The organism is Sphingomonas sp. Tas61C01 (assembly GCF_052567495.1).
This window is the reverse complement of sequence record NZ_CP199583.1, coordinates 520207-575392: the sequence shown is the minus strand read 5'-3', so window position 1 is coordinate 575392 and position 55186 is coordinate 520207. Positions and strand designations below refer to the sequence as shown.

The following is a 55186-nucleotide window of genomic DNA, read 5'->3' as shown; positions in this document are numbered from 1 at the left end:
GATCTCGACGAAGCGATCGACGCCCGCGGACTGCATCGCCAGCACCGATTCGCGCCAGCGGACCATGCCGGTGACCTGTTCGACCAGCAGACGGCGGATGGTGTCGGGATCGGTGACCGGCGCCGCGGTGACGTTCGCATAGACCGGCACCAGCGGCGCCTCGATCCGCGCTTCGTCGAGTGCCGCGCCCATCGCGTCGGCGGCAGGCTGCATCAACGGGCAGTGGAACGGCGCCGACACCGGCAGCGCGATCGCGCGCTTGGCGCCGTGGTCCTTGGCGAGTCCGATCGCGCGGTCGATCGCAGCCTTGCTGCCGGAGATCACGACCTGGGTCGGATCGTTGTCGTTGGCAACGGTGCAGACATCGTCCTCCGCCGCCGCCTCGGCGATGATCTGTGCGATGCGGAGATCGGCACCGAGCAGCGCCGCCATCCCGCCCTGCCCGACCGGCACCGCCGCCTGCATCGCCAGCCCGCGCAGCTTCAGCAGCCGCGCAGTGGTCGCGAGATCGATCGCCCCCGCGGCGCACAGCGCGGTATATTCGCCCAGGCTGTGTCCGGCGACGTAATCGGCCTTGTCCGCGAGGCGGACGCCGCCCTCGCGCTCGATCACCCGCAGCGTGGCGATCGCGTTCGCCATGATCGCGGGCTGCGCATTCTGGGTCAGGGTGAGTTCGTCGGGCGGGCCTTCCCCCATGATCCGGAACAGCCGCTGGCCGAGCGCATCGTCGACCTCCTGGAACACCTCGCGGGCGGTGGCGCTGGCGGCGGCAAGCGCCTGACCCATGCCGACCGATTGGCTCCCCTGGCCGGGGAAGATGAAGGCGCGCATGTAGCTCTCCCTGTCTATCGTCGCCCAGCGGGCGTTGGGCGCGCGGAGTAGGCAGGCCGCCCCGCCGATGCAACCTGAACGAAGCGCGCGGCGTTGCGACAGTTCGCGACCATTTGGCCCTCCGATCGGGACGGGTTCGCGACAGACGACGCTTAGATAGATGTCCGACGCCGCGATGCCGGCGCCGTACGACACGGGAGAGAATATCATGAAGAAGTTGATCCTCAGCGCCATCGCCGCGACCCTGATCGCCAGCCCGCTCGCGGTATCCGCCGCCGAGGCAGCACCGCAGCGCGACCGCGAGACCACGGTGGTCCGCCAGAAGGCCAACGGCCGCACCGTCGTCACCCAGCGCCGCGTGGTCACCCAGCCGACCTATCGCAACTGGCGCAAGGGCCAGCGTTTCGAACAGCGTTACGCCCGCAACTATCGCCAGATCGACTATCGCCAGTATCGCGGCCTGCGCGCGCCGCCCCGCGGCTACCGCTATGTCCGGTCGGGCAACGACGCGGTGCTGATCCGCGGCAACAACGTGATCGCCCAGGTTTTCTCGGGCATCTTCCGCTAAGCGGAACCGGTTGCAAAATGCGCGAAAGCGCGTAGAGCACGCACATCGAGAGCGGAAGGGCGCGAGCCTTTCCGCTTTTGTGTGTTGAACGACAGCCGGAGGGGCGACCGCACGGGGCGGCGTCAGCGATCGGCCAATGAAGGAAGCAACATGGCTCTTTACGAGCACGTGTTCCTTGCGCGCCAGGATCTGGCACAGGCGCAAGTGGACGCGCTGGCGGAAGCCGCCACCAAGATCGTCGAGGATAACCAGGGCAAGGTCGTGAAGACCGAGTCGTGGGGCCTTCGCAGCCTCGCCTATCGGATCGCGAAGAACCGCAAGGCGCACTATGTCATGCTCGAGATCGACGCCCCCGGCGGCGTGATCCTGGAGCTGGAGCGCCAGACCCAGATCAACGAGGACGTAATCCGCTACATGACCGTCAAGGTCGACGAGCTGGAGCAGGGTCCGACCGTGATGATGCGCAAGCAGGAGCGCGATCGCGAGCGCCGTGGCGATCGTGAAGGTGGGCGTGATGGTGGCCCGCGCGGCGACCGTGGCGATCGGCCCGACCGTGGCGACCGTCCGCGCCGTGACCGTGACGAAGCATTCGCTGGGGAGCAGAACTGATGGCCCGCCCGTTTTTCCGCCGCCGCAAGAGCTGCCCGTTCTCGGCCAAGGATGCCCCCCGGATCGACTATAAGGACGTCCGGTTGCTCCAGGGCTTCGTGTCCGAGCGTGGCAAGATCGTCCCCTCGCGCATCACCTCGGTGAGCGCGAAGAAGCAGCGCGAGCTCGCCCAGGCGATCAAGCGCGCGCGTCATCTGGGCCTGCTGCCCTACGTCGTTAAGTAAGGAGTCCGGAACATGGACGTCATTCTGCTTGAGCGCGTCGAGAAGCTCGGCGCCATCGGCGACGTGGTGAAGGTGAAGGACGGCTACGCCCGCAACTTCCTGCTGCCGAACAAGAAGGCGCTTCGCTCCAACGAAGCCAACCGCAAGGTCTTCGAATCGAACCGCGCGCGGATCGAATCGGACAACGCCTCGCGTCGCGGCGATGCCGAGAAGGAGGCCAAGACCTTCGAGAACGCATCGATCACCCTGATCCGTCAGGCGTCGAACACCGGCCAGCTCTACGGTTCGGTCGCGGTGCGCGACCTGATCGAGGCGCTGGTCGCCGATGGCCACAAGGTCGCCAAGTCGGCGATCGTGCTCGACAAGCCGATCAAGGCGATCGGCGTGTACGACGTGAAGGTCTCGCTGCACCCCGAGGTTTCGGTGGCGGTGAAGGTCAACGTAGCGCGCTCGCCCGAAGAGGCCGAGATGCAGGCACAGGGCGTCGACGTCATGTCGGCGATGTTCGAGAAGGACGAGGCCGGCTTCGTCGAGGATTACGATCCCAACGCCGAACCCGGCGCCACCGCCGACGCGCAGCCCCAGGGCGGCGCAGAGGAGGAGCAGGCGCAGGGCTGATCCCCTCGCTTGGCCGACCAAAAAGGGCGCCGTCTGCAATCGCAGGCGGCGCCCTTTTCGTTGTGCACGACGATTTTCTGCGCAGGTCCGAGACCCAGCCGGCAAATTGCGTCAGATGGTCGGGCATGCCGATGCGAATTCGGCATCGGCATGCCCGACAGCCAACACGAACGCGGCCAATTTCTCCGGATCGAGTTGGCCGTCAGTCCGTACCCCGGAACATAGGTCCAGCCCATAGGGCCGAACCTGCTTGATCGCGTCGGCCACGTTAGCGGCCGACAGACCGCCTGCGAGAAATACTGGTCTCTCGGTCGCTCGAACGAAGGCGGCGCTTACCGCCCAATCGTGCGCGCGGCCGGTTCCGCCGAGCTCCGCGACCGCGGCGTTGGGCCTGCCGGAGTCCAACAGAAAGGCGTGGACATAGGGTGCATAGGCCGGAATGAGGTCGAGTGCTTCCGGCCCTTCGACGTGGATGACCTGGACACGACGAATGTGGGGCTCCAGCGCCGCCAGCTTCTCGGACTCCACCGGATCGATGTGCGACACGACCTGAACCGTCGTCGGGTGGGTAACGCGTATATGAGCGGCAATGGCTTCGGCGGTCGTTTCGGCGGTGAGCAGGAAGGTGGCCACGGGTGGCGGCACGAACGCCGTCACCTCGGCGATCGCGCCATCGGCTATAGGGCCGGGACCAGAAGGCATACGCGCCACCAGCCCCAGCGCATCGGCACCGTATTCGATCGCAATGGTCGCTTCGCTTGTCGAAGCGATACAGCATACCTTGATCCGCGTCCGCATGCTGAAACGATACCGTTTCGCCGAAGCGGCTGCAATCCAAGCTCCTTCCGGAGAACGGGCGTCATTTCCGTCCGAACAGCTTCTCAACATCCGCCATCTGCAACTTCACCCAGGTCGGCCTGCCATGATTGCACTGCCCCGATCGCGGCGTCGCCTCCATCTCCCTCAGGAGCGCGTTCATCTCGGTAACCGACAGGATGCGCCCGGCGCGGACCGAGCCGTGGCAGGCCATCGTCGCGGCGACGTGGTCGAGGCGTTCCTTCAGGCTGAGGGCTTCGTCGAAGGCGGCGAGATCGTCGGCGAGATCGGTAACCAGCGCCGTCGGGTCGGCGCTTCCGAGCAGCGCGGGCGTCGCGCGGACCAGCATCGCGCGCGGGCCAAAGCGTTCGAGGTCGAGGCCGAAATCGGCTAGCTCGTCGGCGCGGGCTTCGAGGCGGTCGCAGGCGGGTTCTTCCAGCTCGACGACCTCGGGGATCAGCAGCGACTGAGCGGCGATCCGACCCCCTGCCAGGGCGGCGCGCATGCGTTCGAGGACGAGCCGTTCGTGGGCGGCGTGCTGGTCGACGAGGACGAGGCCGTCCTCGGCTTCGGCGACGATGTAGGTTTTGGCGACCTGGCCGCGGGCTACGCCGAGGAAATGGGCTTCGGTCTGCGGCGGGGGTGCCCAGGCGGGTTCGGCTCTTGCCGCCGGCGGTGTGGTGAAGAAGGTGCTGCGGCGGTCCTCGACGGTCGAGTGGTAGTTCGTCCCATCGGTCGGTGCATGCGCGGACAGGCCCCACCTCAACCCCTCCCCTGAAGGGGAGGGAGCTTGTGGCTCCGGTCGCCATGCCGCCAGCGCCTCCGCGGGAGCACGCTGCACGCTGCGGTGGCCGGCGGCGTCGAGGGCGCGGCGCAGGCCGGAGACGATCATGCCGCGCACCATCTGCGGATCGCGGAAGCGCACCTCGGTCTTGGCGGGGTGGACGTTGACGTCGACCTCGCTGGACGGCACGTCGAGGAACAGCGCCACCACCGCGTGGCGATCGCGCGGCAGCATTTCCGCATAGGCGCCGCGGATCGCACCCATTAGCAGGCGGTCCTTCACCGGTCGCCCGTTGACGAACAGATACTGGTGGTCGGCGACGCCGCGATTGTACGTCGGGATCCCCGCCACTCCGCCGAGCACCAGCCCGTCGCGTTCCAGGTCGACCGCCACCGCATTGTCGATCAGCGCACGATCGGTGAGCGCGGCGACCCGCGCGGGGCGGTCCTCCGCCATTGTCGCGGCGAGCACGCGGCGACCGTCATGCTCGACCGTGAAGCCGATGTCGGGTCGCGCCATCGCCAGCCGCCTGACGACGTCGAGGCAGGCGGCATATTCGGCGCGCGACGATCGCAGGAACTTGCGCCGCGCCGGCACGCGGGCGAACAGCGCCTCGACGACCACGCGGGTGCCCGGCGGCAGCGCCGCGGGCCCGTCCGCGACGAGCACGCCGTTGTCGATCGTCCGCGCCCAGCCCTCGGCCCCGCGGACACGGCTCTCGATCGTCAGCCGCGCGACGCTGGCGATCGACGGCAACGCCTCGCCGCGGAAGCCCAGTGTCGTCACCGCCTCGATCGCGCCTTCGTCGCCGACCAGGCTTTCCGGAAGCTTGGAGGTGGCATGGCGTTCCAACGCCAGCGCCATGTCGTCGGGGGTCATGCCGCATCCGTCGTCGGCGACGTCGATCCGCGCAAGCCCGCCATCGGACAGCGTCACCGCGATCCGCGACGCGCCCGCATCGATCGCATTCTCGACCAGTTCCTTCAACGCGCTGGCGGGCCTTTCGACCACTTCACCGGCAGCGATGCGGTTGACAAGATGCTCTGGCAGGCGCCGTATTGACATGGGTTCGGGTCTAGACCAAGCGGCGCCATCCCGCGACCCGCAAACGCAAGGAACCGGAGCTAATCAGGCTCGGCGGCGGTCCGCGCGAGATGTGTGCGATTCGCCGGCCGGGATCCCTGGTCGGCCTGGCTGAACGGAACGATCCACCCCCATGGCCTTCTTCTCCCGCTTCTTCAAATTCATGTCGCACGACATGGCGATCGACCTCGGCACCGCGAACACGGTGGTCTATGTCCGCGGTCGTGGCATCGTCCTCAACGAACCGTCGGTGGTGGCGGTCGAGACGATCAACGGCGTCAAGCGGGTCAAGGCGGTCGGCGACGACGCCAAGTTGATGATGGGCAAGACCCCGGGCACGATCGAGGCGATCCGCCCCCTGCGCGATGGCGTGATCGCGGACATCGATGTCGCTGAACAGATGATCAAGCACTTCATCCAGAAGGTTCATGGCGGGCGCAGCTGGCCGTGGCGCCGCCCCGAGATCGTGATCTGCGTGCCGTCGGGTTCGACCAAGGTCGAGCGCCGCGCGATCCGTGACGCCGCATCCAATGCAGGCGCCAGCCAGGTGTTCCTGATCGAGGAGCCGATGGCCGCAGCGATCGGCGCCGACATGCCGGTGACCGAGCCGATCGGGTCGATGGTCGTCGACATCGGCGGCGGCACCACCGAGGTCGCAGTGCTGTCGCTGCGCGGGCTCGCCTATACCACCAGCGTCCGCGTCGGCGGCGACAAGATGGACGAGGCGATCGTCTCCTATGTCCGTCGCAACCACAATCTGCTGATCGGCGAAGCGACCGCGGAACGGATCAAGCAGGAGGTCGGGATCGCACGGCCGCCCGCCGACGGCATCGGCCTGACGATCCACATCAAGGGCCGCGACCTCGTCAACGGGGTGCCCAAGGAAATCCAGATCAACCAGGGCCAGATCGCCGAGGCACTCAGCGAGCCGGTCGCCACGATCGTCGAGGGGGTCCGCGTCGCGCTGGAGAACACCGCGCCCGAACTCGCCGCCGACATCGTCGACCAGGGCATCGTGCTCACCGGCGGCGGCGCGCTACTCGAAGGGCTGGACGAGGTGCTGCGCGATGAGACCGGACTGCCGGTCACGGTCGCGGAGGACCCGCTGACCTGCGTCGCGCTCGGCACCGGGCGCGCGCTCGAGGATCCAATGTACCGCGGCGTTCTCCAGAACGGCTAACTTTCACTGACGGGGGGAGCGGCGCATGGCGCCTGCCCGCGACCGCCGCACCGGGTTTTCACGGCGGCGGCAATATTCGGTCTTTCTCGGCTATGTGCTTGCGGTGGCCGGCGCAGTGGTCGGCGCGGTGCTGCTCGTCGTTTCGACCTTCGATCCGTCCCCCTTTGCCGCCCTGCGGATGACGATGGCGAGCGTCACCGCGCCGGTCTCCGGCCTGCTCGACGGCGCGGTGCGCGGCATCGTCGCGGTGCCCGAGACGATCGGCACCTATTTCCGCGTCTATGACGAGAATGCCCGGCTGCGCGCCGACGCCAAGCGCGCCGCGGCGCTGGTCACCCGCGCGCGGATCGTCGCCTATGACAATCGGCGCCTGCGCCGCCTGCTGGTGCTGCGCGACCGCGAGCCCGAGGCGATCGTCGCCGCCCGGCTGGTGAGCTCCACCGCGTCGAGCGGCCGGCGCTTCGCCTTGCTCGACGCCGGGCGATTGCAGGGCGTCGGCAGCGGCATGGCGGTGCGCGGGCCGGACGGCCTGATCGGGCGGATCGTCGAGACCGGCCCGCTCGCCGCGCGCGTCTTGCTGGTCACCGATCCCGAAAGCTTGGTGCCGGTCCGCCGCGTCCGCGACGGCGTTCCCGCGATCGCGGCGGGGCGCGGCGACGGCACCGTCGATATCCGGTCGGTGAACACCACCAACGTGCGCTTCGCAGCGGGCGACACCTTCGTCACGTCGGGCACCGGCGGGCTCTATGCGCCGGGCGTGCCGGTGGCAAAGGTCTCCGTGCGCGGCATGGACACGGTGCGAGCGATCCCGTTCGCGGCGCCCGACGCGCTCGACTTCGCGCTGGTCGTCCGCCCGTTCATGCCGATCCCCGCCGCGCCGGCGCCGACGCCGCGATGAGCACCGCCGACTATGATCCGTTCGCGCGGCCGCTGCCCGAAGGCCGTGCCCGCGCGATCCCGTGGCTGAGCGTCATGGGCGGATCGCTGGTGACCACCCTGCCAATCGTCGTCAGCCTGCCGCTGCTACCGCCGATGGGGCTGCTGATGCTGCTCGCGTGGCGCCTGCTGGCGCGGTTCGCGCTGCGCCCCTGGGCCGCAGCGCCGCTGGGTGCGTTCGACGATCTGCTGAGCGGACAGCCGCTGGGCAGTGCGGTGCTGCTGTGGTCGCTGTGTTTCCTGGCCATCGACCTGGTCGAACAGCGGCTGGTGTTCCGCGACTTCTGGCAGGATTGGGTCATCGCGGGGGTCGCGGTCGGCACCTGCCTCGCCGCGGGGCGGGTGATCGCACTGCCGCTCGGCGCGCGGTTCGATCTCGTGCTATTGGCGCAGATCGTGATCGCAGTGATGCTCTTCCCCATGGCCGCGCGCATCGTCGCGTGGATCGACCGCAAGCGGGGCCCTGCGTGAAGGGATCGCCGCGCATCGTGACCGAGGCGATGCAGGCCTATACCTTCTCGCGCCGCGCGTGGATGCTCGGGACCGCGCAGGCTGGGCTGGGCGTGCTGCTCGCCGGTCGGATGGCCTGGCTGTCGATCGCGCAGAACGAGAAGTACAACCTTCTTGCCGAGAGCAACCGGGTCAACATGACGCTGGTGCCGCCGCGCCGCGGCTGGATCGTCGATCGCAGCGGCGTGCCGATCGCCAACAACCGCACCGAATTCCGCGTCGACATCATCCCCGATCGGCTCGAAGACGCCGAGCGCGTGTTCGCTACCCTGCAGCGGCTGCTCGGCCTGACCGCGGAGGAGATCGAGCGCGTTCGCCTCGATCTTCGCCAGGCCGCCGGGTTCCAGCCGGTCCAGGTAGCCGAGAATATCGACTGGGATCATTTCGCCGCGGTCAACGTCCACCTGCCCGAGCTGCCCGGCGTCGCGCCGACCCGCGGCTTCGCGCGCAACTATCCCGCCGGCGCCGCGGTCGCGCACCTCACCGGTTATGTCGGCGTCGCCAATGCCGAACAGTTCAAGAAGACCCACGACCCGCTGCTCGTCACGCCCGGCTTCAAGCTCGGCAAGGACGGGCTCGAAAAGGTCATGGAAAATCAACTGCGCGGCATCCCCGGCGAGAAGCGGGTCGAGGTCACCGCCCGCGGCAAGGTGGTCGCCGAACTCGCGACCCGGCCAGACAAGCCCGGCGCGACCCAGCGGCTGACGATCGACGCCGGGCTGCAGCAATATGCCGCGCGCCGGCTCGGCACCAATTCGGGGTCGGCGGTGGTGATCGACTGCCGCACCGGCGAGATGCTCGCGATGGTGTCGATGCCCGCCTACGATCCCAACAGCTTCTCCGACGGGATCAGCCATCTCGAATGGAAGATGCTGTCGGACAACGACCATGTTCCGTTGATGAACAAGGTCACCCAGGGCCTGTATCCGCCGGGGTCGACGGTTAAGCCGATGAACGGGCTGGCGCTGCTCGAGGCCGGGATCAGCCCGAGCGATCGCATCGTCTGTTCGGGCGCGCTGCGTGTCGGCAACGGCATCTTCCATTGCCACAAGCGCCGCGGACACGGGCCGCTCGACCTCAAGAACGCGATCATGCAGAGCTGCGATATCTATTTCTACGAAATGGTCCGGAGGCTCGGCTACGACCGCGTCGCGCCGATCGCGCGCATGGCGGGGCTCGGCGAGAAGTTCGACCTGCCGGTCTCGACCCAGCGCTACGGCACCGTGCCCGACAGCGCCTGGAAACTGCGCAAGTACAAGGACCGTTGGACGGTCGCGGATTCGCTCAACGCGTCGATCGGTCAGGGCTATGTGCTCGCCAACCCGCTCCAGCTCGCGGTGATGGCTGCCCGGCTCGCCTCCGGCCGGGCACTGCAACCGAGCCTGCTCGCCGATCACGTCCACCGGGACGCCCCCGCCCTCGCGGTGCAATCCGAACATCTGCAATTGGTACGCGAGGCGATGCTGGGCGTCGTCAACGGCGGCGGCACCGGTGGCGCCTCGCGTTTGCAGGTGCCGGGGGTCCAGCTCGCCGCCAAGACCGGCACCGCGCAGGTCCGCCGGATCACGATGGCGGAGCGGCGGTCAGGCGTGCTCGGGAACGGCCAGCTGCCGTTCAAGCTGCGCGACCATGCGCTGTTCGTGTGCTTCGCCCCCGCCGACAACCCGCGCTATGCCGCGTCGGTCGTGCTCGAACATAATGGCCACACCGTGCGCAATCTCGACACGCCGCTGATCGGCCGCGACATCATGACCTATCTGTTCGATCGCGACCGCGCGCTCGCGTCACTGGCCGAGGTGGAGCCGACCTGGGGCGGCGACATCCAGACCCGGATGGCGGCGGAAGCGGCGACCTACAAGGCGGCGCAGACGCCTCCCCCTGCCGCAATCGCGACCAAGACCGACGCGGTCGTCCCGAGCGATTCCGACGCGGTGGAGGCCGCGACCGCCGCCGCCAACCAGAGCCAGGCCGCGCTCGCCATCGACGGGCCGACCGGCAACACCGTCGCCGAGGACGGCACCACGGAGCGCAGCGAATGACCCAGTTCGGTGTCGTTCCCGAACCGCTGACGCGGCTGCCGTGGCGTGTGATCATCCTGGTGCTGCTGATCGGCAGCTTCGGGCTCGTCGTACTCTATTCGGCGGCGGGCGGATCGGTACGGCCCTGGGCGCTGTCGCAGGGCATCCGCTTCTACGCCTTCGTGCTCGGGGCGATGGTCCTGTCCTACGTGCCCGAGCAGGTGTGGCGACGCGGCGCGATCCCCGTCTACGTGCTGCTGTTGTTCGCGCTGGTGCTGGTCGAACTGCTCGGCGCGGTGCGCGGGGGCAGCCAGCGGTGGCTCGATCTCGGTATCATCCGCTTGCAGCCGTCCGAACTGATGAAGCCCGGCATCGTGCTCGCCTGCGCACGCTTCTACGACATGCTGCCGCCGAACGAATCCAGGCGGTTCGGCGCGATCTGGCCCGCCGCGGTGCTGATCGGGTTGCCTGCGGTGCTGGTGCTGCTCCAGCCCGATCTCGGCACCGCGCTGATGATCTGCGCGGGGGGCGCGACGGTGATGTTCCTGGCGGGCGTGCCGCTCCGGCTGTTCGTCGGCGGCGCGCTGAGCCTCGCGGTCGCGGCCCCGCTCGCGATCGGCATGATGCACGATTACCAGCGCAACCGGATCCTGATTTTCCTCGATCCGGAGAGCGACCCGCTCGGCACCGGCTACCACATCAGTCAATCGAAGATCGCGATCGGATCGGGCGGGATCTGGGGCAAGGGCTTCCTCAACGGCACGCAGAGCCATCTCGATTACCTGCCGGAGGGCCAGACCGACTTCGTGTTCGCGACGATGGCGGAGGAATGGGGTCTGGTCGGCGGTTGCCTGCTGATCCTCGCCTTCATGTTGGTGATCCGCTGGGGCATCGGCGTCGGGCAGCGCGCGAACACTCGCTTCGCCCGGCTGACCGCCGCAGGGCTCGCCACGACGATCTTCTTCTACGTCGCGATCAACCTGTCGATGGTCATGGGCCTCGCCCCCGTGGTCGGCATCCCCCTGCCGCTGGTGAGTTTCGGCGGCTCCGCCCAGATGACGGTGCTGCTGTCGCTCGGCATCCTGATGTCGATCGACCGCCAGAACCGCCGTAGCGCACGCTGGTAGGCGAAAAAGGGTTTGCATCCGCAGCCCCGGATGCTAACCGCGCGCTTCCCGACGAAGGGAGGCGCGGAAACGCTCCCCCGGATCGCGGTGACGGACGCATAGCTCAGTTGGTAGAGCAGCTGACTCTTAATCAGCGGGTCCTTGGTTCGAGCCCAAGTGCGTCCACCATAATTTCAATGACTTAGCGGTCCTCAGCCCATCCTCACCGGCCGTCTAGGTAACGGACTAGGTATCAACGACGATGTGGTCTTCATCGTTGGGCTTACCTCGCGAGGGTCGAGACGATTCTCTCTGAGTTGGTAATGGAGAGCTCGGTGACCGGGAACCAAGGCGCTTCGAACTCACTTGAGATGCGGGCTTGGCTGCACGCATGACTCATGGTTCGAGCGTAAGGTCTCACTCTTCCATTCGGCGTATAATCGGGCAGTCCGGGCGATCATCGCCGTGGCAGCGCTCAACCAGGTCGATCAGCGCTGATTGCATAGCCTTCAATGCGCGCGCCTTGCGGCCCAGCTCGGCAGCGCGCGCTTTCGCCAGCGCCTTCACTTCGGCGCTCGACCGATCCCGATCCGACCACAAGCCGAGTAGCGTGCGGATCTCCTCGATCGGAAAGCCCAGATCACGCGCATTCGCGATGAATCGCAGCCGGTGAACGTCCGGGTCTGAGTAGTCCCGGTAGCTCCCGCGCCGGGGCGGTGCGGGCACGAGGTCGATCTTCTCGTAGTGACGGATCATGCGCTGCGAGACGCCGCTGGCCTCCGACGCCGCCCCGATGTTCACAATTTCACCGCGTTGAGGCGCAACGCGTTGAGGACGACGGTGAACGAGGAGAGTGCCATCGCCGCGCCTGCCAGCATCGGCGATAGGAGGATGCCGGCAACAGGGTAGAGCACACCGGCCGCGACCGGGACGCCGACGCCGTTGAACAGGAACGAGAAGAACAGGTTCTGCCGAATATTCCGCATCGTCGCACGGGCGAGCTTGCGGGCGCGCACGATGGCCGAGAGATCGCCTCGCGTGAGCGTCATGCCCGCACTTTCGATCGCGACGTCCGTTCCAGTGCCCATCGCGAGCCCAACGTCGGCAGCGGCCAGCGCCGGGGCATCGTTGATACCGTCGCCGGCCATCGCGACCTTGGCGCCACCCGCTTTAAGCTCGCCTATGATCCGCGCCTTATCTTCCGGCCGCAGATCGGCGCGTACATCGTCCAGACCGCCCACGGCGCGCGCAACCGCATCGGCCGTCCCGCGATTATCGCCCGTCAGCATGATAACCCGCAGACCCTCCTTGCGGAGGGCCGCAATGGCGTCGCGTGCCGAAGCTCGCACTGGGTCGGCAACCGCGAGCAAGCCGGCAAGCGCGCCGTCAATGGCGATCAGGATGACGCCGGCCCCTTCGCTTCGATGACGATCGGCCGCAGCATCGAGCGGCTTGGGATCGGCGCCGATCCTGTTCATCTGTGCGGCATTGCCGATCACCACTGAACGGCCGCCCACCGTGGCACTGACACCCATGCCAGTCTGCGAGGCGAAGTCGGCAACCGTGCCGAGTTGCAATCCGCGTTCCTTGGCGGCGACGACGATCGCATGGGCGAGCGGGTGCTCGGACTGGCCCTCGACTGCAGCGGCGAACGCAAGCATGTCGTTCTCTGCAACCGTGCCGGTTGCCTCGATAGCGATCAGCGACGGCTTCCCTTCGGTAAGCGTGCCCGTCTTGTCGATGACCAGCGTATCGACCTTATCGAGCGCCTGCAGGCTTTCAGCGTTCTTGACCAGGACGCCGGCCTGCGCGCCGCGTCCGGTGCCGACCATGATCGACATCGGCGTAGCAAGTCCAAGCGCGCAGGGGCAGGCGATCACCAGCACGGCAATCGCATTGAGTAGGGCGTGGCCCATCCGTGGCTCGGGACCCACCAGTGACCATACCACGAAGGTCGCGATCGAGATCAGCACGACTAGGGGTACGAACCACCCTGACACCCGATCGGCGACTGCCTGGATCGGGGCACGGCTCCGCTGTGCTTCAGCGACCATGCGGACGATGCGCGCCAGCATCGTGTCCGAACCGACCGCGCGGGCTTCCATGACGAGGCTGCCCGTGCCGTTCACCGTTCCCCCAGTGACCGCGCCATCGACTTGCTTGAGAACGGGAGCTGGCTCGCCGGTGAGCATAGATTCATCGACCGAAGAGCGACCCTCGACCACCACCCCGTCAACCGGGATCGCCTCGCCCGGTCGAACCCGCAGCCGGTCTCCGGTCGCCACGTCGGCAAGGCCGACTTCTTCCTCTGAGCCGTCGGACCGAAACCGTCGCGCGGTCTTGGGAGCGAGATCCATGAGGGCGCGGATCGCGCGCCCCGTTGCTGCCCTGGCGCGCAACTCGAGCACCTGTCCGAGCAGCACCAGCGTCACCACGACGCCCGCAGCCTCGTAGTAGACCGGGACCATGCCCCCGTGCATCCGGAACGTCGCAGGGAAGATGCCGGGCGAGAGCGTCGCGACCAGGCTGTAGAGGAATGCCGCACCGACGCCGATCGCGATCAGCGTGAACATATTCAGATGGCGCGTGCGAAGCGACGTCCACCCCCGCTCGAAAAACGGCCATCCCGCCCACAGCACGATGGGCGCAGTGAGTGCGAGCTGGACCCAAGGTGAAGCCGTAGGGCTGACGACGTGGATCCCCGACATTTCGGCAAACATCGAGACGATAAGCAGCGGTATGGTGAGCGCACCCGCCACCCATAGGCGGCGGGTGAAATCGACCAGCTCGGGGTTGGGGCCGTCGTCGAGCGAAGGTTCTTCCGGTTCGAGGGCCATGCCGCAAATCGGGCACGTGCCCGGGCCTTCCCGGCGAATTTCCGGGTGCATGGGACATGTCCACATCGCCCCCGGCGTTGCCAACGGCTCGGGCTTTGGCTTCGCGCCGAGGTAGGCATCAGGGTCGGCGACGAACTTGGTTCGACACCCTGCGCTACAGAAATGATAATCGTGACCGGCATGCTCGGCATGGTGCGCTGTTTTTGCCGGATCGACGGTCATGCCGCATACCGGATCGGTCACTGTGACGGAGGGTTCGCCGCCTGCCTTCCCCGAGCAGCAACCTTCGTTGGCAGCTTGCGGAACAGCCGGAGGTTCGTAGGACGAGCAGCAGGAAGCGACGGCTTCGCGCTCGATTGAAGCCGGTTTGCCGTCTTGCTTGCCCGAGCAGCCGCAGCCCCCGGCGGGATTGGCGTGGGAATGAGGGTCGTTCATAGAGAAACTCCTTCGACCCGAGAGCATGTAGGGTCTGACATCGTGTCAGGGTCAAGCCCCCATTCCAGCGATGCACGATATGTAATGGTTTTACGTCGCCGAGCCCGATTGCCCTCGTCCTGCTTCTCACATTGCCGATGCAGGCGGCTCGAGGGTTCCCAGCCAAGCGACCAGCGCCAGGATCGTGACTGCGCAGGCCGCCTCGACCGCAAGGCTGCGCCGCAGCGCGCCGAGCGCGCCCCGATGATCGGCCCCGGCAATCGACCGCTCGAATGCGGGCGTCAGCCGGAAGCGATTGAGCGAGGCCAGCCCCAGCATAGTGCCGAACAGCGCAAGCTTGGCCAGAAGGAGCTGTCCGTAGCGGGTGCTCGGAAGGCTCAGCAGATTGCCGGCGCCGACCAGCAGCCACCCATTCACCAAACCCGTCACGACGATCGTGCCGACCACAATCGTGCCCACCAGACCGAAGCCGTGCAGTGCGCGATGAGTCAGTCTGAGATGGGTGGCGTCGACCTGACTTGGCGCGCGCGTGACGAGCAGCGTCAGCCCAAGCATCGCGCCGACCCAGGCTCCGGCTGCCAACAGGTGGAGAATGTCGGCCACCAGATGCACCCATCCCGTCGCGTTCTCGTCCATCGCGCCATGACCCGTCCACGCGAGTGTCGCGAGCGCGATCCCAGCCGCTAGTGCAACCGCGCCGAGCGGAACGGCACGTCCTGCGGCGATCGTCGCGACGATTGAGGCCACCACCAGCGCGACCATGCGTGCCTCCCACGCGGCGCCGGTCGCGGACCCGGTGAGCAGCATCCCGATTGCCTCGCGATCGATCGGCCAAGGCGGCACGCCGGCCATGGCCGCGGCAAGCAGCGCGAGGGCGATGGCAGAGAGCAGCAGGCCGAGCAGGCCGCTTCCGACCAACCAGGGGCGCAGGGTGATCGCGTCAGTCCGCTCACCGGCCTTGAGACCATAGAGGCTGAAAGCCGAGAGGCCGAACAGCCCGCTCAGCGTCACATAGAGCGCGAAGCGGACCCCTATCAGCGGCCAGTCGGCCTCCACCTTACTTCACCGCGAAGGCGAAGTTGCCCGCGACCCGGTGCGTGTCGGTCGACACCACGTGCCAAGCGACGCTGTACCGGCCCGCGCCGAGTGGCGACTTGGGCGTGACGACTAGAGTGCGACCGTCACCGGAGACACCGGCTGCAGCCGCTACCTTCATCGGTGCATGCGAGGCGCCGCCATGCCCGGTCATCATCAGATCCGCGCCTGAAAATTTCGGCATCAGTTTCTCGCTGAAGCGCAGCTCCACACGGGCGGGCTTGGCGACGGTCGCGTTCGGAGGCGGAGACGCGGACACCAGCTTGGGATGCGCATAGGCCGTGCTGGCGAGGCCAAGAAGGGCAAGGGCGGCAGGAAGGGCGACGCGACGCATAAGGTTACTCCGATGGAGGGCTCGTGCTCTCTTTACGCGGCGCGAGCGCTCACCCCTCACGCTGGCATGAGGGATGATGAGCAGCGCTGCGTAAGGGATGGTAGAGGGGTGGAGTGGACAGCATGGACGATCTGGACAGAGCACTGGCGAGACTGGCGGGCGCACCCGTTCCGCTTGCCTTGGATGACATCGAAAGTCGGGTGCTGGCGCGCATCGGCGCGCAGCCGGTTGTCGCGCGGCGGGCCGGGCTCGGCATCGGCGTGATGACGGTGGTTGCGCTGGGGATCGGGATGGCCGGTGCGGAGCTGCCGGCGAGCGCCAGCTCCGTCGCATCGCTTGCGCCACTTGGAGGAGCCTCGCCGCTCGCGCCTTCCGCGTTGCTGATCGGCGAGCCATGACATCGACCAAACGTGTTGTCCTCTGCGTTGTGCTCGCGTTCCTGGCCGCGATCGGAGGCGTGTTCGTCGGACGTGCGCTGTTGCCCCATCCCAAGCAGCCCGGCGCGGCGTTGCACGAGGTGCTGCATCACAAGCTTGCCCTGAATGGCGATCAGCAAGCGAAGTTGAAGGTCCTGGAGGACAGGTTCGCGGTGCAGCGCCGTGCGCTCGAACTGGAATTGCGCGCTACCAATGCCCGGCTTGCCGAGGCGATCGAGTCCGAGCACGGCAATGGTCCTCGTGTCGCCGCTGCGGTCGACCAGAGCCACGCCGCAATGGGCGAGCTGCAGAAGGCGACGCTCGCGCACATCTTCGCAATGCGGCAGCTCCTGCGTCCCGATCAGACCCCTCAATTCGATGCCGCGGTGGTGAAGGCGCTCACCGACGGCCAGGGGTGAGCCTCGACTGGACTTCGCTGACCGATGGTGAGCTGGCGACACTGAGCATCGCCGGGCGACAGGCTGCTTTTGCCGAAATCATGCGGCGCTATCGGCAACCGGTCTTCCGTCTCGCTCGCGCCTGCACTGGTGAGCCGGACGAGGCGCTCGACCTCGTGCAGGAGACGTTCGTCGCTGCTCACCACGCCCTATCGCGCTACGATGCGGAGCGGTCGATGAAAGCATGGCTGTCGACGATCGCGATCAATAAATGCCGTGATTGGGGGAGGAAGCGGACCGTGCGCCGTTTTCTGTCCTTTGCCCTCCCCATTGACGGGCAAGCCGAAGCCGTCGTGGACGAAGAACCCGCGGCGGACGCCGCCGCGTCGGACCGGCAGGAATTGGACCGGGTGACGCGCGCGATTGCGACCCTGCCGATGAACCTCAAGGAGGTGCTCGTACTTCGCACCATCGAGGGCTTAAGCCAGGCCGAAACGGCCGAGGTGCTGGGCGTCAGCCAGAAGGCAATCGAGACCCGGCTTTATCGTGCCCGCGCTCGCCTGATCGAAAAGTTGAACGTGGCTCAAGGGGTAGGCTCCGGGCTCGCGTAGAGGAATAAGACGGGCCGGTAGCGGCCCAACGCCAAGGAGCCACCATGTCGCGCGTTCTCGACCGCCGCCAGTTACTGCGCGGTGCCACCCTTGCCGGAGGAGGCGTCGCCCTGTCGGCGTACATGCCGGCTTGGGCGCAGCCCGTCTCCGCCGGCATCGTAAAGCCACTGCCGACCGTGTCGGGTGAAGACATCCGGCTGCGCGTCGCGCATCAGATGATGACGATCGACAGGCGGCAGAGCCACGCGATCGGCATCAACGGCACCGTCCCCGCTCCGCTGATCCGTCTGCGCGAAGGTCAGACCGTGCGCCTTCATGTCGAGAACGGTCTGGACGAGCAAACCTCGCTGCACTGGCACGGCCTCATCCTGCCCTTCCAGATGGACGGCGTACCGGGCGTCGCCTTCCCCGGCATCGATAAGGGCACGACCTTCACCTACGAGTTCCCGATCGTGCAGGCGGGCACCTACTGGTATCATAGCCACTCCGGGCTGCAGGAGCAGATGGGCCTCTACGGTCCGATCGTGATCGATCCTGAAGGAGCCGACCCGATCCAGTCGGATCGCGAGCACGTCATCGTGCTGTCCGACCACAGCCAGCTCCACCCACACCGCATCTTCATGAAGCTCAAGAAGCAGTCGGGCTATTTTAACCGGCAGCAGCAGACGCTCGCGGGCTTGCTGAAGGGCGAGGATCAGCCGCTCAAGGACCGCCTCGAATGGGGCAAGATGCGAATGGACCCCACCGACGTCGCCGACGTGACGGGTTCGACCTATACCTACCTCGTCAACGGCCACGGCCCGCAGGACAACTGGACCGGGCTGTTCCGACCCGGCGAGCGGGTACGTCTGCGCGTCATCAACGCTTCCGCGATGACCACCTTCAATGTCCGCATTCCGGGTCTGGAGCTGGCGATCGTCCAGGCCGATGGCCTGAACGTTCGCCCCGTCGAGGTCGACGAGTTCCAGATCGGCGTTGCGGAAACCTACGACGTGATCGTCACCCCGACCGACGAGCGCGCATACACGTTGGTGGGCGAGAGCGTCGATCGGTCCGGAATGGCGCGTGCGACCCTAGCACCGCGCGAAGGTATGGTCGCCGAGGTTCCTCCGCTCCGCAAACGTCCCGTCGCCACCATGAAGGACATGGGGATGGACATGAACATGGACATGTCGGGCGGCGGATCGATGCAGGGCATGGGCCATAGCGCCATGCCCGGGATGGATCATGGATCGATGCCGGCTGCCGGCACGTCCGCTCCCGCGATGGATCATTCGCAGATGGGCCACGGCGCAACCGGTGCGGGTGCCGGCGCGATGGCCGGCATGGATCACGGCATCCAGGCCGGGGCTGCGATGCCGGGCATGGCCGGCTCGTCAGGCGCACACGACGGCATGGCGATGGGCGGAATGGCCGGCATGGATATGAACATGCGGGACTTCTCCAAAGCCCCCGGCGTGAAGAAGGGGCCGGGTGTCCAGACCATCTCGCCGATGCCGATGGACCGCACCGGCGATCCCGGTCAGGGGCTGGAGAATGTCGGGCATCGCGTGCTCACCTACCGCGATCTGGTCGCGGTCGATCGTAATCCCGATTTGCGCGCGCCGTCGCGCGAGATGCAGATCCACCTGACGGGCAACATGGAGCGCTACATGTGGGCGCTCGACGGCGAGAAGCTGTCCGAGGTGAAAGCGCCGATCCCGTTCCTCGCCGGCGAGCGCGTCCGCGTCACACTGGTCAATGATACCATGATGGGTCACCCGATTCACCTGCACGGTCACTTCTTCGAGCTGGTGACGGGCCACGGCGCGTACAGCCCGCGGAAGCACACCGTCATGGTGCAGCCCGGGGGCAAGGTCAGTTGGGATGTGACCGCCAACGAAGGCGATTGGGCGTTCCACTGCCACATGCTCTACCACATGCACGCGGGCATGATGCAGGTCGTCCAGGTCCGTTCTGCGAAGGGAGAAGCAGCATGAAGGCGCTGCTTCTCGCTGGGATGGGCGCGCTCATCGTGGTCGCGCCCGCAACAGCCCAGACGATGGACCATTCGATGATGCCGGGCATGAGCATGCCAGGGATGAAGATGCCGGCGAAAAAGCCGGCCGCCAAACCCAAGCCCGCTGCCAGGAAGGCCCCTGCCAAGAAGCCTTCGCCTCGAAAGGTGCCGGCCAAACGCTCAGTCGTTCCCGCGGCCGATCCTCATGCAGGACACGCGATGCCGAGCATGGACATGGGCGGTGCCAAGCCAGCCGATCCGCATGCCGGCCACGACATGTCGGGCATGCAAGGCATGACCATGAGCCCCGCTCCGGCCACGGCCGCGGGCGAACACGCCGGGCACGACTTGTCGGCGATGCCCGGCATGCAGATGGCGCCCGGCCAGCCCATGCAGCACGACATGGCATCGATGCCGGGGATGACGGCGCCGGTCGGCACGGATCTGAAACCGGGCAATGCGCCCGCGCCTGCCCCTGCCCCAGGGCTTGCCGCGTCGCGCTACTATGGTGAGGCGGCGATGAGCGCGGCCGACGATGACCTGCGCCGCGAGCATGGCGGGATGACCTACTATCAAGTGCTCTTCAATCTCGCCGAGTATCAGGCTCGCAAGGACGGTGACGGCTATCGATGGGACGGCGAGGCGTGGATCGGGGGCGACATCAACCGGCTCACTCTGAAGAGCGAGGGCGAAGGCACGTTCGGTAAACCGCTCGAAGCGGCAGAGGTGCAGGCGCTCTATAGCCGCGCGCTCGACCCCTATTGGAATCTCCAGGCGGGCGTCCGCTATGACTTCAAGCCTAACCCCTCGCGTACCTATGCCACGGTCGGTATCGAAGGACTTGCCCCCTATTGGTTCGAATTCGAAGGTGCCTTGTTCCTGTCCGACAAGGGCGATGTGCTTGCCCGAGCCGAGGCTTGGTACGACGAGCGCGTGACACAGTTCTTCGTGCTCCAGCCTCGCGTGGAAGCCAATTTCGCAGCTCAGGATGTGCGGCGCGACGGCATCGGCTCGGGGCTCACCGACCTCGAACTCGGGCTTCGCCTCCGTTACGAAAAATCCCGAGAGTTAGCGCCCTACATCGGCGTGTCATGGGAACGGCAGTTCGGCGACACCGCGCGCTTCACGAGGGCACGGGGCGACGACACCGGCGGGTTCAGCTTCGTCGCTGGTGTGAGGACCTGGTTCTGAGGAGCGGCAAGCTCCGCCTCCATATCGGCGCCAGCAAGATTCATCGCTGGCTGGCGCTGATTATCGGAGCGCAGTTGCTGCTCTGGTTCGCCAGCGGCTTGCTGATGAGCATCCTGCCGATCGAGCGGGTTCGCGGCGAGCACCTTGTCGCCCGCGATAGCGGGGAGACGCTGGCGCCGGCCCAGCAGCTCGTCTCTCCGGCGGCAGTCCTGCGCGCCGCGCCGGGTCCTGTGCGCGAGCTGCGCTATACCAGCTTGCTCGGCCGTCCCGTCGCCGAGCTGACGATGACGGACGGCACGGTGCGCATGCACGATGCCCGGAGCGGAAGCCCGATGGCGCGCATCGATGCGCCATTCGCCGTGAAGATCACGACGGCAGCGTACCGCGGCACCGGCGCGCCGGCTGCGGCGGCGATGTTGGTCCGCGCCGCGAGCACCGAGTTTCGTGGCAAGCTGCCGGTTTGGCGCGTGCAGTTCGAGGACGCGGAGACCACCCGAGTTTTTGTGTCGCCGGACAGCGGAAGGATCGTCGGTGTCAGAACCGGCACGTGGCGGCTCTATGACTTTTTCTGGGGCCTTCACATCATGGACTGGAAGAACCACGAAAACTTCAACACCCCCTGGATGATGGCATTCGCAGCGGGAGGGTTGATCCTGGCCGTAGCGGGCGTGGTGCTCCTCTACATGCGCTGGCCGCGCCGCAGGCGAAGAAAAGTTCGAGGGGTGAGCGAGGCTGCCGCGTAGCTCCTTTATAGGACGGGGGTTCCTTGGGAGCAGTAATCATGAAGACTATCACCACGATCGGTATCCTCGCCGCGGCGCTCGCCGCCAGCCCCGTTGTCGCGCAGCAGGGCGGCATGGCGGGGATGGACCATAGCCAAATGCAGGGCATGGATCATTCCAAGATGATGCAGCCGACCCAGGCCAATCCGTACGGGCCGGATATGATGAAGATGCACGAGCAGATGATGGCGGCGATGGGCGCCGATGCCGGCGAGACGTGGGTCCGCAAGATGATCGAGCACCATCGCGGCGCTGTGACCATGTCGCAGACCGTGCTTCGTCACAGCCAAAATGCCGAGATCCGACGCGAGGCGCAGAAGACGATCGCCAGCCAGAACCGCGAGATCGCGACGCTTAATGCTATGCTGCGCAAGACGGGCAAGCGTCCCCAGTAAGGCCGTTGCCTAAGTCCCCGGCTCACGGGCGGGGCTTGCCAAGGAGTTGAGCGATGAAGTTGTCGATCCGTAGCGCATTTGCCGCCGCAGCCATGATGATGCCGGCTGCCGCATTGGCGGCGAGCAGCATCGCGATGCACCGCGATCCGGGATGCGGCTGTTGCGAGAAGTGGGCGGCGCAGGTGCGCCAGCAGTTCGGTCGCAACGTCCAGATCATCGACGATGCGCACCGCGACGTGCTCCAGCGCAAGATGGGCGTACCGGCTGATCTAGGCTCCTGCCACACCGCAATCATCGACGGCATGGCGTTCGAGGGACATGTCCCGATCGCCGACATGAAGCGAGCGCTAGCCCAGCACCCCAAGGGTGTGCGGGGCCTGGCCGTGGCCGGAATGCCGATGGGCTCACCGGGCATGGAGATGCCGGGGATGAAGGCCCAGCCCTACGATGTGATCGCGTTCGGTCCCGGAGGACGCCGGGTGTTCGCCCGGCATTGAAAAAGAGGGAGGCGCGAACGCCTCCCGTTGGCCATGCCCGCGTGATCGTGATCGTGTTTCATGCGTGCGGTTCCGCTGTGGTTAGCATGGCCTTCTCATTCGGATCGGCTTCGGTCGGCCTCCACGCGCCGAAGCGGGCGTAGAGCGTCGGAAGCACAAACAGCGTCAGGAGCGTGGCCGAGATCAGGCCGCCGATGACGACGGTAGCGAGCGGCTTCTGCACTTCGGCGCCCGCACCGTGACCGAGAGCCATCGGTACGAAGCCGAGGCTCGCCACCAGCGCCGTCATCGCGACCGGACGCAGCCGAAGCAGTGCGCCTTCACGGGCGGCACGGGCCCGCTCCATGCCTCCTCGCATCAGCTCGTGGATGGAGGAGACCATCACGAGTCCGTTCAAAACGGCGACGCCCGACAAGGCAATGAAGCCCACGGCAGCAGAAATCGAGAACGGCATGCCCCGCAGCACCAGCGCCAGAATGCCCCCGACCAGTGCGAGGGGAACCCCCGTGAACACGATTGCCGCGTCCCGTACCGAGCCCAGGGCTCCGTAAAGCAGCAGCATGATCACCGCGAAGCAGATCGGCACCACGACGGTGAGCCGCTGGCGGGCGGCAGCAAGATTCTCGAACTGCCCACCCCATTGCAGGTATGTGCCGGGCGAGAGTTGCACCTGCGCGTCGATTGCCGCCTGCGCATCGGCGACGACGCCAGCCACGTCGCGCCCTCGCACGTTCGCTTGTACGACGACGCGACGCTTTCCGTTTTCGCGGCTGATCTGGTTCGGGCCATCCCCGATCGCGATATCGGCCACGCTTGCGAGCGGCACGAACGCGCCATTGGCGGTCGGCACCGGCAAGCGTCCGAGCGCCTCGATGTCCGAACGCGCGCTATTGTCGAGGCGGATGACCACCGGGAAGCGTCTATCGCCCTCGAAGATCACACCCGCCTGCTTGCCGCCCACGGTGGCTGAGACGAGATCTTGCACGTCGCCTGCGGTGACACCGACCCGGGCCATAGCGTCGCGGTTTGGCCGAATGTCGAGAAGCGGCAGGCCTTCGGTCTGCTCGACCCGCACGTCCGCGGCGCCCCGAACCTTTCGCAGCACCTCCGCAATGCGCGCAGCAGTGGCGTTCATGCTGGCGAAGTCGTCGCCGAACACCTTCACCGCAATGTCGCCGCGCACACCCGCGATCAGTTCGTTGAAGCGCATCTGGATCGGCTGCGTGATCTCATAGCCGTTGCCAGGGATGGTCGAGACCTTTTTCTCGATCCGCTCGACCAGCTCCTCCTTGGGTAGGCTCGGGTTCGGCCACTCATTTCGCGGCTTCAGCATGACGAAGGTGTCGGTCGCGTTGGGCGGCATGGGATCGGAGGCGATCTCCGACGTGCCGGTCCGAGAAAATGCGTACTGAACCTCGGCCTCCCTGCTGATCGCCCTTTCGACCGCAAACTGCATGTGCTGGCTTTGGTCGACCGAGGTGCCTGGCGGTCGCCATGCTTGGACAAGGATATCGCCTTCATCGAGTTGAGGCAGGAACTCTTGGCCGAGTGTCGTGAAGGCGAGCGCTGCCAGGACCACGCCCAGCACAGCGCCGCCCATCGTCAGCGTCGGTCGACGCATCGCCGCGTCGAGACCGGGTTCATAGCGGCGGCGCAGCCATCCGATGACACGGCTCTCCTTCTCTTCCACACGGCCGACCAGAAACGCGGCGATGGCAGCCGGCACGAAGGTCAGCGACAGGACGAAGGCGAAGACGAGCGCGATGATGACCGTCAGCGCCATCGGCTCGAACATCTTGCCCTCGACACCCGAGAAGGTGAGCAGCGGCGTGTAGACGAGGATGATGATCGCTTGCCCATAGAGTGAGGGGCGGATCATCTCGCGCGCAGCCGCGGCAACGGCCGCGAGACGTTCCTTTAGCGGAAGCTGCGCCCCGGTCTCATGCTGCCGCTCGCCGAGCCGTCGCAACGCGTTCTCGACGATGATGACGGCGCCGTCGACGATCAGGCCGAAGTCTAGCGCGCCGAGGCTCATCAGGTTCGCCGACACCCCGGCGCGCAGCATGCCCGTTGCCGTCAGGAGCATGGTGACGGGGATGACAAGCGCTGCAATCAGCGCAGCGCGGAAGTTGCCGAGCAGGGCGAACAGCACGACGATCACGAGCACTGCGCCCTCCGCGAGGTTGCGCGCGACGGTCGAGACGGTCGAGTTCACCAGCTTGGTGCGGTCCAGCACCGGCTTCGCGACGACGTCCGCAGGAAGCGATTTGCCGATGACGGCAAGCCGCTCCGCGACCGCGGTTGCGACCGTCCGGCTGTTCTCGCCGATGCGCATGACGGCGGTGCCGACGACGACTTCGTGGCCATTCTCTGACGCCGATCCGGTGCGGATGCCCTGGCCAGCGCGGACCGCGGCCACCTGGCTTAGCTGGACGGGCACACCTTCCCGCGAGGCGATCACCGTTCGCGCAAGTTCATCGGCGGTGCGGACGCGGGCGTCCGAGCGGACGAACAGGCCGGCGCCATTCAGGTTGACGGTTCCGACGCCGACGCTGGTATTGCTGCGCTCCAATGCGGTCCCGAGATCGTTGATCGTCAGACGCATCGCCGCAAGCCGCTGCATGTCGGGCACAACGAGGTATTCGCGGTCGTAGCCCCCCAGCGAGTCTACGCCGGCAACGCCTTCGGTGCCGCGCAACTGCGGCGACACGATCCACTCCTGAACGGTGTGGAGGTAGGTCGCCTTGTCCGCTTCACTGACGAGATGATCGCCCTCGGGCGTGATGTAGCTGCCGTCCCGCTGCAGGCCAGGCTCGCCGTCACGGTGGCGGACCTTGTCGAGTTCACGAAACTCAATCGTCCACATGAAGATATCGCCAAGGCCGGTCGCGATCGGCCCCATCTCAGGCATGATGCCGGCGGGCAGGCGCTCCTCCGCCATGCGCATCCGCTCCGTGACCTGCTGGCGCGCGAAGTAGATATCGGTCTTGTCGGAAAAGACCGCTGTGATCTGGGCGAACCCGTTGCGGTTGAGCGAGCGGGTGTATTCGAGGCCCGGGATGCCGGCCAACGACGTCTCGATCGTGAAGGAGACCTGTCGCTCAATCTGATCGGGAGACAGCGACGGCGCGAGCACGTTCACTTGGACCTGGTTGTTGGTAATGTCAGGAACAGCGTCGATGGGAAGGCGCTGGAGGGCGAACACGCCCGCGAGCGCGGCGATGGCGGTGAGCAGCAGGACAAGCCAGCGCCGCTCGACCGAGAAGGTGACGAGGCGGGAGATCATCATCACATCTCCATCTCGCCGCCCTTGCCGAGTTCGGCTTTGAGCGTGAACGAGTTCGTCGTGGCGATCCGTTCCTGGCCGCTAAGGCCGGAGCTAATGACGACTTGATCGCCCTGACGTCGCCCAACCGTGACCGGTACGGCGCGGAAGCCGGTTGGCGTACGAACGAAGACGACGGCGCGATTCTCGACGCTTTGCAGCGCGGTCGACGGGACCGCGACGCTGTGATCGCCAGTCGAAGGCAGCATGAAGCTCGCGGTGACTGGTTCGCCGACGCGCCATGTTCCGCCCGCGTTATCGAGCGTGGCGATGACCTGGACGAGGCGAGTGCTCTCGTCGAGCGCTGGGGATACGAAGGAAACCCGGCCTTCCTGTCGTCGACCCGCGGCCGTCACCTCCACCCGTGTGCCGGGGCGAATACGTCCTGCGTCGGCAGGGGAAACCGAGGCCGTGATGCTCACCCGGGAGAGGTTCGCCACCCGGTAGAGTTCCGCATTCGCATCGACCGTCTGGCCGAGGACCGCCGCGCGGGCAATTACCTGGCCCGAAATTGGCGAGCGCATCGCGATCCGGTTGAGGGCTCCGCCCCCGCCGCCCGTCGCGCCGAGCTGCTGCTGGGCGAGACGAAGCGCGATGTTCGCTTCCGTCGCGGCTGTTCGTGCCGCAACCAGGTCCTGCTCGGGCGAAACACGCTCGGTAAACAGACGCTGCTCACGCCGCAGGTTCGATTGCGCCAGCGCGGAACGAGCACGGGCGGCCTCGACTTGGGCCTTCAGCGACGCCGCTTCACGGCTCTCGATGACCGCAATCGGGTCGCCTTGTCGGACAGACTGTCCAAGATTGCGCGTGAGCGCGACCAAGCGGCCCCCGATGGTGGCGGATACGACCTGGACAGCCTGAGGATCGCCCTGAACGAGCGCCGGCAGTTCGATAGCACCCGCGACCCCACCGACCGACGGCCTAGCGACCTCAATACCGGCATCGGCAATCTGTTGCGCGGAGAGCGTGACCGCGTCTTTGTCGGCCTTCTTCTCGGCGCCCTCGCCCTTCTCCATGCCTTCCATGCCGGCCATGTCGTCGGCCTTCTTTTCACCTCCGCCGCATCCCGCGAGCGTGAGCGGAAGGAGCGCGAACAGGAGTGTCCGCTTGTAGCTGTTCTTCATCGTGCGTCCTCCGCGTCGGTAGGCGCCGGGGCGGCAAGCCGTTCCAGCCGGGCCTGTGCGTCATGGTAAGCGGCCAGCGCGTCGATCGCAGCCGCTCGGGTCTCGGCAAGCGTGCGCTCAGCCTCGAGAAGATCCAACTGCCCGAACTTGCCCTCGCGATAGCCTATCCTGGCGATGCGGGCGGCTTCCTGCGCAGCCGCGAGTGTTGGTCCAGTAGCGTTACGGGCGGTCGTCGCCGCATTTGCGACGTCGGCTTCGGCCGATGCGATGGCCTGCTCGGCATCGAGCAGAGCGACCCGGCGTTGCGCGTCCGCCTGTTGGCGCTGGGCCGAAGCAAGATCGACGGCCGCACGGCCGTTGTTGAACAAGGGCAGCGGCACGGAGACGCCGAACACGGCGGCTGTGTCGTTGGTCGCCTCCAGCCGGCGCGCCGAGGCGCTGACCGTCACGTCCGGCACCCGCTGGCTCCTGGCAAGACGGACCTGTGCTGTTGCCGTGGTGAGATCGGCTTGCGCTGCGGCTGCAGCCAAGGTGTCCTCACTACGTACGGGCACGCGGGGCCCGGCAATATCAATCCGGGCGAACCAGCCGGTGTCGAGGGTGGTGGCCACGCGCCCGATCAGGCGAGCAAGATTTCCGAGCGCTACTTGCGCGGAGCGTTCCGCGCGTTCTGCGGCCCCTTCAGCGTTCAGACGGACAACGTCCGCACGCTGTTCTTCAAGCGGGGAAGCGCGACCTGCCGCCACACGGACATGTGCCGCTCGCAGGACTTCGGCAGCTATTCCGACCTGCTCGCGCGCGTTCGCGGTGCGGCGCTGCGCAGCAGCGGCGTCGTTGTAGGCCTGCGTGACCCGGAGCCGAAGATCCGCCTGCGCGATCACTGCGTCGAGTGTCGCGCGGTCGAGTTGAGCGTTCGCAACGCCCACGCGTGCGGATCGCTTGCCCCCGAGTTCCAACGGCAAGGAGAGCCCAACCGTCGTTTCAGACGAGCGCAGCCCTTTGTACATGCCCGTGCCCGCGACGTTCTCGGTCATCGTGTCGAGGGACGGGTTGGGGCGAAGTCCGGCAACCGAGCGCTGTGCCTCGGCAGCTTTGACGCCTGATCGGGACGCCTCGATCGCGGGCGATACAGCGCCCGCCGCGGATAGTGCCTCGTCGAGGGTCAGCGAGGCTGCTGGCGCCTCTGTAAGCTGTGCCTGCGCCGCCGTTGTCGACGCGAGGGCGGTTGCGGCCAGAACGGCCGCCATCATGCGTTTCATTTCGAATGCTCCTGACGAACTGATCCCGGGCGCGTCTCCTGCGCCCGCGCGTCGTCAGGCCTGCGGCGGTCGGAGGGCCGCGTCCCCCTGGTGCGTGAGCCAGACAGGTGTCTTGTGGCTCGCGAACTCGGCCCAGCGATCGACCGGGGTGATGGCTATACCGCTCGCAATCGGCGTCGCGACGTGGTGCCCGTGGCAGGCCGCATGGTGATGCGGATAGCCCTTGTCCGCGTCGGCGGGCACCTTATCGCAATCGCCAGCCATGTGCATGGCGGTAGCGGTCTGTGCCATCTCGAGGCATGCCACGTTCTCCATGGCATGCGCCACGCCCGTCCAGCCGGTGAGCACCACCATCAGGCAGGCCAGGAAGGGCAGCAGCTTACGCATGTGGCTCCTTCCTATCATTCTGCAGGCACCGCGTAACCCTGCGCAGGAGCAAGCTCCCGGCGCGCTTCCACGATGATCTGCACGCCGCCCGAAATCCCAAGGACCGCCATCACGCCGGCAACGACAAGGTCCGGCCAAGCCGTTCCAGTGCCGAACACGCCGGCAGCCGCAAGAACCACGGCGATATTGCCGATCGCGTCGTTGCGCGAGCAGATCCAGACGGAACGCATGTTCGCGTCACCGCTGCGGAACCGGTACAACATCAACGCCACACTGGCATTCGCGAACAGCGCCACAACGCCGACGATCCCCATCACTTCCGCGTGCGGCACGTCACCATGCCAGACGGCCCAAAGGGAAGTACCGAGAACATAGAGGCCGAGCAGGACGAGCGTAGCTCCCTTCAGCAGCGCGGCGCGGGCGCGCCACGCCAGCACCATCCCGGTCACGCCGAGGCTGATCGCGTAGTTGGCCGAGTCACCGAGGAAATCGAGCGCGTCCGCCTGGAGTGCCTTGGACCCGCCTGCGACGCCCGCAATGATCTCGGCCGCAAACATGGCAGCGTTGACGCCCAACGCGATCCAAAGGGCGCGGCGCCACCGTGGATCGCGCGTCGTATCCTTTGTCGAGGAGGCGCAGCAGCTGCCGCAAGCCATAGTCGTCGCCCTTCGCGTGATCGATGCGACACACTATATGGACCCCGTAGTTGGTACAGGGTCAAGACATGAATGCACTCACCATCGGCAAGTTGGCGTCGGCTACGGGGACTAAGGTCGAAACCGTCCGCTACTATGAGCGCGCCGGGCTGATCGATCCTCCTGCGCGCACGGAAGGCAATTACCGCTCTTACCGTTCTGAGGATCTGGAACGGCTTCGCTTTATCCGCCGCACGCGCGATCTCGGCTTCTCCCTGGACGAAGTTCGCGCTCTGCTGGACTTTGCTGCCCAGCGAGAGCGCGATTGCGGCACGGTCGACCAGCTGGCTACCAGGCACCTTGAGGAAATAGACCGCAAGATCGCCGATCTGACCGCGCTGCGACGAGAGCTGGCCGGTGTGATCGCAAGCTGCGCCGGCGGCACGATGGCTGACTGCCGTATCCTTGAAGCGTTTGCACCTTCCTAGTGGGCAGCCTTGATGTGCAGCAGGTCGGCTGGCGTGGATCGACTAGCAGCCTCTTGGCTCGTTTGAGCAAACTCGGCATCCGCTCGCTTTTGTGCCGGATAGTCGAGAGTCGCCGTCGCTAAGGGGCCACAATTGTTCGGTTTTACCCCTATACGTCCGCCGTGGCGATGCTCGACAGGTCGGTTGCCGGGTCGATCGACACGCCCGCTTCCTTCCGCTCGGAATAGCGATCGACGAGCTGGGCCGCGTGCGGGCGCAGCAAGACAGTAAACCGCACCAGCTCCTCCATCACGTCGACGACTCGATCGTAATAGCTGGACGGCTTCATGCGCCCGGCTTCATCGAACTCCTGAAACGCCTTGGCCACGCTGGACTGGTTCGGGATCGTCACCATTCGCATCCAGCGGCCGAGCACGCGCAACGTGTTCACGCTGTTGAACGACTGCGATCCAGCCGACACCTGCATGACCGCGAGCGTGCGGCCCTGTGTCGGGCGCATTCCACCGATTGAGAGCGGTAGATGGTCGATCTGCGTCTTGATGATGCCGGTGACCTGGCCGTGCCGTTCGGGCGAACACCACACATGCCCTTCCGACCACATCGACAACTCGCGCAGTTCGTGGACGGCCGGATGATCGTCGCCGGCTACTTGATCGGGCAGCGGCAGCGCCGAAGGATCATAGATGCGGGTCACGCATCCGAAGAATTGCAGCAGTCGCGCCGCTTCCTCAACACACAGGCGGGAGAATGATCGCTCGCGCAAGGAGCCGTAGAGTAGCAGGATACGCGGCGGCGGATCATCCACACCAAGGCCAAGGGCGGGGCGGTCGATCGCATAGCGCCGATCGAGCGCCGGCAGGTTGTCGGGATCGGAGAGCTGGCGCAGCGGCATCAGAGGGCTTTCACGAGATAGGCGGCCGACGCCGGACAGAGCGCGGTGAATTCGCGCGAGCCGGCGATCGGCGTCGGGGCCGTCGCGCGCTCGGCCGCAGCGTAGCCACTGGCGGCGAAGAACGGCGCGGCCGTGTTGGTGAGGAGGTGAAGGCGGGAGATGCCGAGCTCCCGCGCGCGGGCTTCGAGCAGGCCGAGCATGGCGCGGCCCAATCCGTCGCCGCGCCGACCTGCGACGACCAGCAGTGAGCGGAGCAGGCGATCGGCTCCCTGCCCTTCAAGCCCGCCATAGCCAGCCAGGCCGGCGTCATCATCGAACCGGAAGAAGGCCCGGCCCGGGTCGCCCAGATCGGCGACGGGCAGGTCCGAGGCGGCGAGCACGTCACGCAGCTCGCCTAGGTTGTCGGGATCGAGCGCGGTGACACGCAGCGCCGTCATGCGGTTCGTGGTCCGAGAAGAATGACGCACGTTCCCACCAAACAGAGCGCGGCGCCGCCTACGTCCCAGCGATCGGGACGCACCCCTTCGACCGCCCACAGCCAGAGCAGTGACGCGCAGATATAGATACCGCCATAGGCGGCGTAGGCACGACCGGCGACGCTCGCATCAACCCGCGTCAGCAACCAAGCGAACAGCGCAAGCGAAACTATGCCGGGCAGCAGCCATAGCGGCGACCTGCCGAGACGCAGCCAGGCCCAGAAGGCGAAGCACCCGCCTATCTCGGCGAGCGCGGCCCCCGCATAGATCAGCGCCGTTGGCATCAGCCCCGATCCCTCATGCGACAGCACCGCGTTCATACCAATCCCGCGACCGCTTCACGATCGACACGACCGAGAGCATCACTGGAACCTCCACCAACACGCCAACCACTGTCGCCAGCGCCGCGCCCGACTTAAAGCCAAACAGGGAGATCGCGGCGGCGACCGCCAGCTCGAAGAAGTTGGACGCGCCGATCAGCGCTGCGGGGGCTGCGACGCACCACGCGACCCCGAATCGGCGCGAGAGCCAGTAGGCCAAGCCGGCATTGAAATAGACCTGGATTAGGATGGGAACGGCTAGCAGCGCGATCACCAGCGGCTGCGCGATGATTTGCTCACCCTGGAAGCCGAACAGCAGCACCAGCGTCGCCAACAGTGCGACCAGCGACACCGGCCCCAGGCGGGCGAGCAGCCGATCGAGCGCGGGCTTGCCTCCGCTCGCCAGCACGCCGCGGCGGATCACTTGCGCGACAATCACCGGCACGACGATGTAGAGGACGACCGACAGCAGCAGCGTGTCCCACGGCACCGTGATCGCGGCGACGCCGAGCAGCAGCGCGACCAGCGGCGCGAACAGGAACACCATCAGCAGGTCATTCAGCGCGACTTGCGAGAGCGTATAGGTCGGCTCCCCGTCGCAGAGATTCGACCAGACGAACACCATCGCCGTGCAGGGCGCGGCCGCGAGCAGGATCAGCCCCGCGATGTAGGACGGTCCCTCCCCCACTGGCAGCAGTGGAGCGAACAGGTAGCCGATGAAGAATGAGCCGAGCGCCGCCATCGAGAACGGCTTGACGGCCCAGTTGATGAACAGCGTGACGCCCACGCCCTTCCAGTGCTGGCGGACGGACCCGAGCGAGCCGAAATCGATCTTGAGCAGCATCGGGATAATCATCAGCCAGATCAGCACGGCGACGACGAGGTTGACGCGCGCGACCTCCGCCGCCGCGATCGTGGCGAACACGCTAGGCAGCAGCGATCCCAGCCCAATGCCGGCGACGATGCAGAGCGCCACCCATAGCGTCAGGTAACGCTCGAACATCGACATGCCGGGACGAGCATGCTCGGAGGCGAGCGTCGCCATCAGGCGACCCGCGCTCCGGAAGCATCGACCACCAGCTCGCCGTCCTCTTTTGCGAAAGCGCGCTGTTGCGACGCGGGCAGCAGATCGAGGACGGCTTCCGAGGGGCGGCAGAGCTTCACGCCCATCGGGGACACGACCAGCGGCCGGTTGATGAGAATCGGATGCGCCATCATCGCATCCACCAGCGCGGCGTCAGATAGCGAAGGGTCGCCAAGCTCCAGATCGGCATAAGGCGTCCCCTTCTCGCGCAGCAGTTCGCGCGGCGTAATCCCGGCACGGTCGACCATCTCGACCAGCAGCGCGCGCGCGGGCGGCGTTTTCAGATACTCGACCACATGGGGTTCGATCCCGGCGTTGCGGATCAGGCCCAGGACGTTGCGAGACGTGCCGCAGTCGGGGTTGTGATAGATGACAATATCGGTAGCCACGGGGGAGCCTTTCAGCAGCAGGGGGCGAGTTCGGCGACGAGCGGCGCACACAGATCGGCGTTCCCTGCGCAGCAGTCCTTGACCAGAAACAGCATCAGCCCGCGCAGGCCGTCCAGATCGGCGCGGTAGATGATCGAACGGCTATGCCGTTCGGAGCGGACCAGCCCAGCACGCGCGAGTATCGCGAGGTGAGCCGACATAGTGTTTTGCGGCACGTCCAGCTGGCGGGCGACTTCTCCAGCAGCGAGGCCGTCAGGTTCGTGCCGCACCAGAAGCCGGAACACATCAAGGCGCGTGCTTTGCGCGAGCGCGCCTAAGGCGGAGATAGCCGACTCGCTTTCCATATATCCAGCTTAGCGGATATATTGAGCCTCGCCTACCGACTCTCGATCGTCAGGTGCAGCCGAAAAGACGGGCCTCCCGCCGGTGTCACGCACCGACCGGTTTTCCTGTCGCCGGAGCCGCCAGAATATTGAAGAGGGCCCCTGTTCCTCATCCGTTCCTGCGCTGATATGCTGTCGCTCATGCAAGGGGGATCGACTCGCAAGATCATCCACGTCGACATGGACGCGTTCTTTGCGTCGGTGGAGCAACGCGATGATCCAACGCTTCGGGGCCGCCCCGTTGCGGTCGGCTATGCTGCAGCGCGCGGGGTCGTGGCGGCAGCGAGCTACGAAGCCCGCGCGTTCGGCGTTCGGTCTGCCTTGCCCTCGGTTACCGCGCTTCGCCGCTGTCCCGAGCTCAAGTTCGTGCCGCCGCGCTTCGACGTCTACAAGGCGGTGTCGCGCCAGATCCACGCGATCTTCGCGGAGTTCACCTCGCTCATCCAGCCGCTTTCGCTGGACGAGGCCTATCTCGACGTCACCGACAATCGCGCGGGGCTGCCGACCGCCTGGGCGACCGCCAAGGCCATCCGCGCCCGCATCCTCGACGAGACCGGTCTCACCGCCTCGGCGGGGATTTCGTACAACAAGTTCCTGGCCAAGCTCGCGTCCGACCATCGCAAGCCGAATGGTCAATTCGCCGTCACGCCGGACATGGGCGCGGCCTGGGTCGAGACGCTTTCCGTCTCGCGCTTCCACGGCGTCGGTCCCGTAACCGCCGCCAAGATGAAGCGGCTCGGCATCGAAACCGGGGCAGACCTCCGAGCCAAGTCGCTCGCCTTCCTGGAGCAGCATTTCGGGAGTTCGGCGGGCTGGTACCATGCCATCGCGCGAGCCGAGGATCATCGCCCCGTCAACCCCAACCGCGTCCGCAAGTCGTCGGGGTCGGAGACCACCTTCGACCGCGACCTGATCGAACCCGTCGAAATCGAAGCGGGGGTGCGGCGCATGGCGGACGACGTCTGGGCCTGGTGCGAGAAAGCGCAGGCCTTCGGCCGCACCGTCACGGTCAAGATCAAGTTCCAGGATTTCCGGCAAATCACGCGAAGTCGCAGCCACGCCGGCGCAGTTTCAGGCCGTGAACAGCTACATGCCACCAGCCTCGACTTAGTTCGCTCGATCTACCCTCCCGAGACCGGCATCAGGCTGGTCGGTGTGACGGTATCCAACTTCGAAGCGCCCGTGCGCGAGAATGCCGAGGCACTGCCGTTGTTCGGCGCGGGCGAGGATGGACCTCGCACGCAGCGCGCGATCGTGGCGTCGCACTGATGGGGCGGCGTTCCGGCAGTGCCGATCTGCCGCTTCACGGCGGCCGCGTGCCCGCATGGCTTGGTCAACGCATGACCCGGCTCGGCGCGGTGATCACGCAAGCGATCATGCTCGAATATGGCCGGGACGAGCTGCTGCGGCGGCTGGCGCACCCGTTCTGGTTCCAGTCCTTCGGTGCGGTGATGGGCATGGACTGGCATTCGTCCGGCATCACTACGAGCGTGCTCGGCGCCCTGAAGCGGGGGCTCGCGCCACTCTCGGGCGAGCTCGGCATCCATGTCTGCGGCGGACGCGGCAGACATAGCCGCGCGACCCCGGCTGAGTTGATTGCGGTCGGGAACCGGGTCGGGATCGATGGCGACGCGCTCGCCCGGTCGAGCCGGCTGGTGGCGAAGGTGGATAGCGCGGCGGTCCAGGACGGCTTCGACCTGTACTTGCACGGCTTCATCGTCACCGATGACGGGCGTTGGGTGGTCGTGCAGCAAGGAATGAACGGCACAGCCAAGCAGGCGCGCCGCTATCACTGGCTTTCCGAGGGTCTCGGGAGCTTCGTGGATGCGCCCCATGCCGCGATCGAAGGTAAGGCACAGGGCAACATCGTCAATCTTGCGGATCGTCGGGCATCCGCCTCGCGCGATCGCCAGCTCGATCTGCTGCGCCAGGCCGGGCCCGACGGGATCGTCCGCCACCTTGCCCGGATCGAGCCCCGAGCCATCCCGGCACGTGAGCCCGAGCAGCAGGCGATGCTGCCGCACCTCGTCATGCCCGGGCATCACGATGTGCGTGCGGAGAACGTTGTCGAGCGGCGGCTGCACGGCGCGCTGGCAGCGGCCGTGGAGTGCGGACCGCAAGACTTCGCCGAACTGCTGCTCGTGCCCGGGATCGGCGCACGCACCATCCGCTCGCTGGCGATGGTGGCGGAGGTCGTGCACGGCGCGCCTTGCCGGTTCAGCGATCCGGCGCGCTTCTCGCTCGCCCATGGTGGCAAGGACCGTCACCCCTACCCTGTCCCCACGAAAGTCTACGACCGTACGATCGAGGTCATGAAGGCGGCGGTCGGAGCGGCCAAGCTCGGCAATGACGAAAAGCTCGCCGCGATCCGCCGTCTCGACGAGCAGGCACGGCAGCTGGAGCGTACGGCAAGCGGACCGTCGGTCGACGCCTTGATCGCCGAGGAACGGGGACGCTCGCACGAATATGGCGGGCGCAGCGTCTACGGCTGGGAGCCGCCCGCCGGTCCGGACCGAAGCATGGCCGTCTCGTGACAAGCATGGCTGATCTGTTCGGTACACCGGTGTTGCCGGGCCTCGCCTCTGCAGACGAGTTCATCACCCCCGCTGAGGAGCGGTCGGCGATCGCTGCGATTGACGCGGCTGACCTGTCGCCGTTCCGGTTCCAGGGCTGGACCGGCAAGCGGCTGACCAGTTCATACGGGTGGACCTACGACTTCGACGCCGGGCGCCTCCAGGAAGGCGAGCCTCTGCCCGGCTGGCTGCTTCCGCTCCGGGATCGCGCGGCGCACTTCGCCGGCCTCTCGCCGGACGTGCTCGTCCAGGCTTTGCTGATCTGCTACGACCCCGGCGCCGGCATCGGCTGGCATCGCGATCGGCCCGCGTTCGGGCATGTCGTCGGCATCTCACTCGGCGCACCGGCCGTGATGCGGTTTCGCCGTCGTCGAGGCGAGCGGTTCGAGCGGGTGTCCGTTCCGCTGCCGCCACGCGGTGCGTATCATCTCAGCGGCGAAGCCAGGCACGAATGGGAGCACAGCATCGCGGAGATGGACGAAGCGCGCTGGTCGATCACCTTCCGCAGCCTGCGACCACCGGCTGGCTAACCCGCCTCATCGATGACCGGCTCGTCGGACGCGCTGGTAGTCTGGTTGGCGGGCAGGCGCTCCGCCAACGCCGCGATGCCGTCACCGCTGAATTCGGGCATCGAAGCTCCGTCGATCAGCAAAGGATGCTCCGGGGTCAGTGTCGCGGCCTCCTGATGATCGGGATCCAAGGCAAGCCACGCTCGAACGGCGCCTTCCAAGCTCGTGACCTCTGCAAGGTCATCATCGCCGCGGGGCACGTTCTGTAGCGCAGCGCTCATCCGCCAGTTAATGTCGGGCGTTCCCGTCTCTCCCCAGCTTGCCTGACTCATCGTTCGTCCTTCGCTCTATGGTCAATTAGCTTGCCTTCCTTCCAGCGCGGCTGAAGCGGCGATGTTCCCATGTCGGAAGCCCGCGAGGCCGGCCTCACGTCCCGCGCGCTCTCAAATGCGCCTTGACCTCACACGTGTTTCGAGCGGAACATAAGGCGAACACATGAGTCGATTCCGTTGATGCCTGCTGCCCGTACCAAATCCGAGATCATGTCGCTCCTGCGCGAGAGCGTGGCGGACGTGCGTCTCCGATCGGTGCCGCCGCTCCCGTTCGGTGTGGGCGACATCGACGAGCGTCTGGCTGATGGAGGCTTGGACGGCGGCGCCCTGCACGAAGTTGCACCGGCGGCAGCCTCGCTGAGTGACGACGCAGCCGCCACGCTCTTTGTCGCCGGGATCGCCGCCTCTTTCGCGACTGCTGGTAACGCCCGCGTCCTGTGGGTGGTCAGCCGTTTCGACCTCTATGCCCCAGGTCTCGAGCAGGCCGGTCTCCCACCCGGTCGGGTCATCTTTGCCGAGGGTCGCGAGGACAAGGATGTCTTGGCCTTGATGGAGGACGCTCTGCGTCACGGCGGCCTCGCAGCCGTGGTTGGCGAGATCAAACGCGCGGACATGACCGCAACGCGGCGGCTCCAGCTTGCGGCCGACGCCGGCAAGACGCCCGCCATCCTTTCACGGCGTTGGCGGCACCAGGGTCACTGCCCTCTAACTGAGCTTTCCGCGGCGACCACGCGCTGGCGCATCGCATGCGCCCCGTCCGAGCGGCTGCCCGCGCCAGGTGTCGGTCGACCCCGCTGGTCCGTCGAATTGGTCCGGCAGCGGAACGGCAATCCCTTTTCTCTTCTGGTCGAGGCTTGCGATGACACGGGTCGCCTCGCTCTACCTGCCGGCGCTCGCGATCGAGCGGCTCCGGCGGTCAGAGCGACCGCGCGCGCAGCCTGAGGCGCGCCCGCTAGCCTTATTGCCCGTTGACGACGACCCCGGTGCCTGCTCGGTCCCGCGGGGCGGCAGGTGGCGGCCGGGCGCACGCTGGGCTCGGGAGGCGGGTGCCGCCCGAGCCGCTGTCGAACCACCGGCGGCCTCGTTGCCGCGCCATCAGCAGCCCACGATGCGGGAACTCGGCCGCCGTTCGGAGGCAGCCGACCATCCGTTCAAGGGACGGCACCAAGAATCCCTGACGTCGCACGTCGCCGCGAGCGACCCGCCCGGACCGTCGGCGGCGCCGCTCATCCTGGCGGAGCAGGTCGGCAACAAGCAGCTAATCGCATCGGCCTGTCCAGCCGCGCTCGCCCTAGGGTTGGTACCGGGTATGGCGGTCACGCAGGCGCGCGCGCTCGTCCCCGACCTCGACATCAGGCCTGCCGATCCAGCTGCGGACCTCGCGCTGCTAGAGAAGCTGGCGCTGCATGCGGTGCGCCATTGGACGCCCACGGCCGCCGTCAGCGGCGCCGATGGGCTTTGGCTCGATCTGACGGGCGTCACCCATCTGTTCGGCGGCGAGGAACGCTTCTGCCGCCGCCTGCTGGGATTTTGCCGGCGACTGCGTCTGACCGGGCGGATCGCGGTCGCGGGCACACCCGGTGCGGCCTATGCGCTGGCGCATTTCGGTGCGCGCACCCTTGAGCGCATCGAAATTGGCAGCGAAGCCCAGGCACTGACATCGCTGCCATTGGCCAGCCTGCGGCTGACCCCTGAGGCCCTCGCCGCCGCCAGCCGCTTCGGTCTGGAGCGCGTAGGCGATCTGCTGCCGCTGCCGCGCGGCCCTCTGGCGCGTAGGCTCGGGATGGCGAGCATTCGACGGCTCGATGAGGCATTGGGGAGGCTCGCGGAACCGATCATCCCGCTGATCCTTGAAGACGTGCCGGTCGCCCTACGGCGGTTGCTCGAACCGATCGGCACCGCCGAGGCGATCGAGCAGGTCATTCGTGACCTTCTGGGCGACCTGTGCGGACAGCTGGGGGAACGCGGGCTCGGAGCCCGGACGCTTCTGCTCGGACTTGAGCGCATCGATGGCTCCGAACAGAAGGTTGCGATCGGGACCGTGCGCGCGACCCGCGACCCTGCCCACCTCGCACGCCTCTTCCACCTGCGCATCGAACGGATCGATCCGGGCGGCGGTTTCGAGACAATGCGGCTGGCCGCGACGCGGACGGACCCCCTCGGCGCCACGGGGCTCATCGGGACTCTTGCTGGGGACGACGCTCCGGCTGACCTGTCTATGCTTGTCGATCAGCTCGCCGGACGTGCCGGCTCGGAGGCTTTGTTCACGGTCGGCGCTGTCGAGAGCGACGTGCCCGAACGCGCGACCTGCCGGGCCGAGCCGCTCGACACGCCCGACGGGTGGCCGGCCTGGAAGCGACCCGTGCGCCTGCTGCGTCGTCCCGAGCCGCTCACCAACGTCGTCGCTTTGCTTCCCGACCACCCGCCGCGGCGGTTCGCTTGGCGCGGGACCGTTCACGCGGTCGTGGCGGGTGACGGACCCGAGCGCATCCACGGCGAGTGGTGGCGCCGCGATGGCGAGGTCTGGGCCGTCCGCGACTATTTCCGCGTCGAGGACGAGGCAGGTGCCCGTTTCTGGCTGTTCCGGCGCGGCGATGGGGTGGACCAGGCGACCGGCGACCTCAGCTGGTACATGCATGGGCTGTTTGGCTGATGGCCCCATCGAAGCCCATCTATGTCGAGCTCCAGGTCACGAGCCACTTCTCGTTTCTCCGTGGCGCGTCCTCCCCCGACGAGCTGTTCGCGGCAGCATCGGTGCTCGGCTACCAGGCGCTCGGCGTTGCCGATCTCGGCAGCGTCGCCGGCGTGGTACGCGCCTGGGAAGCGCAGAGGGCGACCGGCGTCCGGCTGATCGCCGGCAGCCGGCTCGTCCTCGACGATGGCCGCAGCCTCCTGCTTTATCCGACCGATCGCCCAGCTTGGTCGCGGTTGAGCCGACTCCTGACGCTTGGAAAGTCACGCGCCGGCAAGGGAGGTTGCTCGCTCGGCTGGAGCGACCTCGCAGCGTCGGCCGAAGGGCTGATCGCGATCCTGCTTCCGGATTTGCCCGGCGAGGCGACGGCGCGCAGCCTGGCTGAATTGCGCGACACATTTGGCGGGCGCGGCTATTGCTCGCTGGCGTTCCGCCGGCGGCCTGACGACGCGATGCGCCTTCACGAACTTGGCGTCCAAGCGCAGGCTGCGGGCGTGCGCGCGGTGGCGACCGGCGACGTCCTCTACCACGCATCCGAGGCTCGACTGCTTCAGGACGTCGTCACCGCGATCCGCGAGAAATGCACCGTCGATATGCTGGGCCATCGACGCGAGCGGCACGCCGACCGGCACCTCAAGTCGCCGGAGGAGATGGAGCGCCGCTTCTCTGCTTTCCCCGACGCTATCGCCGCAACGGAAGCCATCGCGCGCGCCTGCACCTTCGATCTCGGCGAGCTCAGCTACCAATATCCGCACGAGGAAGTCGTTGAAGGTCTGACCGCGCAGGGCGCGCTGGAGCAGCTGACCCGCGAGGCGGCCGAGCGGATGTTCCCTGACGGCATACCTCTCCCATACAGCAAGCAGATCGCGCATGAGCTGCGCCTGATCGGCGAGCTTGGATACGCTCCTTACTTCCTGACCGTGAACAGCATTGTCGCGGAGAGTCGCAGGCGAGGCATTCTCTGTCAGGGCCGCGGCTCGGCGGCGAACAGCTGCGTCTGCTTCCTCCTCGGCGTGACCTCGATCGATCCCATCAAGCATGAGCTGCTGTTCGAGCGCTTCGTCTCCGGGGAACGACGCGAGCCGCCGGACATCGACGTCGACTTCGAGCATGAGCGCCGCGAGGAAATCATCCAGTGGATCTATGAGACCTACGGTCGCAACCATGCCGCGCTGACCGCCGTCGTCACGCGCTATCGCGCCCGCGGCGCGGTGCGGGAGGTCGGCAAGGCGCTGGGGCTGCCCGAGGACCTGACCAAGGCGCTCGCCGGGCTCGTCTGGGGCTGGAGCCAGGAAGGGGTCGGCGAGAAGCAGGTCAATGAGCTCGGCCTCAACATGGACGATCGCCGCCTGCGCCTCGCCCTCGCTCTTGCCCGCAAGCTGATCGGCGTGCCGCGACACCTGTCTCAGCATCCTGGCGGGTTCGTGCTGACCCACGATCGGCTCGACGATCTCGTGCCGATCGAACCTGCCGCGATGGTCGACCGGCAGGTCATCGAATGGGACAAGGACGACATCGACGCGCTCAAGTTCATGAAGGTCGACGTACTGGGCCTCGGCATGCTCGGTTGCATGAACCGAGCCTTTAACTTGCTCGACGAAGCCAAGGGCATCCGCGTCGGCATGGCCGACCTCCAGGACGACGATCCGGACGTCTACGCCATGATCCAGAAGGCGGACACGCTCGGCACCTTCCAGATCGAGAGCCGCGCGCAGATGTCGATGCTGCCGCGGATGAAGCCGCAGCGCTTCTACGATCTCGTGATCGAGGTCGCGATCGTGCGGCCCGGCCCGATCCAGGGCGACATGGTCCACCCCTATCTGCGGCGGCGGGAGGGCAAGGAGAAGCCCGACTATCCGCGTCCGGAGCTCCGCGCGGTGCTCGAGAAGACCCTCGGCGTTCCGCTCTTCCAGGAGCAGGCGATGAAGGTCGCCATCGTCGGTGCTGGGTTCACGCCAGCCGAGGCCGACCAGCTCCGGCGCGCCATGGCGACGTTTAAAGTCACGGGTGGGGTCAGCCACTTCTTCGACAAGCTGGTCGGCGGCATGGTCGAGCGCGGTTATCCGCGCGACTTCGCAGAGCGCACGTTCAAGCAGATCGAGGGGTTCGGCTCCTACGGCTTCCCCGAGAGCCACGCCGCCTCTTTCGCCAAGATCGCCTATGCCAGTTGCTGGATGAAGCACCATCATCCGGACGTCTTCTGCGCAGCGCTCCTCAACGCGCAGCCGATGGGCTTCTATGCGCCGGCCCAAGTGGTGCGCGACGCGCGCGATCATCAGGTGGAGGTCCGCCCGGCCTGCATCAATGCGAGCCGCTGGGACTGCACGCTCGAACCCACGGATGGCCGCTATCTCGCCGTGCGGCTCGGGCTCCGGCAGGTGCGTGGCCTCGCCAATGTCCATGCGGCGGCCATCGTCGCCGCACGCGGGGAAGCGCCATTCCAGTCGGTCGAGGAGGTCTGGCGGCGGGCGAGCGTCCCGCGTGCCGCCATCGAGCGGCTTGCCGAAGCCGACGCCTTCCAAGCGTTCGGACAGGATCGCCGTCAGGGGCTGTGGAAGGTTCGGGGGCTAGGCGAGGCGCCGCTACCGCTGTTCGCCGCTGCGGACGAACGCGAAATGGCATTCAGCCCGGAAGGGCTGGAGCCGTCGGTTGAACTCCAGCCGATGTCCGATGGTCGCGAAGTCGTCGAGGACTATCGCTCTCTGCAGCTTTCGCTGCGCGCGCACCCCCTCACCTTCCTCCGCGACGATCTCGCGCGGCGGGGGATCGTCCGCTGCGCAGACCTGGCGCGGATCAAGGACGGCCGGCTCGTCGAGGTCGCCGGCATCATCCTGGTTCGCCAGAAGCCGGGCTCCGCCAAAGGCGTACTGTTCATAACCATCGAGGATGAGAGCGGCATCGCGAACGGCATCCTTTGGCCCGACCGGTTCGAGGCGCAGCGGCGCACCGTCATGTCGGCGGCGATGATCGGGATGAAGGGTCGCGTTCAAAGAGAGGGCGAGGTCATTCACGTGATCTGCGACAGGATCATCGATCACGGCGATCTGTTGGGGAAGGTCGGTCAAATGGGCTTCCCGCACGCGACCGGCCGAGGGGATGGCGCTCGTCACTCGGGCGTACCCGACCGCGGCGAGAAAGGCTGGAAGCCAGGCCCTCGCGACAGCTACTGGCCGCCGCACGCGGCCGGCATGGATCCCGAAGAAGTGGTCCGGGTCAAAACGCGTGACTTCCGTTAGGCATGGTCGAGCTTCCGCGTCACCAGCGTGTGATCATCTCTCTTTCGGTCCACATCCTGCGCGCCGCGATGGCCCGCTCGGGAGAGACGCGGGTAGACGTGGTCGAGGTGCGGCTCGCGCTGCGGTGTCTCCTGCCCCATTGCGCCGAGCGCTGGCCGCTCGAGCTGTTCTGGGACTCAGCTGCCCAAGAGAACGAGATCGGCCGCGCTCAGGGCACCACGGCCGCATTCAACGGCATTATCCGGCAGCTGCGGCTCGCCGGACGCTATGCCGACTAGGCGCCGCTGACTGCCCGCGCCGCAACTGGTCGTGGACGCAGCTACCGAAAGGGAGCGGACATGGTATGTTCCGCTCCATGAGAGTCATGACAGCCCTGAAAACCGACGTTGCACCACCGCCGTGTTCCGATAATCCTTCGCTCGACTTCGTCGTCGTCGACGTGGAAACCGCGTGCTCGCGCGTCAGCAGCATCTGCCAGATCGGCATCGTCGGTTTCAGGAACGGCGTCGAAGTCTTCGAATACGAAACGCTCCTCGATCCCTGTGACGAGTTCTCACCGTTCAACACCCGCATTCATGGCATCAGCTGCGATCATGTCCTCGGACAGCCGAACTTTGCGCACGTTCATTCGATCGTAAACGGGCATCTGGCGGGTCGAACAACGGTCGCGCACTCCTTTTTCGACAAGGGCGCGCTCGCCGCAGCCTGCCGTGTGCATCGACGCGAGCCGATCGAGACTACGTGGCTCGACAGCGTGCGTGTCGCCAAACGGGCGTGGCCCCAACTTTCGAGTCATCGCCTGAACGTGCTGTCGCGATTTCTCGGGGTCCGCCACAAGCATCATGATGCGTTGAGCGATGCGCGTGCAGCCGGAATGGTGATCGTGAAAGCGATCGAGCACACAGGTATCGACTTGGCTGGCTGGTTGGCGCCGACGAACCCACGTGGCGGCCCCGCGCCGCGACCCGCGGCAGATGGACCGCTCAAGGGACAGCGTGTCGCCATTCTCGGAGCTCCTCGTGATGGTGCGTTGGGGCAGTGGCTCGCCGAACACGGGGCCCGCGTCGTTGCCTCGGTCGGCACGACATCGACCATGCTGGTTATCAGCAAGGATCAACCGTTCGGCAGGTTCGCTCATGCAAGCGTTGCCTATCGACGTGCCGAGGAGCTACGCCAGCTCGGCTCTACTATCGAGATCGTGACGGAGGAGACTCTGCGGGAGCACCTTTCGTCTGCCACCGTCGCGCTGGCACAGGCGCACTCGTAGCGAGCTGCGCAACGGTTCGGAGGCGTGTGCCTTGCCGTCCTCGCGCTCCCGGCGCGCGCAGATCAGCCCCTCGAATTCTCCTCGCGGATCGGACATGCTCGCCTCATGGCCTCCGATAAGAACACCGTCACCTTCATCGTCGACCAACTGTCTACGGCGGGCGCCGTCTCGGCCAAGCCGATGTTCGGCGAATATGGTCTGTACTGCGATGGCAAGATGTTCGGGATGATCTGCGACGGCCAGCTCTTTATCAAGCCGACCGCTGGCGGTCGGACGCTGGCGCCGTACCTTGAGGAAGCGCCGCCATATCGAGGCGCGAAGCCCTGCCTGCTGGTTGATGCGGACCGATGGGATGATGGCGACTGGCTCGCGGAGTTCGTTCGGATCACGGTCGCCGAGCTTCCGATGCCCAAGCCCAAGAGTCGAAAGTCGAAGCCAGCCTGAGGCAATCGCTACTCAGCTTGCTGACGTCAGCGAAGCTGGCTGTCCTTGCTGCCGCGTCGATTGAACGCGGAGAGAACGGGCCGGCTATCGCGCTGCGACTGGCACTGCACGCACGTCCGTACGCCCGCGAGCGCCTGGCGGCGGGCCTCGGGGATCTCCTCGCCGCACTCCTGGCAGTGCGTCTCGCTCTCTCCACCGGTAAGCCGTGACCGCGCGAACAAGACGGCATCGGCGACGGTGTCGTCGATCTGATCCTGGATAGCGCCGTCGCGCGTCCACCCGCCGGCCATCTTGCTACCCTCCTGATTTCGAAGCACCCAAGATGGGACCTGACGAACGACATTCCAGTCGCGTCGATGCGCCGGATCGATCGCTCCGACGTTGGCCCCTCAGCGTTCCCTTTGTGCGAGACGATGATGAAGACCGTGACGCTACCCGGAGGCGAGAAGGTCCCCGCGTTTGGCCAAGGCACCTGGATGATGGGCGAGCGCCACGATCGCCGTGCAGACGAGATCGCGGCGCTCCGCTTGGGCGTCGAATGCGGCATGACGCTGATCGATACCGCCGAGATGTATGGCGACGGTGCGGCCGAAACCCTGATCGGCGAAGCGCTCGGCGACGTGCGCGACCGGCTGTTCCTCGTCAGCAAGGCCTATCCGCAGAATGCCTCGCGCAATCGTCTGGCCGGCGCGTGCGAGGCAAGCTTGAAGCGGCTCGGCACCGATCGGCTCGACCTGTACCTGCTTCATTGGCGCGGCTCGGTGCCGCTTGCTGAGACGGTCGAGGCGATGGAGGCGCTGAAAGCACAGGGCAAGGTCCGCCACTGGGGCGTCAGCAATCTCGACACCGGCGACATGGAAGAGCTTGTCGCGGCGGACGGCGGTGCCTGCGCGACCGATCAGATCCTCTACAATCTCACGCGCCGGGGAGCGGAACACGACCTGCTGCCTTGGCTCTCCGAGCGCGGCATTCCGGCCATGGCGTACAGCCCGGTCGAACAGGGAAGGCTCCTCGCCGACCGCACCCTTGCCACGATCGCGAGCAACATCGGCGCGACGTCGGCGCAGGTGGCGCTCGCCTGGGCGATGCGCCACGACGGCGTCATCGCCATTCCGAAGGCAGGTTCGATCGATCATGTGCGAGAGAATCGCGCGGCGGCCGATCTCGTCCTGTCGGACGCTGATCTTGCAACACTCGACGCAGCGTTCCCGCGCCCCCGCACGCGTCGCCCGCTCGAGATGCTCTGAGCCTTCCGCGATGACTATCTTCTTCACCGCCGACACGCATTTCGGTGATCATCGCACGATCAACATCCACCGCCGACCGTTCGCCAGTGTGGCGGCAATGGACGAGGCGATCGTTGCCAGCTGGAACGAGGTGGTCGGTCCCGAGGACGAGATCTGGCACCTTGGGGACGTCGCACGCCGTCCGGCAGACGTGGCGGTCTTCCTGGCTGGGCTCAACGGCATCAAGCACCTCGTCCGGGGCAATAATGACGATCCCGCAACCGGCGATGCCGCAGGCTGGGCGAGCGTCCAAGATTATGCAGAACTCACGCTGGACGGCGTTGTGCTGGTGCTCTGCCACTACCCATTCAGGAGCTGGAACGGGCAGCATCGCCGCTCGATCAACCTGCATGGACACAGTCATGGCAAGTTGAAGCCTTTGCTGCGCCAGTTCGACGTCGGCGTAGATGCCCGTGGCTTTCGGCCGACAACGCTCGTCGCACTCCTGAGCGGAGGCTCAATTCAAGAGCCTGACGAAAGCTCCCGTCGCCTGATCCCGTCGACAACCTCAAGCGATACGGTAGCGTGACCGCAAAGGACTATCCGGTCACACCCGATGGACGCTACTTCGTCGTCCGCGGGCGCCTGTGGCGACGATCAAACCCCTCTCTGCCGGAGCCGCGGCGCGCAGCATTAGTGGACGAACTCATGGCAGCGAGACGTGCCGTGGGGATTGCGCTGCGCGCAGGCGACCAGGCTCGCCTTGCCGAGGCCCGTGCCCAGGTCGACCATGCCAAGGTGGCGCTCGGCGAGCGCGGGCCGGTGTGGTGGCAGGACGGGACGCCCAATTTCAACCGCCATCTGGTCGTCAACACGCCTTATGCAGGCTGGCTGAGAGAGCAGGATAAAGCTCCATGACGAATGACCGGCTCCCCGAGCTACCCGCCGGCGCGTTTTCGAAACAAGATCCGGGTGACGATCTCGCTTTCTACGCTCCACCTCGGCTGGTCACCCACATCGACGAGGGAGCGGTGGCTTCGCTGACCGCATACTATCGAAGGCTGCTGTCCGAGAACAAACCGGTGCTCGACCTGATGTCGAGCTGGGTCAGCCACCTGCCGGCCGACCGGACCTACGCCGCTGTGGTCGGACACGGCATGAACGCCGAAGAGCTCGCCGCCAATCCGCGGCTGGATCGCTGGTTCGTGCAGGATCTGAATCGCGAGGCCACGCTGCCGCTGGAGGACCGGTCATTTGAGGGCGCGCTTTGCTGTGTCGGCGCTCAATATCTTCAGCAGCCCGTCGCTGTATTCACGGAAGTGCGCAGGGTGCTGGTGTCGGAAGCCCCCTTCATTGTCAGCTTCTCGAACCGGTGTTTTCCGACAAAGGCAGTCGCCATTTGGCGGTCGCTCGACATCAACGGACATGCCGCGCTGGTCCGGCTCTACCTCGAGCGCGCAGGCTTCAGCCACATCACCACGGACGTCCTCGCCGACGGCCGCGCAAGCGATCCGTTGATCGCCGTCACTGGTCGCGCCTGACAACAATGAGCGGCCGTCGCCCGCGCTGGGGGAAAGGGGGCGCGGGGTTGCGGGTGATCCACTACCGTAGAGGGTTCCGGTCGAAGACGACCTGTCCGCCGGCGTCGCAGCATATCGAAGAACTGGCGGCGTAAGTTCGACGGTCAGCGACCCTTCCGTTCTTGCCGTTCCTCATGATCCGCTGTGATCTCGAGGTCCCTCGCGAGCTGTTCCAAGGCGCGGCGGGCGCCCAGGCGCTCAAGCCCGTCCCGATGATCTACCGACCGCGGCGGGGTGCTTCGCGCCCACGCCAATCTCGCGGCGGCTCTAAGTGTCTCTGAATCCATGACCGCCGATCCTCCGGTCGTTGCTTACGGAATCTCGACCGCAGCATAACGTCACCGGGAATGAAATATCGACTCGCATAGCGTCGGGCTCCCGGAGAGGAGGGATATCCGATCAGCCCCTAATGCACGTTGGCGCTGACCAGCTCGTCGAGCGCAGATCCCACAATTCCCCATCGCTGCATGCCCCGCCAATCCCGTTTCCGATGCAGATCCCGCATATAATTGTCAGCCCATGCGACGGCGTCATGTGCGCCCAGATCAATGATCAGTTCGGCCGCAATAGCCCACGCTTCCTGCTGGTCGCCATGGTCCGGCACGATCTCGGTCGCTGGTTTCTTTCGAGCCCGGCGGTCACGCGGCTCGCCAGCCGTCGATCGGAAATGCGCGGAGTCTGAGCCTGTGCTGCCGCCGTTTCGCAGAGTGCTGCGGTCGAGCTTTCTTCTCGGCATGATCAATCGTCCGGCGGTAGTTCGTCGGGCCAGAAATCGATCTCTTCAGTCGTCTCTTCGACGTGTTGCTTTCTGTCGTACCGAGGCAAAACCGGCGCTTCGCCGTCGAACCCGATCCTGATCGCTGCTCCAGGCTGCGTCGCCTCCTGAAATACCGCCTGAAGCTCGCGGCCATTGCGGAGCATGCTGCCGATCCAAGGTGCGCGATCCGCCGTGAGATAGCCGATCTGAATGCGCCGCACGCTGACGACGGCAATGGCGCTCGGATCGACGGGGTTCTTGGGCTCGGGCACGAGATCGATCGGCTCACCCGGGACACAGAGCAGGATCTCGAACCGGCGATTGCTGCCATCGGCATTCGGATGGTTCGCACCGACGACGTGCAGGCTGAGTTGCTTCATAGCCATGTCTGAGTCCGCCGCGATCAGCTCAGGGTGCGGCCGAACCAAAGCACCCGGCCAACGATGTCGATCCGGCCAAGCTCGATGTTCTGCCAACTCGGATAATCCGGATTGTCGCTCCTGATCGAGATGCCACGGCCCGATGGATTGCGGGCCAGCCGTTTTACCATCAGGCTGTCGTCGAGCCGCAGCACGTAGATGCCGTCCCGAAGTCGCCCGACGCCGTCTTGGCGATCCACGAGCACATCGTCGCCATCGGCAAGGGTCGGAGCCATTGAGTCGCCCTTCACCTGGATAACCGAGAGACCATCGGCAGAGCCCTTGGTGCGATCCCGCAGCCAACGCGGATCGAAGCCGATCGTCGTGCGCCGCGCTTCACCGAAATCGGCAGCCCCATGTCCGGCCGAGGCATAGACGTCGAGCACGGGCACCTGCTGCAAGGCCGGCTGTTCCCACTCCTGCGGCCCTCCAAGAACGGCCTCTTTGACGCCGAAGTAAGCGGCGAGGACGCGCCGATCCTCTTCATGCAGTCGCTTGGGCGTACCGCGCTTGATGTACTGCTGAATGTAAGCATCATTGCGCCGAAGCATGCGTGACAGACCCGCATAGTCTTCTTTGCGCTCGTCGATCAGCCGCTGGAGCGCTGTGCGAGGATCTTCAATTTGCGCGAGCATCATAGGAATCATCCTAGACAAAACCGGCAGGAGCATGGAACATAACAGGAACGATGTAAAGCGAGTCGGTGCCGATGGAGAACGAACTGCTGCAGAAAGTGGAGGAATACCTCGCTCGCGCGGGCCTGAGCCCAACCCGCTTCGGCCGTATCGTCGTGCACGACCCGCGCTTCGTGTTCGACCTGCGCGCAGGAAGACGTCCTAGGCGAAAGGTCTATGGCAAGGTGACCGCCTACCTTGTCGCCCACGGCGTTTGATGGCCGCCTGCCGCCCCGGATCATCGGACGCCACCGAAAGACCAGGCAGCAAGGACCTTTGCGACATAGGCTGGCGTCTCGCTGTTGGCCGGCACGCCGCGCGAGCGCAGGACCGCCCCCGGACCTGCATTGTAGGCGGCGAGCGCAAGCTTGATCGACCCGAAGCGGTCGAGCATCGCCCGCAGATACCTGGCGCCGCCATCCACATTGGCGCGCGCGTCGAAAGGATTGAGGACGCCGAGCGCACGCGCTGTCGCGGGCATCAGCTGCGACAACCCCATTGCCCCGGCCCGGCTGATCGCACCCGGCTGGAACGCCGACTCGACCTCGACCAGAGCCTCGAGCAGGCCAAGCGGCAGTGCGTGGCGCATCTCGGCCGTCCGGATCAAGGCCAGCACATGGGTGCGGGCCTGGTTCGTCCACGGGGCGCGCAAGGTTGTGCGTGCGATAGCCAAGCGGCTTTGGCGGACGGGAAGCACGGGCGCGGGCCCGGCCGTCCTGTGCTCGACGAGCTTGAACGCCAGTGGTGCAAGAATTCCCTCGTCGACGCTGTTCTCAACGGGCGCCTCGGCCGGGGCAGGAATCTGTTCGGCGAGCGCCGGCGAGCTAATCAAGAAAAGCGTGAACGCGCTCACGCTGGGAGTAAGGAATCGGATCATCGTGTCCTCGCATGGCTCTTCCCTTCCTCCTCGAATCGGAACATAGTGCGAACATCCTGCTGTAGGAAAGTAGCGAAGCAGCCCTGGAGAGGAGGCGGCGGCCGGGGCCTGCACACGAAGATGCGAGACGCCGATGAGCTACCATGACCATCACTTTGCAGGCGCAGCCGACAGCGGACGCGCCATCGTCGAGTCGCTCGGCGGACGTTGGGGACCGAGCGGCGGCATGTGCCGCTGCCCCGCGCATGGCGACCGGACGCCGTCACTCAGCGTCAGGCTAGGCCGGAAGCGCCTGCTGTTTCACTGCTTTGCGGGTTGCGACAACGGCGCGGTTCTCCAGGCACTGCACGCCTTGCGACTTCCGGGTACGGCGAGCTGGTCTCCCGCCGAGCGGCACGATCCGCCCGACGATCGGAGCCGCCGAGCCGCCCAGAAGCTATGGTCCGAGGCACGTGTGGCGCTCGGCTCCCCAGCGGAGCTTTACCTTGCCGGCCGAGGCATCACGCCGGCCCCTGCCCTTCGCTTCCATCCCCGCACACCACTCGGTCCAAAGCCGTTTACCCGCTTCTCGCCCGCGATGATCGCGTCCGTCGCCGATGCAACGGGCCTTATCGCCGTCCATCGGTCATTCCTGTCACGAGACGGCAGACGGCTGACGCGTCGTGAACCCCGGCGTGCCGCGCTGGGTCGGCTTGGCTCCGGGCTTGTCCGTCTCACGCCGGCTGCCCGCCGCCTCGGGCTGGCCGAAGGCATCGAGACGGCACTGTCAGCCACGTCGTTGTTCGACCTGCCGTGCTGGGCGACCCTCGGCACCGAGCGCTTCTCCCGCATCGAGCTCCCGCCGAGCGTTGAGGAGATCGTTCTGTTCCTCGATCATGATGCGGGCGGAAAGCGGGCCGAGATGCTGGCGCGCGAACATTTCGGCCGGCGCGTGGTCGAGGCGCACTACCCTCCGTGTTCGGGCGACGACTGGAACGACGTTCTGCGACGCTGACGCTTTGGAGAGGAAAGGCAGCGGGGCCGTGGTGCCCTGGTGCCGGCAATGAAGCCGGCCGGGCGGGAGATTCCGTATGCCCGCACTCGCCCCGTCACCCACGCCGGTCACCGAGCCGGTGATCAAGGTCGCTCATGCCCTCGTTGCCCATCTGCAGGCCGGCGAGCCGATCGACCAGCGGCTCCTGAGGCAGCTGCTCCAGTCGGCCTGCTCGCAAGCGAGTACGCGCGACCATCGGTCGATACGCCATGCCTATGACGCGCTGGAGCTGGCGCAAATCCTTGTCCTCACCTCGCCCGCGTGGAGCGAGCCTGCCAACGATCCCGGGGCGCTCGCCGCACTCACAGCCCTCATCGACCGGCTGCCGACGCAGAGCATCCGCACCGAGGAGCAGCTCGCCTTCCAGCAATTCTCGACGCCTGCTCCGATCGCGTGGCTCCTCGCGCGGGCCGCCGCGCTTTCCTCGGCGGACACGCTGCTCGAACCGTCCGCCGGAACGGGGATGCTCGCCTGGCCGGCCGCGCGTGCAGGGGCGCGCCTCATCCTCAACGAGATCGACCCGGTGCGCCGGCAGTGTCTGCGGGAGGCGTTCGGCGACGCTCAGGTGACCGGCTATGACGGAGAGCTGATCGACGACCTGCTCCCGCCGGGCCACCGCGCGACTGTCGTCATCATGAACCCTCCCTTCGCTCGTTCCGAAGGACGAGGAGAAGATCGCCACGCAGCCGACCGCCACCTCCTTGGTGCTGCAAAACGCCTCCCCCACGGCGGACGAATCGTGGCGCTGATGCCGACCTGGTCCAGTCGCGATCTGCTTGGCTCGTCTTGGACTTGCCGAATGGACCTGACGCTGAGGCGCGGCCTCTACGCCAAGCACGGCACCGGCATCGCGGTGCGGCTGGCGGTCTGGGACCGGGTCACTGGCGGCGGGTTGCCGTTGGTCGGGGACATCGAGGACCTTGCTGATGCCCTTGGCCTCATCGATCAGCTTCCTCCCCGCGCAACCCCGCCGGCCTCCCCACCTCCGCCCTCGCCGTCCCGCTCGACGCGCCTGTCGCTCTTCCGGGAGGTTCGTGGCGCATCACGCGCGCCCACGCTCCCGAAGTCGGAGCACCAGGATGCCGAGGCCCGGCCGCTGCGGGTCATTGCGCTCGAGGAACCGAGCCCGACCGGCGACCCGGCCGGCATCTACCTGCCATGGCGGCCCAGCCGGCTCAGCCTTCCTGATGCCCGGGATCATCCTACGCCGCTCGTCGAGTCGCTGGCGATGGGCTCGATCGCCGCTCCGCGACCGGTCTACGCGCCGTTGCTGCCCGCCAAGGTCGTCACGGAGGGACTGCTGTCGGCGGCGCAGCTGGAGACGCTCGTCTACGCCGGTGCCGCGTTCGAGCGAGACCTGCCGGGGCGCTTCAATCCGGCCCAGGAGGGTAGCTTGCTCGAGGTCTCCGATAAGGGAGCTGCCTATGCCGCGGGCTTCTTTCTCGGCGATGGCACCGGCGCCGGGAAGGGCCGCCAGATCGCCGGGATCATTCTCGATCAGTGGCAGCGGGGACGGCGCCGCCACATCTGGCTCAGCAAGAACGAAGCTCTGCTGGAGGACGCGCAGCGCGACTGGGGCGCGCTCGGCGGAATGGCACTCGACGTCCAGCCCCTCTCACAATGGAAGCTGGGTACCCCGATCGCGCTCGATGCCGGCATCCTCTTCGTGACATATCCGACACTGCGCTCGGGGCGCGAGAACGCGACCCGCCTTCGCCAGATCCTCGACTGGGCCGGCGCGGCATTCGACGGTGTCATCGCGTTCGACGAAGCGCACGCGCTCGCGAACGCGGCGGGTGGCGAAGGCTCTCGCGGCCGGGTCAAAGGATCGGAGCAGGGCGTCGCAGGTCTGCGGCTGCAGAACCATCTCCCCCGCGCTCGCGCGCTCTACGTCTCGGCAACGGGCGCCTCCGACATCGCCAACCTCAGCTATGCGACACGCCTCGGCCTGTGGGGACCAGGAACGGCCTTTGCCGACCGTGAGGCGTTCATCACCGGCGTCCGCAAGGGCGGTATCGCGGCGATGGAGTTGGTCGCCCGCGACCTCAAGGCGCTCGGCGTCTATACGGCACGTGCGCTGTCGTTCGCCGGGGTCGAATATGACCTACTGGAGCACACGCTCACGCCTGCGCAGATTCACATCTACGATGCCTATGCCGAGGCCTGGGCGATCATCCATCGCAACATGAATGCCGCGCTCGAGCAGACCCGGGTCGTTGATACCGTCTCCGGCTCGACGTTGAACCCGAATGCCAAATCGGCGGCACTGTCGCGGTTCGAAAGCGTCAAGCAGCGCTTCTTCGCGCAACTGCTCCTGTCCGCCAAGCTACCGAGCCTGTTGCCTGCCATCGAAGCCGACCTCGCCCGCGGCGACGCCGTCGTGGTTCAGCTGGTCTCCACCTCCGAGGCGATGCTCGCGCGGCGATTGGCCGAACTCGATCCGGCCGAGCGCGAAGCGCTCGAGATCGACCTCTCCCCTCGCGAATATGTCGTCGACTACCTGCTCGGCGCCTTTCCTACCCGCCAGATGCGCGTCTTCACCGATGCGGACGGCACGGTTCGCTCCGAGCCGATGACCGACGAAGACGGTCGTCCCGTGCACAGCCAGGCCGCACTGGCCGCGCGCGATGCTCTGGTCGAGCAACTCTGCGCCCTGCCGGCAATCGCCACGGCGCTCGACGCGATCATCGAGCGGTTCGGCACCTCCCAGGTCGCCGAGGTGACCGGGCGCACCCGTCGCCTCGTCGTGGATGCAAACAGTGCGCAGCGCCTCGAACGCCGCACGCCCAAGTCAAACCTCGCTGAGTCCCAGGCCTTCATGGACGGCACCAAGAGACTGCTCGTCTTCAGTGACGCCGGTGGAACGGGACGCAGCTACCACGCTTGCCTGCGCGCCAAGAACCAGGCGCGCCGCATCCACTATCTGCTCGAGCCCGGCTGGCGCGCCGACGCGGCCATCCAGGGCCTCGGCCGTACCCACCGCTCGGCGCAGGCATCGGCGCCCCTGTTCCGGCCCGTCACGACCGATGTGCGCGGCGAACGCCGCTTCATCTCGACCATCGCTCGCCGCCTCGACACATTGGGTGCGCTCACTCGGGGACAACGCCAGACCGGTGGTCAGAACCTATTCGACCCCGCCGACAATCTCGAGAGCGACTATGCCAAGGATGCGCTGATCGCCTGGTACCGCCTGCTTTATGCCGGGAAGCTTCAGTCGACGACGCTGGGTGACTTCGAGGATCGTTCGGGACTCCGCCTTGCCGCTGAGGACGGCGGTCTGCGCGAGGACCTGCCGCCGATACAGCGATGGCTGAACCGTCTCCTCGCCTTTCCCATCGCGCTCCAGAACGCGATCTTCGACGAGTATCTCGGTCTGGTCGAGGCGCGCGTAGACGCGGCGCGCAAGGCGGGTACGCTCGACCTCGGCGTCGAGACACTGGCGGTCGAGCGGTTGCGCGTGGAGCAGGATCGCGTGATCCGGACCGATGCCACCAGCGGTTCCACCACGCATCTGCTCACGGTAGGCCTAGAACGCCGCCCGCGGCCGTTGTCGTTAGACGACGTAATGGATCTCGCACGACGGAAGGATGCCCGTTTCCTCGTCAACGAACAGTCAGGTCGCAGCGCCCTGCGCCTGGATGGCCGGAGCGTGCTCAGCGAGGACGGCACGCTGTGCCCGCGCTATGAGATCGTTCGTCCCTTGCGCCGCCAACGTCTCGATCGTGACGCCTTCGCCGACACACGTTGGACCATCGCCACAGCTGACAGGTTCGCGTCCGCCTGGACCGTCGAGGTAGACGAACTGATTGCGTCCACGTCGACCGAGACCATGCACCTGGTCACCGGTCTGCTCCTGCCGATCTGGGACGCCCTGCCCGATGAACTCGCCCAGGTGGTGCGCGTGGTCGACGAGACAGGACAATCGTTGCTCGGGAGGCAGATCCCAGCGCTGGCGCTGGCGGAGCTTGGCCGTCGGTTCGGCTTCGATGCGCCCGTGGTCGCGCCGGACGATCTCGTCAGGGCGGTGCTCGAGAATGGGCGAACTGTCCCCGTAGGCAACCGTGGCAAGCTGCACGCTAAGCGGGCGCTCGTCGGCGGGTCGCAGCGGCTTGAGCTCACCGGGTTTGATCCGGCGCGCCTGCCCGAGCTGAAGGCGCTCGGCTGTGTCGTCGAGATCATCCGGTACCAGACCCGGCTGTTCGTACCCGCTCCGAAGGCACCGGAGATCCTGACCGCGTTGAGCAGATAGTCGAGATCATGGGTTCGGCTCGACAGCGCCTCGCTCATCATCTATTTAGACGTTACCACTAGAAAGGTCCGGTTATGGAACGTGCGATCAGCGCCAGCGACGCTAACCAGCATTTCTCCGAGATGCTGCGCGACGTGCAGGACGGCGAAACCTTCGTCGTCACATCTCGTGGCCGCCCGGTCGCAAAGGTCACGCCGGTCGATGATCTCGACGGGCAGGGCCCCGCGCTCGATGCGCTGCTCGACTTCGTCGCCACTCTGCCGCGCCGACGGGCGGACGCGTG

The 55186-nt window shown here is 66.5% G+C and carries 59 protein-coding genes and 1 tRNA gene (2 of these 60 running past the window's edge); 36 read left to right on the top strand and 24 right to left on the bottom strand.

Features of this window, described 5'->3' with window-relative positions:
• Positions 1 to 831 carry the 5' portion of an ACP S-malonyltransferase gene (fabD, locus tag ACT009_RS02630; protein ID WP_445192839.1) on the bottom strand. Its footprint begins 105 nt before the window's first position, so the window shows 831 of its 936 coding nt (coding positions 1-831); its start codon is at positions 829 to 831; its stop codon lies off the left edge, out of view.
• A 208-nt stretch (positions 832 to 1039) separates the two neighbouring features.
• Between fabD and ACT009_RS02625 the strand changes: the two genes are divergently transcribed.
• From ACT009_RS02625 to rplI, 4 genes are all read left to right on the top strand, one after another.
• Positions 1040 to 1399 (top strand): RcnB family protein, encoded by a 360-nt coding sequence (locus tag ACT009_RS02625; protein ID WP_445192838.1) that lies wholly within the window; start codon positions 1040 to 1042, stop codon positions 1397 to 1399.
• A 150-nt stretch (positions 1400 to 1549) separates the two neighbouring features.
• Complete coding sequence (gene rpsF / locus ACT009_RS02620; RefSeq protein WP_445192837.1) at positions 1550 to 2008, top strand: 30S ribosomal protein S6; 459 nt, start codon at positions 1550 to 1552, stop codon at positions 2006 to 2008.
• Positions 2008 to 2232 (top strand): 30S ribosomal protein S18, encoded by a 225-nt coding sequence (rpsR, locus tag ACT009_RS02615; RefSeq protein WP_007403456.1) that lies wholly within the window; start codon positions 2008 to 2010, stop codon positions 2230 to 2232. Before rpsF ends, rpsR begins: the two co-directional genes overlap by 1 nt.
• Before the next feature lie 12 nt (positions 2233 to 2244).
• Positions 2245 to 2850: a 50S ribosomal protein L9 gene (rplI, locus tag ACT009_RS02610; protein WP_445192836.1), complete on the top strand. Its 606-nt coding sequence runs from the start codon at positions 2245 to 2247 to the stop codon at positions 2848 to 2850.
• Between the two features lie 111 nt (positions 2851 to 2961).
• On the opposite strand, the gene ACT009_RS02605 is transcribed toward rplI, so the two are convergent.
• Both ACT009_RS02605 and mutL read right to left on the bottom strand, forming a co-directional pair.
• Positions 2962 to 3648, bottom strand: a complete 687-nt coding sequence (locus ACT009_RS02605; protein WP_445192835.1) for a phosphoribosylanthranilate isomerase — start codon at positions 3646 to 3648, stop codon at positions 2962 to 2964.
• A 61-nt stretch (positions 3649 to 3709) separates the two neighbouring features.
• Positions 3710 to 5515 carry a DNA mismatch repair endonuclease MutL gene (gene mutL / locus ACT009_RS02600; protein ID WP_445192834.1) on the bottom strand — a complete coding sequence of 602 codons (1806 nt, stop codon included), beginning with the start codon at positions 5513 to 5515 and terminating at the stop codon, positions 3710 to 3712.
• A 151-nt stretch (positions 5516 to 5666) separates the two neighbouring features.
• Here mutL and ACT009_RS02595 point away from each other — a divergent pair, with 151 nt between their 5' ends.
• From ACT009_RS02595 to ACT009_RS02570, 6 genes are all read left to right on the top strand, one after another.
• Positions 5667 to 6713 (top strand): rod shape-determining protein, encoded by a 1047-nt coding sequence (locus tag ACT009_RS02595; protein WP_375421592.1) that lies wholly within the window; start codon positions 5667 to 5669, stop codon positions 6711 to 6713.
• A gap of 25 nt (positions 6714 to 6738) precedes the next feature.
• Positions 6739 to 7611, top strand: a complete 873-nt coding sequence (gene mreC, locus ACT009_RS02590; protein WP_445192833.1) for a rod shape-determining protein MreC — start codon at positions 6739 to 6741, stop codon at positions 7609 to 7611.
• Positions 7608 to 8120: a rod shape-determining protein MreD gene (locus ACT009_RS02585; protein ID WP_445192832.1), complete on the top strand. Its 513-nt coding sequence runs from the start codon at positions 7608 to 7610 to the stop codon at positions 8118 to 8120. The genes mreC and ACT009_RS02585 overlap by 4 nt, the downstream gene beginning before the upstream one ends.
• A 29-nt stretch (positions 8121 to 8149) precedes the next feature.
• Positions 8150 to 10198 carry a penicillin-binding protein 2 gene (gene mrdA / locus ACT009_RS02580; RefSeq protein WP_445193987.1) on the top strand — a complete coding sequence of 683 codons (2049 nt, stop codon included), beginning with the start codon at positions 8150 to 8152 and terminating at the stop codon, positions 10196 to 10198.
• Positions 10195 to 11304, top strand: a complete 1110-nt coding sequence (gene rodA, locus ACT009_RS02575; protein ID WP_445192831.1) for a rod shape-determining protein RodA — start codon at positions 10195 to 10197, stop codon at positions 11302 to 11304. The genes mrdA and rodA overlap by 4 nt, the downstream gene beginning before the upstream one ends.
• Positions 11305 to 11396: 92 nt before the next feature.
• Positions 11397 to 11472 (top strand) — tRNA-Lys (locus ACT009_RS02570).
• A 228-nt stretch (positions 11473 to 11700) separates the two neighbouring features.
• Here ACT009_RS02570 and ACT009_RS02565 read toward each other — a convergent pair.
• The 4 genes from ACT009_RS02565 to copC all read right to left on the bottom strand — a co-directional run bounded on the left by ACT009_RS02565 (position 11701) and on the right by copC (position 15984).
• A complete protein-coding gene (locus tag ACT009_RS02565) occupies positions 11701 to 12084 on the bottom strand; it encodes a MerR family DNA-binding protein (RefSeq protein ID WP_445192830.1) in 384 nt (127 codons plus the stop codon).
• Complete coding sequence (locus ACT009_RS02560; RefSeq protein ID WP_445192829.1) at positions 12081 to 14555, bottom strand: heavy metal translocating P-type ATPase; 2475 nt, start codon at positions 14553 to 14555, stop codon at positions 12081 to 12083. Before ACT009_RS02560 ends, ACT009_RS02565 begins: the two co-directional genes overlap by 4 nt.
• Positions 14556 to 14681: 126 nt before the next feature.
• Entirely contained in the window at positions 14682 to 15611 is a 930-nt protein-coding gene (gene copD, locus ACT009_RS02555) for a copper homeostasis membrane protein CopD (RefSeq protein ID WP_445192828.1), read from the bottom strand.
• 1 nt (position 15612) lies between these two features.
• Positions 15613 to 15984, bottom strand: coding sequence for a copper homeostasis periplasmic binding protein CopC (copC, locus tag ACT009_RS02550; RefSeq protein WP_445192827.1), 372 nt, complete (start codon positions 15982 to 15984; stop codon positions 15613 to 15615).
• A 122-nt stretch (positions 15985 to 16106) separates the two neighbouring features.
• On the opposite strand from copC, the gene ACT009_RS02545 reads away from it, so the two are divergent.
• Genes ACT009_RS02545 through ACT009_RS02510 form a run of 8 tightly spaced genes read left to right on the top strand, consistent with a single transcriptional unit; the run spans position 16107 to position 22273 of the window.
• Positions 16107 to 16382, top strand: a complete 276-nt coding sequence (locus tag ACT009_RS02545; protein ID WP_445192826.1) for a hypothetical protein — start codon at positions 16107 to 16109, stop codon at positions 16380 to 16382.
• Positions 16379 to 16819, top strand: coding sequence for a periplasmic heavy metal sensor (locus ACT009_RS02540; RefSeq protein WP_445192825.1), 441 nt, complete (start codon positions 16379 to 16381; stop codon positions 16817 to 16819). The genes ACT009_RS02545 and ACT009_RS02540 overlap by 4 nt, the downstream gene beginning before the upstream one ends.
• Positions 16816 to 17409, top strand: a complete 594-nt coding sequence (locus ACT009_RS02535) for an RNA polymerase sigma factor (RefSeq protein ID WP_445192824.1) — start codon at positions 16816 to 16818, stop codon at positions 17407 to 17409. Before ACT009_RS02540 ends, ACT009_RS02535 begins: the two co-directional genes overlap by 4 nt.
• A 44-nt stretch (positions 17410 to 17453) precedes the next feature.
• Positions 17454 to 19388 (top strand): copper resistance system multicopper oxidase, encoded by a 1935-nt coding sequence (locus ACT009_RS02530; RefSeq protein ID WP_445192823.1) that lies wholly within the window; start codon positions 17454 to 17456, stop codon positions 19386 to 19388.
• On the top strand, positions 19385 to 20599 hold the full coding sequence (locus ACT009_RS02525; RefSeq protein WP_445192822.1) for a copper resistance protein B: 1215 nt from the start codon (positions 19385 to 19387) through the stop codon (positions 20597 to 20599). The genes ACT009_RS02530 and ACT009_RS02525 overlap by 4 nt, the downstream gene beginning before the upstream one ends.
• Positions 20590 to 21342 (top strand): PepSY domain-containing protein, encoded by a 753-nt coding sequence (locus ACT009_RS02520; RefSeq protein ID WP_445193986.1) that lies wholly within the window; start codon positions 20590 to 20592, stop codon positions 21340 to 21342. Before ACT009_RS02525 ends, ACT009_RS02520 begins: the two co-directional genes overlap by 10 nt.
• A 38-nt stretch (positions 21343 to 21380) precedes the next feature.
• Positions 21381 to 21776 carry a DUF305 domain-containing protein gene (locus ACT009_RS02515; RefSeq protein WP_445192821.1) on the top strand — a complete coding sequence of 132 codons (396 nt, stop codon included), beginning with the start codon at positions 21381 to 21383 and terminating at the stop codon, positions 21774 to 21776.
• Between the two features lie 53 nt (positions 21777 to 21829).
• The gene (locus ACT009_RS02510; RefSeq protein WP_445192820.1) at positions 21830 to 22273 is read left to right on the top strand and encodes a DUF411 domain-containing protein; all 444 of its coding nucleotides are present in this window, start codon (positions 21830 to 21832) and stop codon (positions 22271 to 22273) included.
• Positions 22274 to 22331: 58 nt separating this feature from the next.
• Here ACT009_RS02510 and ACT009_RS02505 read toward each other — a convergent pair whose 3' ends face one another.
• From ACT009_RS02505 to ACT009_RS02485, 5 genes are read right to left on the bottom strand one after another with little or no spacing between them, the layout of a single operon-like run.
• Positions 22332 to 25559 carry an efflux RND transporter permease subunit gene (locus tag ACT009_RS02505; protein WP_445193985.1) on the bottom strand — a complete coding sequence of 1076 codons (3228 nt, stop codon included), beginning with the start codon at positions 25557 to 25559 and terminating at the stop codon, positions 22332 to 22334.
• 2 nt (positions 25560 to 25561) lie between these two features.
• On the bottom strand, positions 25562 to 26722 hold the full coding sequence (locus tag ACT009_RS02500; RefSeq protein WP_445192819.1) for an efflux RND transporter periplasmic adaptor subunit: 1161 nt from the start codon (positions 26720 to 26722) through the stop codon (positions 25562 to 25564).
• Positions 26719 to 27981 (bottom strand): TolC family protein, encoded by a 1263-nt coding sequence (locus tag ACT009_RS02495; RefSeq protein WP_445192818.1) that lies wholly within the window; start codon positions 27979 to 27981, stop codon positions 26719 to 26721. Before ACT009_RS02495 ends, ACT009_RS02500 begins: the two co-directional genes overlap by 4 nt.
• 54 nt (positions 27982 to 28035) lie before the next feature.
• A complete protein-coding gene (locus ACT009_RS02490) occupies positions 28036 to 28368 on the bottom strand; it encodes a hypothetical protein (RefSeq protein WP_445192817.1) in 333 nt (110 codons plus the stop codon).
• A gap of 14 nt (positions 28369 to 28382) precedes the next feature.
• On the bottom strand, positions 28383 to 29024 hold the full coding sequence (locus ACT009_RS02485) for a cation transporter (protein ID WP_445192816.1): 642 nt from the start codon (positions 29022 to 29024) through the stop codon (positions 28383 to 28385).
• 68 nt (positions 29025 to 29092) lie between these two features.
• Here ACT009_RS02485 and ACT009_RS02480 point away from each other — a divergent pair, with 68 nt between their 5' ends.
• A complete protein-coding gene (locus ACT009_RS02480) occupies positions 29093 to 29491 on the top strand; it encodes a MerR family transcriptional regulator (RefSeq protein ID WP_445192815.1) in 399 nt (132 codons plus the stop codon).
• Between the two features lie 148 nt (positions 29492 to 29639).
• Here the strand turns inward: ACT009_RS02480 and arsH are convergent, their stop codons facing one another.
• The 6 genes from arsH to ACT009_RS02450 are packed head-to-tail and all read right to left on the bottom strand — an operon-like array spanning position 29640 to position 32996.
• Positions 29640 to 30383, bottom strand: a complete 744-nt coding sequence (gene arsH / locus ACT009_RS02475) for an arsenical resistance protein ArsH (RefSeq protein ID WP_445192814.1) — start codon at positions 30381 to 30383, stop codon at positions 29640 to 29642.
• A complete protein-coding gene (arsN2, locus tag ACT009_RS02470; protein WP_445192813.1) occupies positions 30383 to 30820 on the bottom strand; it encodes an arsenic resistance N-acetyltransferase ArsN2 in 438 nt (145 codons plus the stop codon). Before arsN2 ends, arsH begins: the two co-directional genes overlap by 1 nt.
• Complete coding sequence (locus tag ACT009_RS02465; protein WP_445193984.1) at positions 30817 to 31143, bottom strand: YnfA family protein; 327 nt, start codon at positions 31141 to 31143, stop codon at positions 30817 to 30819. The genes arsN2 and ACT009_RS02465 overlap by 4 nt, the downstream gene beginning before the upstream one ends.
• Positions 31144 to 31156: 13 nt before the next feature.
• Positions 31157 to 32224 (bottom strand): ACR3 family arsenite efflux transporter, encoded by a 1068-nt coding sequence (arsB, locus tag ACT009_RS02460; protein ID WP_445192812.1) that lies wholly within the window; start codon positions 32222 to 32224, stop codon positions 31157 to 31159.
• On the bottom strand, positions 32224 to 32652 hold the full coding sequence (arsC, locus tag ACT009_RS02455) for an arsenate reductase (glutaredoxin) (protein WP_445192811.1): 429 nt from the start codon (positions 32650 to 32652) through the stop codon (positions 32224 to 32226). Before arsC ends, arsB begins: the two co-directional genes overlap by 1 nt.
• Positions 32653 to 32663: 11 nt before the next feature.
• Entirely contained in the window at positions 32664 to 32996 is a 333-nt protein-coding gene (locus ACT009_RS02450) for an ArsR/SmtB family transcription factor (protein WP_445192810.1), read from the bottom strand.
• A gap of 180 nt (positions 32997 to 33176) precedes the next feature.
• On the opposite strand from ACT009_RS02450, the gene dinB reads away from it, so the two are divergent.
• The 3 genes from dinB to ACT009_RS02435 are packed head-to-tail and all read left to right on the top strand — an operon-like array spanning position 33177 to position 36138.
• Positions 33177 to 34304: a DNA polymerase IV gene (gene dinB, locus ACT009_RS02445; RefSeq protein WP_445193983.1), complete on the top strand. Its 1128-nt coding sequence runs from the start codon at positions 33177 to 33179 to the stop codon at positions 34302 to 34304.
• Positions 34304 to 35569 carry a DUF763 domain-containing protein gene (locus ACT009_RS02440; RefSeq protein WP_445192809.1) on the top strand — a complete coding sequence of 422 codons (1266 nt, stop codon included), beginning with the start codon at positions 34304 to 34306 and terminating at the stop codon, positions 35567 to 35569. Before dinB ends, ACT009_RS02440 begins: the two co-directional genes overlap by 1 nt.
• A gap of 5 nt (positions 35570 to 35574) precedes the next feature.
• Complete coding sequence (locus ACT009_RS02435) at positions 35575 to 36138, top strand: alpha-ketoglutarate-dependent dioxygenase AlkB (RefSeq protein ID WP_445192808.1); 564 nt, start codon at positions 35575 to 35577, stop codon at positions 36136 to 36138.
• On the opposite strand, the gene ACT009_RS02430 is transcribed toward ACT009_RS02435, so the two are convergent.
• Positions 36135 to 36449: a hypothetical protein gene (locus tag ACT009_RS02430; protein ID WP_445192807.1), complete on the bottom strand. Its 315-nt coding sequence runs from the start codon at positions 36447 to 36449 to the stop codon at positions 36135 to 36137. The genes ACT009_RS02435 and ACT009_RS02430 overlap by 4 nt on opposite strands.
• 180 nt (positions 36450 to 36629) lie before the next feature.
• On the opposite strand from ACT009_RS02430, the gene ACT009_RS02425 reads away from it, so the two are divergent.
• From ACT009_RS02425 to ACT009_RS02400, 6 genes are all read left to right on the top strand, one after another.
• On the top strand, positions 36630 to 37391 hold the full coding sequence (locus tag ACT009_RS02425; protein ID WP_445193982.1) for an ImuA family protein: 762 nt from the start codon (positions 36630 to 36632) through the stop codon (positions 37389 to 37391).
• A gap of 166 nt (positions 37392 to 37557) precedes the next feature.
• On the top strand, positions 37558 to 39102 hold the full coding sequence (locus ACT009_RS02420) for a Y-family DNA polymerase (RefSeq protein WP_445192806.1): 1545 nt from the start codon (positions 37558 to 37560) through the stop codon (positions 39100 to 39102).
• A complete protein-coding gene (locus tag ACT009_RS02415; protein ID WP_445192805.1) occupies positions 39102 to 42377 on the top strand; it encodes an error-prone DNA polymerase in 3276 nt (1091 codons plus the stop codon). Before ACT009_RS02420 ends, ACT009_RS02415 begins: the two co-directional genes overlap by 1 nt.
• 2 nt (positions 42378 to 42379) lie before the next feature.
• Complete coding sequence (locus tag ACT009_RS02410) at positions 42380 to 42655, top strand: hypothetical protein (RefSeq protein WP_445192804.1); 276 nt, start codon at positions 42380 to 42382, stop codon at positions 42653 to 42655.
• An 86-nt stretch (positions 42656 to 42741) separates the two neighbouring features.
• The gene (locus ACT009_RS02405) at positions 42742 to 43644 is read left to right on the top strand and encodes an exonuclease domain-containing protein (protein WP_445192803.1); all 903 of its coding nucleotides are present in this window, start codon (positions 42742 to 42744) and stop codon (positions 43642 to 43644) included.
• A gap of 105 nt (positions 43645 to 43749) precedes the next feature.
• Positions 43750 to 44088, top strand: coding sequence for a TfoX/Sxy family protein (locus ACT009_RS02400; protein WP_445192802.1), 339 nt, complete (start codon positions 43750 to 43752; stop codon positions 44086 to 44088).
• A 26-nt stretch (positions 44089 to 44114) separates the two neighbouring features.
• On the opposite strand, the gene ACT009_RS02395 is transcribed toward ACT009_RS02400, so the two are convergent.
• On the bottom strand, positions 44115 to 44378 hold the full coding sequence (locus ACT009_RS02395; protein WP_445192801.1) for a DksA/TraR family C4-type zinc finger protein: 264 nt from the start codon (positions 44376 to 44378) through the stop codon (positions 44115 to 44117).
• A 126-nt stretch (positions 44379 to 44504) separates the two neighbouring features.
• Here ACT009_RS02395 and ACT009_RS02390 point away from each other — a divergent pair, with 126 nt between their 5' ends.
• From ACT009_RS02390 to ACT009_RS02375, 4 genes are read left to right on the top strand one after another with little or no spacing between them, the layout of a single operon-like run.
• Positions 44505 to 45335 (top strand): aldo/keto reductase, encoded by an 831-nt coding sequence (locus tag ACT009_RS02390; RefSeq protein ID WP_445193981.1) that lies wholly within the window; start codon positions 44505 to 44507, stop codon positions 45333 to 45335.
• Positions 45336 to 45345: 10 nt separating this feature from the next.
• The gene (locus ACT009_RS02385; protein WP_445192800.1) at positions 45346 to 45903 is read left to right on the top strand and encodes a metallophosphoesterase family protein; all 558 of its coding nucleotides are present in this window, start codon (positions 45346 to 45348) and stop codon (positions 45901 to 45903) included.
• Positions 45900 to 46232 carry a hypothetical protein gene (locus tag ACT009_RS02380; RefSeq protein ID WP_445192799.1) on the top strand — a complete coding sequence of 111 codons (333 nt, stop codon included), beginning with the start codon at positions 45900 to 45902 and terminating at the stop codon, positions 46230 to 46232. Before ACT009_RS02385 ends, ACT009_RS02380 begins: the two co-directional genes overlap by 4 nt.
• Positions 46229 to 46855: a methyltransferase domain-containing protein gene (locus ACT009_RS02375; protein ID WP_445192798.1), complete on the top strand. Its 627-nt coding sequence runs from the start codon at positions 46229 to 46231 to the stop codon at positions 46853 to 46855. The genes ACT009_RS02380 and ACT009_RS02375 overlap by 4 nt, the downstream gene beginning before the upstream one ends.
• 445 nt (positions 46856 to 47300) lie before the next feature.
• Here the strand turns inward: ACT009_RS02375 and ACT009_RS02370 are convergent, their stop codons facing one another.
• The 3 genes from ACT009_RS02370 to ACT009_RS02360 are packed head-to-tail and all read right to left on the bottom strand — an operon-like array spanning position 47301 to position 48705.
• Entirely contained in the window at positions 47301 to 47636 is a 336-nt protein-coding gene (locus ACT009_RS02370; RefSeq protein ID WP_445192797.1) for a hypothetical protein, read from the bottom strand.
• Positions 47633 to 48037, bottom strand: a complete 405-nt coding sequence (locus tag ACT009_RS02365) for an HIRAN domain-containing protein (RefSeq protein WP_445192796.1) — start codon at positions 48035 to 48037, stop codon at positions 47633 to 47635. Before ACT009_RS02365 ends, ACT009_RS02370 begins: the two co-directional genes overlap by 4 nt.
• 17 nt (positions 48038 to 48054) lie before the next feature.
• Positions 48055 to 48705: a S24 family peptidase gene (locus ACT009_RS02360; protein WP_445193980.1), complete on the bottom strand. Its 651-nt coding sequence runs from the start codon at positions 48703 to 48705 to the stop codon at positions 48055 to 48057.
• A gap of 74 nt (positions 48706 to 48779) precedes the next feature.
• Here ACT009_RS02360 and ACT009_RS02355 point away from each other — a divergent pair, with 74 nt between their 5' ends.
• The gene (locus ACT009_RS02355; protein WP_445192795.1) at positions 48780 to 48962 is read left to right on the top strand and encodes a hypothetical protein; all 183 of its coding nucleotides are present in this window, start codon (positions 48780 to 48782) and stop codon (positions 48960 to 48962) included.
• 20 nt (positions 48963 to 48982) lie between these two features.
• On the opposite strand, the gene ACT009_RS02350 is transcribed toward ACT009_RS02355, so the two are convergent.
• Complete coding sequence (locus ACT009_RS02350) at positions 48983 to 49597, bottom strand: lytic transglycosylase domain-containing protein (RefSeq protein WP_445192794.1); 615 nt, start codon at positions 49595 to 49597, stop codon at positions 48983 to 48985.
• A 157-nt stretch (positions 49598 to 49754) separates the two neighbouring features.
• On the opposite strand from ACT009_RS02350, the gene ACT009_RS02345 reads away from it, so the two are divergent.
• From ACT009_RS02345 to ACT009_RS02335, 3 genes are all read left to right on the top strand, one after another.
• Positions 49755 to 50615 (top strand): DUF7146 domain-containing protein, encoded by an 861-nt coding sequence (locus tag ACT009_RS02345; RefSeq protein ID WP_445192793.1) that lies wholly within the window; start codon positions 49755 to 49757, stop codon positions 50613 to 50615.
• A gap of 76 nt (positions 50616 to 50691) precedes the next feature.
• Entirely contained in the window at positions 50692 to 54903 is a 4212-nt protein-coding gene (locus ACT009_RS02340) for a strawberry notch-like NTP hydrolase domain-containing protein (protein ID WP_445192792.1), read from the top strand.
• Between the two features lie 74 nt (positions 54904 to 54977).
• Positions 54978 to 55186, top strand: the 5' portion of a protein-coding gene (locus ACT009_RS02335) for a type II toxin-antitoxin system Phd/YefM family antitoxin (RefSeq protein WP_445192791.1). Its footprint extends 25 nt past the window's final position; 209 of the gene's 234 nt are visible here — the first part of the coding sequence; its start codon is at positions 54978 to 54980; its stop codon lies beyond the right edge, outside the window.

Coding starts and splice junctions, on each gene's coding strand:
- ACT009_RS02625 (WP_445192838.1), top strand. CDS start 1,040: ATGAAGAAGTTGATCCTCAGCGCCATCGCCGCGACCCTGATCGCCAGC.
- rpsF (WP_445192837.1), top strand. CDS start 1,550: ATGGCTCTTTACGAGCACGTGTTCCTTGCGCGCCAGGATCTGGCACAG.
- rpsR (WP_007403456.1), top strand. CDS start 2,008: ATGGCCCGCCCGTTTTTCCGCCGCCGCAAGAGCTGCCCGTTCTCGGCC.
- rplI (WP_445192836.1), top strand. CDS start 2,245: ATGGACGTCATTCTGCTTGAGCGCGTCGAGAAGCTCGGCGCCATCGGC.
- ACT009_RS02605 (WP_445192835.1), bottom strand. CDS start 3,648: ATGCGGACGCGGATCAAGGTATGCTGTATCGCTTCGACAAGCGAAGCG.
- mutL (WP_445192834.1), bottom strand. CDS start 5,515: ATGTCAATACGGCGCCTGCCAGAGCATCTTGTCAACCGCATCGCTGCC.
- ACT009_RS02595 (WP_375421592.1), top strand. CDS start 5,667: ATGGCCTTCTTCTCCCGCTTCTTCAAATTCATGTCGCACGACATGGCG.
- mreC (WP_445192833.1), top strand. CDS start 6,739: ATGGCGCCTGCCCGCGACCGCCGCACCGGGTTTTCACGGCGGCGGCAA.
- ACT009_RS02585 (WP_445192832.1), top strand. CDS start 7,608: ATGAGCACCGCCGACTATGATCCGTTCGCGCGGCCGCTGCCCGAAGGC.
- mrdA (WP_445193987.1), top strand. CDS start 8,150: ATGCAGGCCTATACCTTCTCGCGCCGCGCGTGGATGCTCGGGACCGCG.
- rodA (WP_445192831.1), top strand. CDS start 10,195: ATGACCCAGTTCGGTGTCGTTCCCGAACCGCTGACGCGGCTGCCGTGG.
- ACT009_RS02560 (WP_445192829.1), bottom strand. CDS start 14,555: ATGAACGACCCTCATTCCCACGCCAATCCCGCCGGGGGCTGCGGCTGC.
- copC (WP_445192827.1), bottom strand. CDS start 15,984: ATGCGTCGCGTCGCCCTTCCTGCCGCCCTTGCCCTTCTTGGCCTCGCC.
- ACT009_RS02545 (WP_445192826.1), top strand. CDS start 16,107: ATGGACGATCTGGACAGAGCACTGGCGAGACTGGCGGGCGCACCCGTT.
- ACT009_RS02540 (WP_445192825.1), top strand. CDS start 16,379: ATGACATCGACCAAACGTGTTGTCCTCTGCGTTGTGCTCGCGTTCCTG.
- ACT009_RS02530 (WP_445192823.1), top strand. CDS start 17,454: ATGTCGCGCGTTCTCGACCGCCGCCAGTTACTGCGCGGTGCCACCCTT.
- ACT009_RS02525 (WP_445192822.1), top strand. CDS start 19,385: ATGAAGGCGCTGCTTCTCGCTGGGATGGGCGCGCTCATCGTGGTCGCG.
- ACT009_RS02515 (WP_445192821.1), top strand. CDS start 21,381: ATGAAGACTATCACCACGATCGGTATCCTCGCCGCGGCGCTCGCCGCC.
- ACT009_RS02510 (WP_445192820.1), top strand. CDS start 21,830: ATGAAGTTGTCGATCCGTAGCGCATTTGCCGCCGCAGCCATGATGATG.
- ACT009_RS02505 (WP_445193985.1), bottom strand. CDS start 25,559: ATGATCTCCCGCCTCGTCACCTTCTCGGTCGAGCGGCGCTGGCTTGTC.
- ACT009_RS02500 (WP_445192819.1), bottom strand. CDS start 26,722: ATGAAGAACAGCTACAAGCGGACACTCCTGTTCGCGCTCCTTCCGCTC.
- ACT009_RS02495 (WP_445192818.1), bottom strand. CDS start 27,981: ATGAAACGCATGATGGCGGCCGTTCTGGCCGCAACCGCCCTCGCGTCG.
- ACT009_RS02490 (WP_445192817.1), bottom strand. CDS start 28,368: ATGCGTAAGCTGCTGCCCTTCCTGGCCTGCCTGATGGTGGTGCTCACC.
- ACT009_RS02485 (WP_445192816.1), bottom strand. CDS start 29,024: ATGGCTTGCGGCAGCTGCTGCGCCTCCTCGACAAAGGATACGACGCGC.
- ACT009_RS02480 (WP_445192815.1), top strand. CDS start 29,093: ATGAATGCACTCACCATCGGCAAGTTGGCGTCGGCTACGGGGACTAAG.
- arsH (WP_445192814.1), bottom strand. CDS start 30,383: ATGCCGCTGCGCCAGCTCTCCGATCCCGACAACCTGCCGGCGCTCGAT.
- arsN2 (WP_445192813.1), bottom strand. CDS start 30,820: ATGACGGCGCTGCGTGTCACCGCGCTCGATCCCGACAACCTAGGCGAG.
- ACT009_RS02465 (WP_445193984.1), bottom strand. CDS start 31,143: ATGCCAACGGCGCTGATCTATGCGGGGGCCGCGCTCGCCGAGATAGGC.
- arsB (WP_445192812.1), bottom strand. CDS start 32,224: ATGGCGACGCTCGCCTCCGAGCATGCTCGTCCCGGCATGTCGATGTTC.
- ACT009_RS02450 (WP_445192810.1), bottom strand. CDS start 32,996: ATGGAAAGCGAGTCGGCTATCTCCGCCTTAGGCGCGCTCGCGCAAAGC.
- dinB (WP_445193983.1), top strand. CDS start 33,177: ATGCAAGGGGGATCGACTCGCAAGATCATCCACGTCGACATGGACGCG.
- ACT009_RS02440 (WP_445192809.1), top strand. CDS start 34,304: ATGGGGCGGCGTTCCGGCAGTGCCGATCTGCCGCTTCACGGCGGCCGC.
- ACT009_RS02435 (WP_445192808.1), top strand. CDS start 35,575: ATGGCTGATCTGTTCGGTACACCGGTGTTGCCGGGCCTCGCCTCTGCA.
- ACT009_RS02430 (WP_445192807.1), bottom strand. CDS start 36,449: ATGAGTCAGGCAAGCTGGGGAGAGACGGGAACGCCCGACATTAACTGG.
- ACT009_RS02425 (WP_445193982.1), top strand. CDS start 36,630: ATGCCTGCTGCCCGTACCAAATCCGAGATCATGTCGCTCCTGCGCGAG.
- ACT009_RS02420 (WP_445192806.1), top strand. CDS start 37,558: ATGCGGGAACTCGGCCGCCGTTCGGAGGCAGCCGACCATCCGTTCAAG.
- ACT009_RS02415 (WP_445192805.1), top strand. CDS start 39,102: ATGGCCCCATCGAAGCCCATCTATGTCGAGCTCCAGGTCACGAGCCAC.
- ACT009_RS02410 (WP_445192804.1), top strand. CDS start 42,380: ATGGTCGAGCTTCCGCGTCACCAGCGTGTGATCATCTCTCTTTCGGTC.
- ACT009_RS02405 (WP_445192803.1), top strand. CDS start 42,742: ATGACAGCCCTGAAAACCGACGTTGCACCACCGCCGTGTTCCGATAAT.
- ACT009_RS02400 (WP_445192802.1), top strand. CDS start 43,750: ATGGCCTCCGATAAGAACACCGTCACCTTCATCGTCGACCAACTGTCT.
- ACT009_RS02395 (WP_445192801.1), bottom strand. CDS start 44,378: ATGGCCGGCGGGTGGACGCGCGACGGCGCTATCCAGGATCAGATCGAC.
- ACT009_RS02390 (WP_445193981.1), top strand. CDS start 44,505: ATGAAGACCGTGACGCTACCCGGAGGCGAGAAGGTCCCCGCGTTTGGC.
- ACT009_RS02385 (WP_445192800.1), top strand. CDS start 45,346: ATGACTATCTTCTTCACCGCCGACACGCATTTCGGTGATCATCGCACG.
- ACT009_RS02375 (WP_445192798.1), top strand. CDS start 46,229: ATGACGAATGACCGGCTCCCCGAGCTACCCGCCGGCGCGTTTTCGAAA.
- ACT009_RS02365 (WP_445192796.1), bottom strand. CDS start 48,037: ATGGCTATGAAGCAACTCAGCCTGCACGTCGTCGGTGCGAACCATCCG.
- ACT009_RS02360 (WP_445193980.1), bottom strand. CDS start 48,705: ATGCTCGCGCAAATTGAAGATCCTCGCACAGCGCTCCAGCGGCTGATC.
- ACT009_RS02355 (WP_445192795.1), top strand. CDS start 48,780: ATGGAGAACGAACTGCTGCAGAAAGTGGAGGAATACCTCGCTCGCGCG.
- ACT009_RS02345 (WP_445192793.1), top strand. CDS start 49,755: ATGAGCTACCATGACCATCACTTTGCAGGCGCAGCCGACAGCGGACGC.
- ACT009_RS02340 (WP_445192792.1), top strand. CDS start 50,692: ATGCCCGCACTCGCCCCGTCACCCACGCCGGTCACCGAGCCGGTGATC.